56 protein-coding genes (2 of these 56 only partly in view) are annotated in these 55,827 nt (G+C 65.8%); 14 read left to right on the forward strand and 42 right to left on the reverse strand.

Annotated elements, in window-relative coordinates; all coding sequences use genetic code 11:
- The 9 genes from AC07WJ_RS21150 to AC07WJ_RS21190 form a co-directional block, all read right to left on the reverse strand.
- Positions 1 to 401, reverse strand: partial view of a GNAT family N-acetyltransferase gene (locus AC07WJ_RS21150; protein ID WP_494936616.1) — the 5' portion only. Its footprint begins 85 nt before the window's first position; 401 of the gene's 486 nt are visible here — the first part of the coding sequence; its start codon is at positions 399 to 401; its stop codon lies beyond the left edge, outside the window.
- A 23-nt stretch (positions 402 to 424) separates the two neighbouring features.
- Positions 425 to 1,966, reverse strand: a complete 1,542-nt coding sequence (locus AC07WJ_RS21155; protein WP_494936617.1) for an AMP-binding protein — start codon at positions 1,964 to 1,966, stop codon at positions 425 to 427.
- Between the two features lie 15 nt (positions 1,967 to 1,981).
- A complete protein-coding gene (locus AC07WJ_RS21160; protein WP_494936618.1) occupies positions 1,982 to 3,532 on the reverse strand; it encodes an AMP-binding protein in 1,551 nt (516 codons plus the stop codon).
- 9 nt (positions 3,533 to 3,541) lie between these two features.
- Complete coding sequence (locus AC07WJ_RS21165; protein ID WP_494936619.1) at positions 3,542 to 4,780, reverse strand: thiolase family protein; 1,239 nt, start codon at positions 4,778 to 4,780, stop codon at positions 3,542 to 3,544.
- A 30-nt stretch (positions 4,781 to 4,810) separates the two neighbouring features.
- Positions 4,811 to 5,512, reverse strand: a complete 702-nt coding sequence (locus AC07WJ_RS21170) for an ABC transporter ATP-binding protein (protein WP_494936620.1) — start codon at positions 5,510 to 5,512, stop codon at positions 4,811 to 4,813.
- The gene (locus AC07WJ_RS21175) at positions 5,509 to 6,258 is read right to left on the reverse strand and encodes an ABC transporter ATP-binding protein (protein WP_494936621.1); all 750 of its coding nucleotides are present in this window, start codon (positions 6,256 to 6,258) and stop codon (positions 5,509 to 5,511) included. The genes AC07WJ_RS21170 and AC07WJ_RS21175 overlap by 4 nt, the downstream gene beginning before the upstream one ends.
- The gene (locus AC07WJ_RS21180; protein WP_494936622.1) at positions 6,255 to 7,205 is read right to left on the reverse strand and encodes a branched-chain amino acid ABC transporter permease; all 951 of its coding nucleotides are present in this window, start codon (positions 7,203 to 7,205) and stop codon (positions 6,255 to 6,257) included. Before AC07WJ_RS21180 ends, AC07WJ_RS21175 begins: the two co-directional genes overlap by 4 nt.
- Complete coding sequence (locus AC07WJ_RS21185; RefSeq protein ID WP_494936623.1) at positions 7,202 to 8,059, reverse strand: branched-chain amino acid ABC transporter permease; 858 nt, start codon at positions 8,057 to 8,059, stop codon at positions 7,202 to 7,204. The genes AC07WJ_RS21180 and AC07WJ_RS21185 overlap by 4 nt, the downstream gene beginning before the upstream one ends.
- Before the next feature lie 140 nt (positions 8,060 to 8,199).
- The gene (locus AC07WJ_RS21190; protein ID WP_494936624.1) at positions 8,200 to 9,384 is read right to left on the reverse strand and encodes an ABC transporter substrate-binding protein; all 1,185 of its coding nucleotides are present in this window, start codon (positions 9,382 to 9,384) and stop codon (positions 8,200 to 8,202) included.
- 210 nt (positions 9,385 to 9,594) lie between these two features.
- On the opposite strand from AC07WJ_RS21190, the gene AC07WJ_RS21195 reads away from it, so the two are divergent.
- Complete coding sequence (locus tag AC07WJ_RS21195) at positions 9,595 to 10,272, forward strand: TetR/AcrR family transcriptional regulator (protein ID WP_494936625.1); 678 nt, start codon at positions 9,595 to 9,597, stop codon at positions 10,270 to 10,272.
- A gap of 24 nt (positions 10,273 to 10,296) precedes the next feature.
- On the opposite strand, the gene AC07WJ_RS21200 is transcribed toward AC07WJ_RS21195, so the two are convergent.
- On the reverse strand, positions 10,297 to 11,550 hold the full coding sequence (locus AC07WJ_RS21200; RefSeq protein WP_494936626.1) for a flavin monoamine oxidase family protein: 1,254 nt from the start codon (positions 11,548 to 11,550) through the stop codon (positions 10,297 to 10,299).
- Positions 11,551 to 11,614: 64 nt separating this feature from the next.
- On the reverse strand, positions 11,615 to 12,472 hold the full coding sequence (locus tag AC07WJ_RS21205) for a protein-L-isoaspartate O-methyltransferase family protein (RefSeq protein WP_494936627.1): 858 nt from the start codon (positions 12,470 to 12,472) through the stop codon (positions 11,615 to 11,617).
- Between the two features lie 391 nt (positions 12,473 to 12,863).
- Between AC07WJ_RS21205 and AC07WJ_RS21210 the strand changes: the two genes are divergently transcribed.
- A complete protein-coding gene (locus AC07WJ_RS21210) occupies positions 12,864 to 13,121 on the forward strand; it encodes a hypothetical protein (RefSeq protein ID WP_494936628.1) in 258 nt (85 codons plus the stop codon).
- Positions 13,122 to 13,311: 190 nt separating this feature from the next.
- Here AC07WJ_RS21210 and AC07WJ_RS21215 read toward each other — a convergent pair whose 3' ends face one another.
- The 8 genes from AC07WJ_RS21215 to AC07WJ_RS21250 form a co-directional block, all read right to left on the reverse strand.
- Positions 13,312 to 14,013 (reverse strand): Crp/Fnr family transcriptional regulator, encoded by a 702-nt coding sequence (locus AC07WJ_RS21215; RefSeq protein ID WP_494936629.1) that lies wholly within the window; start codon positions 14,011 to 14,013, stop codon positions 13,312 to 13,314.
- Between the two features lie 511 nt (positions 14,014 to 14,524).
- A complete protein-coding gene (locus tag AC07WJ_RS21220) occupies positions 14,525 to 15,475 on the reverse strand; it encodes an ABC transporter substrate-binding protein (protein WP_494936829.1) in 951 nt (316 codons plus the stop codon).
- A 408-nt stretch (positions 15,476 to 15,883) separates the two neighbouring features.
- Complete coding sequence (locus AC07WJ_RS21225; protein WP_494936630.1) at positions 15,884 to 16,999, reverse strand: NAD-dependent epimerase/dehydratase family protein; 1,116 nt, start codon at positions 16,997 to 16,999, stop codon at positions 15,884 to 15,886.
- A gap of 57 nt (positions 17,000 to 17,056) precedes the next feature.
- The gene (gene gbd, locus AC07WJ_RS21230; protein ID WP_494936631.1) at positions 17,057 to 18,226 is read right to left on the reverse strand and encodes a 4-hydroxybutyrate dehydrogenase; all 1,170 of its coding nucleotides are present in this window, start codon (positions 18,224 to 18,226) and stop codon (positions 17,057 to 17,059) included.
- A 30-nt stretch (positions 18,227 to 18,256) separates the two neighbouring features.
- Entirely contained in the window at positions 18,257 to 19,864 is a 1,608-nt protein-coding gene (locus AC07WJ_RS21235) for a phytoene desaturase family protein (RefSeq protein ID WP_494936632.1), read from the reverse strand.
- Positions 19,865 to 20,325: 461 nt separating this feature from the next.
- The gene (locus tag AC07WJ_RS21240; protein WP_494936633.1) at positions 20,326 to 20,754 is read right to left on the reverse strand and encodes a VOC family protein; all 429 of its coding nucleotides are present in this window, start codon (positions 20,752 to 20,754) and stop codon (positions 20,326 to 20,328) included.
- 10 nt (positions 20,755 to 20,764) lie between these two features.
- Positions 20,765 to 22,138 carry an L-serine ammonia-lyase gene (locus AC07WJ_RS21245; protein WP_494936634.1) on the reverse strand — a complete coding sequence of 458 codons (1,374 nt, stop codon included), beginning with the start codon at positions 22,136 to 22,138 and terminating at the stop codon, positions 20,765 to 20,767.
- A gap of 272 nt (positions 22,139 to 22,410) precedes the next feature.
- Positions 22,411 to 23,427 carry an ABC transporter substrate-binding protein gene (locus AC07WJ_RS21250; protein WP_494936635.1) on the reverse strand — a complete coding sequence of 339 codons (1,017 nt, stop codon included), beginning with the start codon at positions 23,425 to 23,427 and terminating at the stop codon, positions 22,411 to 22,413.
- A gap of 160 nt (positions 23,428 to 23,587) precedes the next feature.
- On the opposite strand from AC07WJ_RS21250, the gene AC07WJ_RS21255 reads away from it, so the two are divergent.
- From AC07WJ_RS21255 to AC07WJ_RS21280, 6 genes are all read left to right on the forward strand, one after another.
- On the forward strand, positions 23,588 to 24,253 hold the full coding sequence (locus tag AC07WJ_RS21255; RefSeq protein WP_494936636.1) for a TetR family transcriptional regulator: 666 nt from the start codon (positions 23,588 to 23,590) through the stop codon (positions 24,251 to 24,253).
- 91 nt (positions 24,254 to 24,344) lie between these two features.
- Complete coding sequence (locus AC07WJ_RS21260; RefSeq protein WP_494936637.1) at positions 24,345 to 25,166, forward strand: ABC transporter permease; 822 nt, start codon at positions 24,345 to 24,347, stop codon at positions 25,164 to 25,166.
- Positions 25,167 to 25,169: 3 nt separating this feature from the next.
- Positions 25,170 to 26,234, forward strand: coding sequence for an NAD-dependent epimerase/dehydratase family protein (locus AC07WJ_RS21265; protein ID WP_494936638.1), 1,065 nt, complete (start codon positions 25,170 to 25,172; stop codon positions 26,232 to 26,234).
- Positions 26,221 to 27,066 (forward strand): GNAT family N-acetyltransferase, encoded by an 846-nt coding sequence (locus AC07WJ_RS21270; protein WP_494936639.1) that lies wholly within the window; start codon positions 26,221 to 26,223, stop codon positions 27,064 to 27,066. Before AC07WJ_RS21265 ends, AC07WJ_RS21270 begins: the two co-directional genes overlap by 14 nt.
- A gap of 76 nt (positions 27,067 to 27,142) precedes the next feature.
- On the forward strand, positions 27,143 to 28,204 hold the full coding sequence (locus AC07WJ_RS21275; RefSeq protein WP_494936640.1) for a dihydrodipicolinate synthase family protein: 1,062 nt from the start codon (positions 27,143 to 27,145) through the stop codon (positions 28,202 to 28,204).
- Positions 28,201 to 28,983: an ABC transporter ATP-binding protein gene (locus AC07WJ_RS21280; RefSeq protein WP_494936641.1), complete on the forward strand. Its 783-nt coding sequence runs from the start codon at positions 28,201 to 28,203 to the stop codon at positions 28,981 to 28,983. Before AC07WJ_RS21275 ends, AC07WJ_RS21280 begins: the two co-directional genes overlap by 4 nt.
- 67 nt (positions 28,984 to 29,050) lie before the next feature.
- Here AC07WJ_RS21280 and AC07WJ_RS21285 read toward each other — a convergent pair whose 3' ends face one another.
- The 3 genes from AC07WJ_RS21285 to AC07WJ_RS21295 form a co-directional block, all read right to left on the reverse strand.
- Positions 29,051 to 30,454: an amidase gene (locus tag AC07WJ_RS21285; RefSeq protein WP_494936642.1), complete on the reverse strand. Its 1,404-nt coding sequence runs from the start codon at positions 30,452 to 30,454 to the stop codon at positions 29,051 to 29,053.
- Between the two features lie 66 nt (positions 30,455 to 30,520).
- Entirely contained in the window at positions 30,521 to 31,051 is a 531-nt protein-coding gene (locus tag AC07WJ_RS21290; protein WP_494936643.1) for a cupin domain-containing protein, read from the reverse strand.
- 72 nt (positions 31,052 to 31,123) lie between these two features.
- Entirely contained in the window at positions 31,124 to 33,100 is a 1,977-nt protein-coding gene (locus tag AC07WJ_RS21295; RefSeq protein ID WP_494936644.1) for an ABC transporter substrate-binding protein, read from the reverse strand.
- Between AC07WJ_RS21295 and AC07WJ_RS21300 the strand changes: the two genes are divergently transcribed.
- The 3 genes from AC07WJ_RS21300 to AC07WJ_RS21310 all read left to right on the forward strand — a co-directional run bounded on the left by AC07WJ_RS21300 (position 33,084) and on the right by AC07WJ_RS21310 (position 35,832).
- Entirely contained in the window at positions 33,084 to 33,764 is a 681-nt protein-coding gene (locus AC07WJ_RS21300; protein ID WP_494936645.1) for a TetR family transcriptional regulator, read from the forward strand. The genes AC07WJ_RS21295 and AC07WJ_RS21300 overlap by 17 nt on opposite strands.
- 491 nt (positions 33,765 to 34,255) lie before the next feature.
- Positions 34,256 to 34,933, forward strand: coding sequence for a GntR family transcriptional regulator (locus AC07WJ_RS21305; protein WP_494936646.1), 678 nt, complete (start codon positions 34,256 to 34,258; stop codon positions 34,931 to 34,933).
- Entirely contained in the window at positions 34,930 to 35,832 is a 903-nt protein-coding gene (locus AC07WJ_RS21310; RefSeq protein ID WP_494936647.1) for a fumarylacetoacetate hydrolase family protein, read from the forward strand. The genes AC07WJ_RS21305 and AC07WJ_RS21310 overlap by 4 nt, the downstream gene beginning before the upstream one ends.
- 32 nt (positions 35,833 to 35,864) lie before the next feature.
- On the opposite strand, the gene AC07WJ_RS21315 is transcribed toward AC07WJ_RS21310, so the two are convergent.
- On the reverse strand, positions 35,865 to 36,671 hold the full coding sequence (locus tag AC07WJ_RS21315) for a DUF72 domain-containing protein (RefSeq protein WP_494936648.1): 807 nt from the start codon (positions 36,669 to 36,671) through the stop codon (positions 35,865 to 35,867).
- Positions 36,672 to 36,900: 229 nt separating this feature from the next.
- Between AC07WJ_RS21315 and AC07WJ_RS21320 the strand changes: the two genes are divergently transcribed.
- Positions 36,901 to 37,194 (forward strand): GYD domain-containing protein, encoded by a 294-nt coding sequence (locus AC07WJ_RS21320; protein WP_494936830.1) that lies wholly within the window; start codon positions 36,901 to 36,903, stop codon positions 37,192 to 37,194.
- A gap of 19 nt (positions 37,195 to 37,213) precedes the next feature.
- Here the strand turns inward: AC07WJ_RS21320 and AC07WJ_RS21325 are convergent, their stop codons facing one another.
- From AC07WJ_RS21325 to AC07WJ_RS21410, 18 genes are all read right to left on the reverse strand, one after another.
- Entirely contained in the window at positions 37,214 to 37,501 is a 288-nt protein-coding gene (locus tag AC07WJ_RS21325) for a hypothetical protein (RefSeq protein ID WP_494936649.1), read from the reverse strand.
- Positions 37,498 to 38,046: a hypothetical protein gene (locus tag AC07WJ_RS21330; RefSeq protein WP_494936650.1), complete on the reverse strand. Its 549-nt coding sequence runs from the start codon at positions 38,044 to 38,046 to the stop codon at positions 37,498 to 37,500. The genes AC07WJ_RS21325 and AC07WJ_RS21330 overlap by 4 nt, the downstream gene beginning before the upstream one ends.
- Positions 38,043 to 38,867, reverse strand: a complete 825-nt coding sequence (locus tag AC07WJ_RS21335; protein WP_494936651.1) for a glycoside hydrolase family 19 protein — start codon at positions 38,865 to 38,867, stop codon at positions 38,043 to 38,045. The genes AC07WJ_RS21330 and AC07WJ_RS21335 overlap by 4 nt, the downstream gene beginning before the upstream one ends.
- A 133-nt stretch (positions 38,868 to 39,000) precedes the next feature.
- Positions 39,001 to 39,582, reverse strand: coding sequence for a hypothetical protein (locus AC07WJ_RS21340; RefSeq protein ID WP_494936652.1), 582 nt, complete (start codon positions 39,580 to 39,582; stop codon positions 39,001 to 39,003).
- A gap of 12 nt (positions 39,583 to 39,594) precedes the next feature.
- Positions 39,595 to 41,451: a hypothetical protein gene (locus tag AC07WJ_RS21345; protein WP_494936653.1), complete on the reverse strand. Its 1,857-nt coding sequence runs from the start codon at positions 41,449 to 41,451 to the stop codon at positions 39,595 to 39,597.
- Positions 41,452 to 41,585: 134 nt separating this feature from the next.
- Positions 41,586 to 42,557 (reverse strand): hypothetical protein, encoded by a 972-nt coding sequence (locus AC07WJ_RS21350; RefSeq protein ID WP_494936654.1) that lies wholly within the window; start codon positions 42,555 to 42,557, stop codon positions 41,586 to 41,588.
- A complete protein-coding gene (locus AC07WJ_RS21355; RefSeq protein ID WP_494936655.1) occupies positions 42,554 to 46,057 on the reverse strand; it encodes a host specificity factor TipJ family phage tail protein in 3,504 nt (1,167 codons plus the stop codon). Before AC07WJ_RS21355 ends, AC07WJ_RS21350 begins: the two co-directional genes overlap by 4 nt.
- Before the next feature lie 3 nt (positions 46,058 to 46,060).
- On the reverse strand, positions 46,061 to 46,459 hold the full coding sequence (locus tag AC07WJ_RS21360) for a glycoside hydrolase (RefSeq protein ID WP_494936656.1): 399 nt from the start codon (positions 46,457 to 46,459) through the stop codon (positions 46,061 to 46,063).
- Positions 46,456 to 46,983, reverse strand: a complete 528-nt coding sequence (locus AC07WJ_RS21365) for a DUF1833 family protein (RefSeq protein ID WP_494936657.1) — start codon at positions 46,981 to 46,983, stop codon at positions 46,456 to 46,458. Before AC07WJ_RS21365 ends, AC07WJ_RS21360 begins: the two co-directional genes overlap by 4 nt.
- The gene (locus tag AC07WJ_RS21370) at positions 46,983 to 47,354 is read right to left on the reverse strand and encodes a hypothetical protein (RefSeq protein WP_494936658.1); all 372 of its coding nucleotides are present in this window, start codon (positions 47,352 to 47,354) and stop codon (positions 46,983 to 46,985) included. Before AC07WJ_RS21370 ends, AC07WJ_RS21365 begins: the two co-directional genes overlap by 1 nt.
- Positions 47,354 to 49,825: a phage tail tape measure protein gene (locus AC07WJ_RS21375; protein ID WP_494936659.1), complete on the reverse strand. Its 2,472-nt coding sequence runs from the start codon at positions 49,823 to 49,825 to the stop codon at positions 47,354 to 47,356. The genes AC07WJ_RS21370 and AC07WJ_RS21375 overlap by 1 nt, the downstream gene beginning before the upstream one ends.
- 211 nt (positions 49,826 to 50,036) lie before the next feature.
- A complete protein-coding gene (locus AC07WJ_RS21380) occupies positions 50,037 to 50,288 on the reverse strand; it encodes a hypothetical protein (protein ID WP_494936660.1) in 252 nt (83 codons plus the stop codon).
- Complete coding sequence (locus tag AC07WJ_RS21385; protein ID WP_494936661.1) at positions 50,285 to 50,602, reverse strand: hypothetical protein; 318 nt, start codon at positions 50,600 to 50,602, stop codon at positions 50,285 to 50,287. Before AC07WJ_RS21385 ends, AC07WJ_RS21380 begins: the two co-directional genes overlap by 4 nt.
- Positions 50,603 to 50,615: 13 nt before the next feature.
- Positions 50,616 to 51,098, reverse strand: a complete 483-nt coding sequence (locus AC07WJ_RS21390; protein WP_494936662.1) for a phage tail tube protein — start codon at positions 51,096 to 51,098, stop codon at positions 50,616 to 50,618.
- 39 nt (positions 51,099 to 51,137) lie between these two features.
- A complete protein-coding gene (locus AC07WJ_RS21395; protein WP_494936663.1) occupies positions 51,138 to 51,629 on the reverse strand; it encodes a phage tail terminator-like protein in 492 nt (163 codons plus the stop codon).
- A 382-nt stretch (positions 51,630 to 52,011) separates the two neighbouring features.
- The gene (locus AC07WJ_RS21400) at positions 52,012 to 52,368 is read right to left on the reverse strand and encodes a VOC family protein (RefSeq protein ID WP_494936664.1); all 357 of its coding nucleotides are present in this window, start codon (positions 52,366 to 52,368) and stop codon (positions 52,012 to 52,014) included.
- Positions 52,369 to 52,392: 24 nt separating this feature from the next.
- The gene (locus AC07WJ_RS21405; protein ID WP_494936665.1) at positions 52,393 to 52,812 is read right to left on the reverse strand and encodes an SRPBCC family protein; all 420 of its coding nucleotides are present in this window, start codon (positions 52,810 to 52,812) and stop codon (positions 52,393 to 52,395) included.
- A gap of 70 nt (positions 52,813 to 52,882) precedes the next feature.
- Positions 52,883 to 53,656 carry a DUF6597 domain-containing transcriptional factor gene (locus AC07WJ_RS21410; RefSeq protein ID WP_494936666.1) on the reverse strand — a complete coding sequence of 258 codons (774 nt, stop codon included), beginning with the start codon at positions 53,654 to 53,656 and terminating at the stop codon, positions 52,883 to 52,885.
- Positions 53,657 to 53,886: 230 nt separating this feature from the next.
- Between AC07WJ_RS21410 and AC07WJ_RS21415 the strand changes: the two genes are divergently transcribed.
- Entirely contained in the window at positions 53,887 to 54,156 is a 270-nt protein-coding gene (locus AC07WJ_RS21415; protein ID WP_494936667.1) for an usg protein, read from the forward strand.
- Positions 54,157 to 54,415: 259 nt separating this feature from the next.
- Positions 54,416 to 55,333 carry an NAD(P)/FAD-dependent oxidoreductase gene (locus AC07WJ_RS21420; protein ID WP_494936668.1) on the forward strand — a complete coding sequence of 306 codons (918 nt, stop codon included), beginning with the start codon at positions 54,416 to 54,418 and terminating at the stop codon, positions 55,331 to 55,333.
- A 6-nt stretch (positions 55,334 to 55,339) separates the two neighbouring features.
- On the opposite strand, the gene AC07WJ_RS21425 is transcribed toward AC07WJ_RS21420, so the two are convergent.
- A protein-coding gene (locus AC07WJ_RS21425; protein WP_494936669.1) for a pyridoxamine 5'-phosphate oxidase family protein crosses the window boundary here: on the reverse strand, positions 55,340 to 55,827 show its 3' portion. The gene runs 124 nt beyond the window's last position; 488 of the gene's 612 nt are visible here — the last part of the coding sequence; its start codon lies off the right edge, out of view — the gene reads right to left on this strand; it ends in the stop codon at positions 55,340 to 55,342.

A 55,827-nucleotide genomic window follows, 5' to 3' on the forward strand; every position in this document is an offset into this window, starting at 1 on the left:
TACGGTCCGGCATAGGGCGAGGCGAAACCCGAGGCGAGCGCGGGCTCGAAACCGAAGCGGCGATAATAGGCAGGATCCCCCAGCACGAAGACGCCCTGCCAACCGGCCGCCGCCGCCTCGGCCAGGCCGTGTCGGATCAGGCTCGCGCCAAGGCCCGCTCCCTGCCGGGCCGGTGCGACCGCAACCGGTCCGAGACCAAGGGCGCGGAATGGCGCTGCCATGGGCGAAAACATGACGTGGCCGACAATGTCGGCGCCATCCTCCACCACCAAGGCGATGGCTGCGTCGCCGTCGGCGCGCAGATCCTCGACGAGGCCCGCCTCGGTTGGTCCGGGAAAGGCCGCTTCGAGGATCCGGCGGATGGCGGCCGCATCGGCCGGCCGTTCAGGGCGAATGATCATGGCCTGCCTCTAGCGCGGATTTGCTAGCGCGGGGAAGTCTCATCGAGCATCTGGCGGAGCTCGGTCTTGAGGATCTTGCCGTAATTGCTCTTCGGCAACGCGGCCATGAAACGATAGGCCTTGGGCCGCTTGAAACGGGCGATGTTGTCGATGCAATGGGCGTCGAGCTCCGCGGCCGTCACCGCTCCCTCGGCATTGGCAACGACGAAGGCGAAGACCTCCTCGCCCCAGTCGGCATGAGGCCGGCCGACGACGCTGACCTCGACTACGGCCGGGTGCTGCAGCAGCACCTCCTCCACCTCGCGCGGATAGATATTCGAGCCGCCCGAGATGATCACGTCTTTCGAGCGATCCTTGAGGAACAGGAAGCCGTGTTCGTCGAACTGGCCGATATCGCCGGTGTGTAGCCAGCCGCCGCGCAGCGCCTGGGCAGTGGCTTCGGGATTGTTCCAATAACCGGCCATGACCACGTCGCCGGTCACGATCACCTCGCCGTTCACGCCCGGCGGCACATCCACCCCGGCCTCATCGACAACCCGTACGCTGACGCCGCTGCGGGCAATGCCGACGGAAGCGAGCCGCTGCTCGCGCCGGCCGTCGCCGGTATCCATGTGCATGTGCGGCGGCAAGTAGGTGATGGTGCACGGTGCCTCGCCCTGGCCATAGACCTGCCAGAGCCGCGGCCCCAGGCGGACCAGCGCCGCCTTGAGGTCTTCGACATACATCGGCGCGCCGCCATAGAAGATCTGGTCGAGGTTCTCGACCTTCAGCCGCGTCATCGCCGGCGAGCCGACGAGGCGATTGACCATGGTGGGCGCCGCGAAGAACGAACTCCCGGGGAAACGGTTGACGAGATCGACGATCTCCTCCGGGTCGAAGCCGCCGCTTTCCGGCACGACATTGGCAGCCCCCCGGACGAAATGGGCGAGCGAAAAGAGACCGGCCGCGTGAGACAGCGGGGCTGGATGCAGCGCCGCATCGCGATCGTCGACCGGCGCGATATCGGCCAGGAAACTCAAGGTCATGTTGTAGAGGTTGCGGTGGCTCAGCATCGCGCCTTTCGGCCGCCCGGTGGTGCCGCTGGTGTAGAACAGCCAGGCGACATCCTCCGGCCGGACAGCGGCCGGCCTCGCGAGACCGCTCTCCGCCGTATCGGCGATCATCGCGACGTGATCCGGACCACCGACCTCGACGACCCGCACGGGCTGACCTGACACGATCGCCCGCGCATCGGCCGCGAGGTCGGGCGTCACGACCAGGACGTCGGCACCGCTGTTCGACAGGATGTAGCCGAGCTCCTTGGGATGCAGCTTGGCATTGATCGGCACGGTGGCGCAGCCGGCGAACCAGGCACCGAACATGAACTCGAAATAGTCGGGGCAATTCGACATATAGAGCCCGACCCGGGCGCCCGGCAGGCAGCCCTCGCCCCGCAGCCAATGCGCGACGCCACGCGCTCGGCCGATCAGAGCGCGATAGCTCAGATGGGTGCGCGCGCCATGGCAGACCGCCGGCCGCTCACCAAAGGCGGCTGCGCTATTCGTCAGGATTTCGGCGATGTTCATGGCGGCTCCCGTCCCTCAGACCGCGCGGGCCTGCCCCTTCCAGAAGGATTCGCGGATATCCTTCTTACGCACCTTGCCCACCGGGCTGCGCGGCAGGCTGTCCCAGAACTCCACGCTTTTCGGCGCCTTGACGCTGCCGACCCGGTCCTTGCACAGCTGGATGATCTCGTCGGCCTCGACCTTGGCGCCGGGCTTCAGTTCGATCACCGCCTTTACCGCCTCGCCCCATTTGTCGTCGGGCACGCCGATAACGGCACAGTCCTGCACGGCGGGATGGCCCCAGATCACCTGTTCGACCTCGCTCGGATAGACGTTGAAGCCGCCCGAGATGATCATGTCCTTCTTCCGGTCGACGATATAGACGAAGCCGTCCTTGTCCTTGAAACCGATATCGCCGGTGTGGTGCCAGCCGTGGCCGGAGACCTCGCGGGTGGCGTAGGGGTTCTTGTAATAGCCGGGCATGACCAGGTTGCCGCGCACGACGATCTCGCCGCGCGCGTCGGGCCCCACGAGCTTGCCGTCGTCATCCATGATGCCCACCGGGGTCAGCAGGGTCTGCCGGCCGCAACTCGCCAGGCGATGTTCGCGTGCCGGGTCGCCGAGCACCAGGTGGTCTTCGGGCGACAGATAGGTGCAGAGCATCGGCGCCTCGGCCTGGCCGAAGGTCTGGCTCATCACCGGACCGAACACGTCGAGGCATTGCTTCAGCCGCTCGACCGACATCGGCGCCGCCGCATAGATGAAATGTTCGAGTGACGAGAAATCGTGGTCGCGCAGGCCCGGATGGGCAAGCAGCACATAGATCGCGGTCGGCGGCAGGAACAGGTGCGTGACGCCCTCGGTCTCGATGGCGGAGACGACCTTGGCCGCATCGAAGCCGGGCAGGATGATCTGCGTCGCGCCGGCCGCCATCAGCATGATGCCGATGCCGCCGGCGGCATGGGTCATCGGCGCGATGACCAGATGAACCGGCGGTTTGCGCGTCGGCATGGCCGCATAGAAATTGGCGATCATGGTCTCCCAGACCAGGTTCGTCCAAAGCACGCCCTTCGGTCGCCCGGTCGTGCCGCCGGACGAGAAGATCGAGATCGGGGCGTCGCGACGCTCCGGAATGTTGGGATCTGTTTCGGCGGCGGCAGTGATGACATCTTCGAGGAAGGGCGCGCCGGCGCCGGCCTTGTCGATGCAGATGTAATGCGCGATCTTCGGGCATTCGCGGCGGAACAGCGCGATATTGTCCTCGAATTCGCTGTGGTAAAAGAGCACCTCGACATCGCAATTGTCGAGAATATAGGCGTTCTCGGCCGGCACGTTGCGGGCGTTGATCGGCACCCAGACATTGGCGCCCCTGATAATGCCCAGCACGCATTCGAAAGCGACGGCGGCGTTCGGGCTATAGACCGCGGCCATGCGCTCGGGCCCGACGCCGAGGCCGTGGATCGCATTGGCGATGCGATAGCTGCGCTTCTGGACGTCGCCGAAGCTGCGCGCGACGGTCGCGTCCTTCAGGCAGAGACGAGCCGGATCGAGCGCGACACCACGGTCGAAGAAATCGATAAGGCGCATGGCGTTCCTCTATCTCTGAAGAATGGTGATACAGGCGGTCGCTTCCTCGATGCCGTGGAAGCCGCCGCCGTTCTCGGCAATGGCAAGACGGGCGCCCTCGACCTGGCGCGGGCCCGCCTCGTGACGCAGCTGGGTGACCAGTTCGTAGATCTGGGCGAGCCCGGTGGCGCCGATCGGATGGCCGCGCGATTCCAACCCACCGGAGACATTGACCGGGATGCGGCCGCCAAGCGTGGTCGCGCCCTCGCGGGCAAGCCGTCCACCCTCGCCGAAATCGCAGAAGCCGAGCAGTTCGACCTGCTGCAGTTCGGCGAAGGCGCTGGCGTCATGAACCTCGGCGACATCGATGTCGGAGGGACCAATGCCGGCGATCGCATAAGCACGGTCGGCGGCACGCCGGCAGAGATGCCGGTCGAACTCCTCAGGGCTCCGGTCGGAGCCGGTCGCCAGCACCGAGGCGGCGATCCTGACCGCACGGCCGGTGAGGCCGAGCTGGCGCGCCTTCTCGCCGGAACAGACGATCGCGGCGGCCGCGCCGTCGCTGATCGGCGCGCACATGGGCAGCGTCAGCGGCCAGGAGATTTCGCGCGCCGCCAGCACCTCCTCCACCGTCATCGGCTGGCGATAATGCGCCTTATCATTGTGCTGGGAATGCCGGTGGTTCTTCGCCGCCACCGCGGCGATATCGGCTTGCGTCGTGCCGAAGCGATGCATGTGGAAACGCGCCAGCGCGGCATAGACGTCCATGAAGACGCTTCGCATGCCGCTGTTCTGGCCAGCGCCCGCCGGCAACGGCAGATCCTTGCCGAGCGCCGTCAGGGTGGCGATGGTGCGGTCGACATTATGGACATCCCAGGCGCCATCGAAGATCGCGAAGGACCGCTCGCGGTCGGCGGCGTTCATCTTCTCCGCGCCGATGGCCAAGGCCACATCGCCCTGGCCCGACTTGACATAGGCATAGGCCGCATTCAGCGCGGTCGAGGCGCTGGCGCAGGCATTTTCGACATTGGTGACCGGAATGCCCTGAAAGCCGAAATCGCGCAGCGCGATCTGGCCGGCGACCAGGTGCTGGCCTTCCACCACCCCTTGCGCGGTATTGGCGAAAAACGCTGCCTCGACGGCGTCGCGCGCCAGGCCGGCATCATCAAGGGCCTCGGTGATCGCGGTCCCTGCCAGCGCCTTCAACGGCGTGTCGAGAAACTTGCCGAAGGCGGTCATGCCGACGCCGACAATATAGACATCCGACATCAGGAGCTCCTCCAAGGCGGATTGCGCGTCTCAGACGCTGATCAGGCTTTCGATGCGTTCGCGATTGGCCTGCAGTTCGCTGGTCGTTCCCGACCAGACCATGCGGCCGTTGTCGATGACGAACTGGCGCTGGGCGAGCTTCAGCGGCACGCGCAGGTTCTGCTCGACCAGCAGGATGGCGACGCCCTCGGCGTTGATCATGCGGATCGCCTCGATCAGCGTCTCGACGATGAGCGGCGCCAGCCCTTCCGTCGGCTCGTCGAGCAGCAGGACCTTCGGATTGGTCAGGAGGCCGCGGCCGATGGCCAGCATCTGCTGCTCACCCCCGGACAAGGTGTCGCCGCCGGACAGCCGGCGCTCCTCGAGCCTGGGAAAGAGGTCGTGGACACGCTTCAGGGTCCACGGGCCGGTTCGCCCCATCACCGTGGCGATGGTCAGGTTTTCCTCGACCGTCAGGTTGGGAAAGATCCGCCGGTTTTCCGGAACGAAGGCAAGGCCGAGCCGGCCGAGTTGATAAGGCTTCATGGCGCTGGCATCGAGACCGCCGACCAGCCGCTGTCCGCGCGCCAAGGGATTGAGGCCGATCGCCGCTTTCAACAGCGTGCTCTTGCCGGCACCGTTACGGCCGATCAGCGAGACCACCTCGCCGTCGCCGACATCGATGCTGGCGCCGTGCAGGGCCTGGGCCTTGCCGTAGAACACGTCGCAATCTCTGAGGACGAGCGCGGTCATGCGTCTTCACCGAGATAGGCCGAGCGGACCGCCGGATTGGCCTTGACCTGATCCGGCGAACCCGAGGCCAGAAGCTGGCCCTGCACCATCACGACGATCGCATCGGAGACCTGCATCACCACGTCCATGTTGTGTTCGATCAGCAGCACCGTACGCCCGGCGACCACCCGCCGGATCAGACCGATCGCCTGTTCGAGCCGGTCGTGGCCGACGCCGGCGAGCGGCTCATCGAGCAGCAGCACACGCGGGTCCGAAAGCAGGGTCAGCCCGACCTCCAGCGCCCGCTGGTCGCCGTGGGACAGGTTCTCGGCCGGCACACGGGCAAGTGATGTCAGCCCGACCTGCTCCAGCACCCGCTCGGCATCCTCCCGAACCCGGGGAAACCGGCCGGCCGGCAGCCAGAACGGCTGGACCCGGTGGCGATGGGCGAAGGCGCCGAGTTCGAGGTTCTCGAGCACGGTCATGCCGGCGAAGATCTTGGTGATCTGGAAGCTGCGGCCGAGCCCGGCGCGGGTGCGCGCGTGAATGGGCAGCCCGGTGATGTCGCGATCGTCGAGAAAGACCTTGCCGCCGCTGAGCGTGGCATGGCCCGACAGAGCGTTCATCAGCGTCGTCTTGCCCGCGCCGTTCGGACCGATCAGGCCGTAGAGCCGGTTCGGCTCGAAGGCGAAGCTGACGCCGGCAACCGCCTTCAGGCCACCGAAGGCCACCTGGATATTTTCGCAGCGAAGGGAGCCGCCGGTCATCGCACGCCCCCCTTGTCGCGGCGGCCGGCGAACAGGCCGGCAATGCCGTTGGGCAAAAGGATGGTGCAGAGGATGAAGATCAGCCCGAGAATGCCGTACCAGTGCTGGGTAACCTGGCTCAGCTCCTCCTTCAGAAGCTCGAACACCGCGACCCCGAGCACCGGCCCGAGCAAAGTGCCCTTGCCGCCGAGCAGGGTCATGATCAGGACGTCCCCCGACGTCGTCCAATGCAGCATTTGCGGGCTGATATAGAACATGAGCGAGGCCAGCAGCGCGCCGGCGATACCGGCATAGGCCCCCGAGATCATGAAGGCGCATTGGCGCAGACGCTGGACGTTGAAACCGATCTGGTCGGCGCGCACGGCATTGGCCTGGATCGCGCGCAGGGCCTTGCCGAACGGCGAGGCGCGCAGCAGCGCCATGACCGCGAGGCCGGCCAGGAACACCACGATCAGGAAATAATAGAAGGTGCGGTTGTCGTAGAAATCGAGGCCGAAGAGATCCGGCCGCGGCACGCCGGGCAAGCCGTCGAGCCCGCCGGTGAAGGCGCGCAGCTTGGTGCTGGCCAGGATATAGGCGAGCTGGGCGAGCGCCAGCGTCAGGAGCGAGAAGAACAGGCCCGAGACGCGCAGCGCCAGGATGCTGAGCACGAAGGCGAAGGCGGCCCCCGCAAGCCCCGCGCCGGCCAGCGCCGGCATGAAACCGAGGCCGGCCTTGGTCATCAACAGGGTCAAGGCATAACCGCCGGCGCCGAACAGCGCGGCGTGGCCGAAGGAGAGCATGCCGGCGAGGCCGAAGATCAGGTCGAAACCGACGGCGAACAGACCCCAGATCAGGATCAGGCTGACCAGGTTGAGGCTTTCTTCGCTGCGGCTGATGAGCGGCACCAGGATCATGCCGGCGATGACGGCGGCCATGATGAACTGGCCGAGACGAGAGGAGATCATGCCGCGCGTCCTTTTCGGCTGAACAGCCCGGCCGGCCGCGTCAGCAGCGTGACGATGAGCAGCGTGAAGGTGATCAGGTCGACCCATTCGGCGGCATAGGTAAAGCCGATCGCACGCGCCATGCCGAGCAGCAGGGCCGCGAAGATCGCGCCACGGATGCTGCCGAGGCCGCCGATGATGACCACCACGAAACAATCGATGATGACGCTGAAGCCCATGCCGAGCTCGATCGGCACGAGCGGCGCCGCGATCACGCCACCGAGGGCGGCGAGCCCCGAGCCGAGCGCGAAGACCAGGGTGCGCACCCGCGACACATTGATGCCGAGCGTCTCGGCCATGTCGGAATCGGAACTGGTGGCCCGGATCACCATGCCGTAGCGGCTCTTGTCGATGACCAGGAACAGCAGCGCCGAAACGGCGGCGCCGAAGACGATGATGAACAGCCGGTAGGACGGGATCTGGCTGCCGAACAGGGCGACCGGCTGGGAGAACAGGTCCGGCGTCGGCACCTGCTTGTAGTCGAGGCCCCAGACCAGCCGCACGGCCTCCTCGATGACCAGGATGAAACCGAAGGTCAGCAGCAGCTGGTAGACGTGATCGCGGTCATAGACGGGTTTGAGCGCCAGCCGCTCCATCGCCGCGCCGAGCACGGCCACGACCAGCGGCGCCAGCGCCAGGCCGATCCAGAACGAGCCGGTCCATTGCACGATCTGGTAGCAGACATAGGCGCCCAGCATGTAGAGCGCGCCATGGGCGAAATTGATGACGCCGAGCATGCCGAAAATGAGCGTCAGTCCCGCCGCGAGCAGGAACAGAAGGAAACTCAGGCTGAGGCCGATGACGATGGTGGACAAGCGATAAGCCCTGGAAAGGCGAAGCCGAAATCAGGCAAACATGTCGAGGCCCCGACGCACGGCCAGGAGACGCGCGGCGGACGAGCCGCCGACCGGCCTCGGGACGAGCGGAGCGGCCAAGGCCGCTCCGCGTCGCGGGATCACGAGCAGGCGTCGAACAGGTTCGCCGGCTCGAAGACATTGGTGATCTTCATGGTCAGCGGCGGCAACGGCGCCTGGCCCTCGGTGACGACGCCCCAGAGCCCGACCTGGGCGGCCTGGTGGTCGCAGGCGCGCATGGTCTTCCGGCCTTCCAGCGAATTCTCGCGGGTGCTGGTGGCGAAGGCATCGACCCAGCGCTCGCGGTCCCAGGACTTGGTGGCTTCCACGACGTCCAGCCACCAGCTGATGCCGTCATAGGCCTCACCGGCGAAGCTCGAGGGGAACTCGCCATATTTGGCGCGATAGGCCGCGACGAAGGTCTTGTTGGCCGGCGAGTCGTAGCTGAAATGGTAGCGCACGCCGGAATAGACACCGACGGCGGCGGGGCCGACGGCGGCGGCCAGCGTCTCGTCCTGCAGCACCGGGCCGAACTGCACCTTGGTCCGGCCGAGACCGACCTGGCCGGACTGCTTGAGGAAGGTCACCGCGTCATTGCCGGTGACGAAGACCGCGATGCCGTCGGCGTCGGACTTGGCCATCTTGTCGACGATGACCGAAAAGTCGCGATTGCCCAGCGGCGCGAAATCGATGCCGACAATGGCGATGCCCAGCTTCTCCGCCTCGGTCTGGAACATGGTCCAGCCGTCACGCGTCGCCTGATAGTCGGCGGCGACGCCGTAGATCTTCTTGAGCCCCCTCACCTTGGCGAATTCGAGCGACATGCGGATTTCCATGCCGAGCGTGTTGGAGGTGCGGAAGGTGTAGCGCGAGCCGTTGACGCGGGTGATCTTGTCGTCGGCGGAGATGGTGACGAGCAAGGGCACCTTGCGCTGATCGGCGAGGCTCTGCAGCGCCAGCGTCGAGGCCGAACCGACCGCGCCGAAGATCATCTGCGCGCCGCCGGCGAGCAGCCGGGTCGCCTTCTGCACCGCCGGCTGCGGCTTGGTCTCGTCGTCTTCCCAGGAGACGCGGATAGGCTTGCCGAGCACCTTGCCGCCGCGATCGGCGATGGCCAGCTCGACGCCCTGGCGCATGTCCTTGCCGATGATGCCATAGGCGCCGGAAAATGCCAGGATGCCGGCGATATGGAAGTCCGCCGGCTCGGCGGCATAGGCCGCCGTCGCCGGCACGCCGGTCGACAAAGCCGCGATCGCGGCGTTCCGCATGAAGTGACGACGGTCCATTTCTGGCCTCCCGAGCTGGTCCGGCCATGCAAGGGCTGGACGTGTCTTTTACTTGCCGGTAGGTCTAAGATTACTCTCGAGTAGGAGTCAATCGGCCGGTTGGCCGATACCGACGGCAGGACCAGCCGCGCCACGCTGGCCCGATGTCGCATTATGCGGCAGAAGGTCGCGCGGTAGGATCGCGACCGGACAAGAAGGAGCCGACATCCCATGGGGGGAGCGAGACGAACAGCCACGGAGACGGCAGGCGACAAGGCCGTTCTTTGGCGCAGCGCAGATCTTCGCCAGGAACAGCATGACAAGAAGCGCCGGCTGATCCTGGTGACGGCGGCGCGCATCTTCACCGATCTCGGCTTTCACAAGGCGACGATCGACCATATCGCGGCGGCGCTGAAGGTCACCAAGCCGACGATCTATTATTACATCGACAGCAAGGAAGACATTCTGTTCCAGATCACCAGCCAGGCGCTGGCCGATCTGGACCAGGCCCTGTCGGAGGACAGCGACACCACCTTGCCGGCGATCGAACGCCTGGAGCGATTCTGCCGCATCTATGGGCGGATCATCCTGACCGATTTCGGCATCTGCCTGGCCGTCGTCAGCGACCGCTCGCTGAGCCCGGAATCACGCAAGAAGCTGCGTCAGCTCAAGAAGGAGTTCGAGACGCGGGTGCGCCGCATCGTCGACGACGGCCGCAAGGACGGCAGCATCCAGGTCGATGACGCGCGCATGTTCAGCTTCGCCTTGTTCGGAGCGATCAACTGGGCGCCGCAATGGTATTCCGGATCGGGGGCGCTGAGCGCCGACGAGATCATTTCGTCGATCCTGGCGATCTTTCGAAAGGCCGCCGCCGACGGCGTAGCCCCTCGTCCCCTTCCCACGCCCTGACCGGCGCCGTCAGGCTTACCCCGATCAAGGCCGCAGCGCGGCCAGGACCTCCTCCGCCGCGCGCAGCCCGGAGGCCCAGGCCCCGTGGGCGGTCGAGAAGGCCGTCGGATGGGTCGCCTCGCCGGCCCAGAACAGCCGCCCCTCGGTCGGCGCGGCCAGCACGGCGCGCGCGCCGGCATGCATCGGCAGGGCATGGGAATAGGCGCCGAGCGCCCAGGGATCACGCAGCCATCCGGTCTCGGCGATCGGCGTCAGGCGCTTGACGAAATCGCCGCCCATCAGCGCCTTCAGTTCGTCGAGCGCGAAGGCGGTGATCGCGCCGTCTCCGGCGGCCTCCAGCGCCCGGGCATGGCGACCGCCGACAAAGGCCTCGATGAAGGGACGGCCATAGGGCCGGACGTGGAAACTCGCCGTCTCAGCCCGGTCGGTGCGGCCGAAGAAATGGCTGCCTTCGGCCACGGACTCGGGTTCGGCGAGGGCAAAGAAGGCCTTATCGGCAAGCCCGAGCGGCAGGTGCCCGGCGGCTTCGGCCTTGCCGTCGAGCGCCGGCGAGAACCGGATCCGCTGCTCGGCAAGGTGCGGCGTCGGCACGGTGACGATGACCGTCCGGGTGTCGATCTCGCCCTTGGCCGTGCTCAACCGGATCGGCCTGCGGCTATGGTCGATGTGCTGCACCGCGCAGCCGGGCTCGACCGTCACCGCCGCGCCGAGCGCCGCGATCGCGGCGCCATAGCCCGCGCGCACCCGATAATTCACCTCGGTGTCCTGATAGGTGGTGTAGTCGAGCACCGAGACATGCTCGAATTCGGCGCCGTTGTAATAGGAACTGACCGCATTCATCAGCGGGTTCCAGCGATTGCCCGGTTCGAAGAGATCGGCGGCCGGCCGGTCTATTCCGGTCCGCGCGGCCGCATCGATGCGCATCTCGAAGGCATCGAAGGCCTCGGCGAACAGCTGCTGGTCGGCCACCGAAAAATGCTGCTCGCCGGACTGCCGCTGCCAGGCCGCCGGCGTCCGGTCGAGCTCGAACCCCAGGCCTTCGATCATCGGTACCAGCGGATTGATATCGGCCGAATGCAGCCAGCCGCAGCCGAGATCGACCGGGAAGCCGGCATCCGGTGCCGGCACCAGTCGCACCGTCTCGGCGCGCCCGCCGATGCGGTCCCGGGCCTCGACGACCAGCACTGCGAGCGGCGCCGCCGCCAGCCTGACAGCAGCTGCCAGGCCGGCCGCGCCGGCGCCAATGATCACCACGTCGTAATCGGATCGCATGGACATTCTGCTGCTCTTGCATATCGGGCCGGCCAAGGGAGCGGCCTGCCCTGGATAGATAGCGAGGTTGTCATTGCGGCGCAGCCGGGCGCGGCACGGGCGCGGACGAAAACCAGACATGCGGATAGATCGCCGTGGCCGTTTCATCGGGCGCCCGCTCGGCGGTCAGCCAGGCGGACCGGGTCGACCAGGCTGCCGCGCTGTCGGGCACCTTGCTGCATGCCTCCGCACTTGATGCCCCGACACAGGGAATGAACCAGGCCGGCATCAAGGGCTCGACGGCGAAGGCGCTTCCGATACGCCTGACGATCACGGCCAGCGCCACGCTCTGGGACGGTCGCCAGGGAAAGATCATCCGGCCATGAGGGCGCAGCGCCTGGAACCAGGCAAGCGGCGGCGCGGCGACACCGGCATTGACATAGATGATATCGGAGGCGGGGATCGCGCGCCTCGTCGCATCGCCCGTCGTGACGGAGACGGCCTCGAACGGCTCGAGATTGCGTGTTGCCCTCGAAGCGAGGTCCGGATCGATCTCGAAAGCCTCCACCTTGCCGCCGGGCAGGGCCAGCATCGACAGGATCGCGGTGTAATAGCCGGTTCCAGCGCCAATGTGGCAGATGACGTCGCCGCCCTGGGGCGCCACGGCGCCGATCCAGGCGGCGTGCAGGAAGGGCTCGCCGTTGTTGATCCCCTTCGCGGCGTCCAAAGCCACGAGGGCGTTCTGGTAGAGGTAGGCCGGGTCGGCGCTCGGCGTTACGATATAGCGACTGCCGACCATGATCTGCCACGGACCGGCCGGGACGAAGGCTTCACGCGGCACGAACTCGAAGATGCGCTCGAGCCGCGGGTCGGCAGAGTGGCTCGCCACGGCCATCAGCCGGGCATGGAATTTCCGGATCTCGTCCAGGCTCGCACGTGCACGGCTCACGATCGCCTCGTCTCTTGCTGATCATCGGGTAGGCGATCATGCGCGACTTCTTCGTGACAGGCACGCGGTCACATAGCGCGGTGTCCGGACGGCAGGCGCTATCGGTGCAGCCATGCGTCGCCGCCAGATGACATTGCGACCAACCGGACCGCGGCGACTCGCGCCCACATGCAGTCGCAAAGCTCATGACAGAATGCACAAATTCGCATGCTAAATGTCTAGAGGCCGACAGTTCAAATCTTTAACTGTAAAATGTCCGACATTGTCAAATTCAATACTTATCACAAACTCGTGATTGTTGTGTGTTACACGGAAAATCTGAAGCTTAATTATTGACTCGACGACAGTCATTGCTGATTTCTCTCCTGTCCTTAGCAACAGGAGGGAGCAAATGGCTCACCAGATCCGCAAGTCCTCGGTCGTCGCCGCGTCCCTGGCCGTCGCCGCCACGCTCATGTTCGCACGCGGCGCCGAGGCCCAGTCGGCCACGTCGTCACGGCGCGCCGACGTCGGCGTGCAGCGGCAATGCCACGAGGCGGTTCAGCGCCGCCTGCCCGGCAGCGACACCAGCACGACACTCGAATACAACAAGAACGCTCTGTATTTCTCCTGCGTGCAGAACGGCGGCTCGATCCCCGGATCGAACTGAGGATCGCGCGGCGCCGGCCCTTCCGCCGCCAGCACCGGCAGCACGCAACGAAAGCCGCCTACGGGCGGCTTTCTCTTTTTCGGAGAGCGTTTCGAAGCGCGCTGGCGCGGAATGCCGTATCGCGCGCTGATCGAGGCTTGCCTCGATCAGCTTCGCCCAGGGCAAGGCTCGGCGGCCGCGCCGGCCGTGGTCAGGAGCCCTGACCGCCGATTTGGCTGAGCTTGGCGGCATCAAGGACTTCGATACCGCCATAACGGCGGCGGATCGCGTCCTGCTTCTCCAGCTTGCCGAGAAGCTGGTTGACCGTCTGGCGCGACAGGCCGAGCATCAACGCCAGTTGCTCCTGCGACGCGGTGAGAAGCGCACGCTGGTCCGTCGGGCGGAAGCCATGGCCTTCGAAGATCGCCAGGATACGCCGCGCGACGCGGGTGAGGCTCGACCCCGACTTGGAGTCCTCGATGGCCTTGAAGGCCACGCGCGTCTTCAGGGCCGTCAGCAGGCCCATGTCGCGCCAGTAGCGTGGCTCACGCTCCAGGATGGACTTGATGGCTTCCTGGGGGATCTGGATGACGGTTGCCGGCCCTTCTGCCCGTGCGTCATGGGTGCGCAGGCCTTCGTCGAACAACTCCATCTCGCCGAACCAGTAAGGCGCCTCGATGATCGCCAGGATAGCTTCCTTGGTGCCCTCGCCGCCGCCGCCGATCAGCAGCCGGCCGTCGACGAGGCAAAAGAGGCCGGTGGCCGGTTCACCGCGACGGGCGAGATAAGCGCCGTCGGCAATCTCGACGATCTGGGAATGCTCGATCAGGCTGTCCTGCAAACCCGGCGGGCAGGCCTGAAACCACGAGTTCTGTTGAAGGATTTGGCGTATGTTGACGAAATTGATCCGCATTGCACGGTCCCCGATATCCTGCCAGCAACCGCTGGATATCCAGAGCCGAGCCATCGCTTGCGATGACCAAACCGAGCCGGACGCCCCAACAGCCGCAACCAGACCCACCGGACTAATCCGGCAGGCTGCCTTCGAACGATGGGACCACGCCTATCCGGTCGTTCGCGGCTCTCACTTAGGCAGTGCCGGGCCGCTCCGCCACCCCCCTGGACGACCAGCGAATGACGGCCCACAGGCGACGACGATCACATCCGCGGCATCGACACCGGCCCGAAACCGCAGCATTTTGTTTCAAGCCGGTCTTTTTGAGCGGCCGCGCCGCATGTTTCGCGACATCGTGACGTGCCCGCGGTCAAGCTGAAACAAGATGCGGCAAAGCTCCGTCCCGGGTCGCAGCACCTGCATCCAAGGCGGATTGGCCGCGAACGCGCCTGGGGTCGCCCGCCGGCAAGGCGGGCGACCTTTGCGTTGCGCGGCCGGACGTCGGCCGAGCCTCCGGCCGGCGCGGCGCTCAGGCGCCGGCGAACTTGATGTTGGTGTCGAGGAACTCGTTGGTCGCGGCCTTGGCCGGGTCGAGCGGCCGGACATCCTCGAAATAGGCCCGCACGAGTTCGTAATCGTCCTTGATCCGGTCCTGGTTGAACGCGCCGAGCGCCACCTGGGTGGTCGTCGGGTCGCGCATCAGCTCCAGGATTCGCTTCCACTGGTCACGCTGGTTGGCCTCGTCGAGGCCGGAGACGGAGGCCAGAAGCGCCTTCAGGCCCGGCCCGATATCGGCGATGCAAGCGGCGAAGGCGCGCTGAGAGACGCGGACGAAATTGCGCACCACATCCTTCTTGGCCGCCAGGAAATCGTCATTGACGATGACCGAATTGCCATAGGGGTTGAGGCCGATATCGCGCCAGGCGAGGAAGCCTAGATCGGCGCCGAACTCGCGCAGCTTCAGGTCGTGCTCATTGTAGAAATCCGAGGTGATGTCGATGGTCTTGCCGCGCAGCGCCTGGATCTTGGCCTGCGGACTGACATTGACGAAGCGCACCGAGGCCGGATCGATGCCGACCTTCTTGGCGAAGGCCGGCCACATCAGCCGCGAGGCGTCGCCCGGCGGATTGCCGATCGAGCGTCCCGGAAAATCCTTGGCGCCGGTAATGCCGCTCGACTTCAGCCAGTAGAAGCCTTGCGGCGAATTGGCATAGACCACCATGACCGCGGTGAGCTTGCTGCCGCGGCTCTTGGCGAGCAGCGCCGTCGCCATGTCGGCAATACCGATTTCCGAGCTGCCCGCGGCAACCCGCTGGGCGGCCGCCCCCGAGCCCCGGCCGGTCTCGATGACGAGATCGATGCCGGCCTCGGCGTACCAGCCCTGCGCTTTGGCGTAATAATAGGGCGCGTGATCGGCGGTCGGCGTCCAGTTGAGCACCAGATTGATCTTTTCGGCCGCGCTCGCGCGGTGCGGCAGCATCAGGCCGGCCCCGGCCAGGCCGCCGAGCACGGTCCGGCGCGTCACGCCATGAAGCATTTTTGTCATTGCATTCCTCTCTGTCATCGCATCGTCAGCGGATCGACGGCATCCCGACCCTCATCATCGCCGCCTCGGCCATGGCCCATTTCGGCATGCCCGGCCCGGCCGTCGTCATGGCCGCAGCCGGCTGCCATTCAGGCGACCACCCGCATTGTCATGACAAAATCGCGGCTTGGCCAGGGCGCAGTTGCCAGTGCGTCAATCCGCAACGGGGGTATCGCCCCCGATGCGCCCGGCATTCGCGTCCAAGGCTTTGCCTGTCGTCATGCGGCATGCCGGTCAGCGCCCCCCCCATGCCGCTCAGTCCCGACCCTTTCGCGCCAATCCGCCGACGTTCCGGCGTCAGGGCTAATAGGTCCCTGTCCGCACCTCGAAATGGGTCGCCTTGCCGAGGGTTCCCATGCCGCGCGCCAGCCAGTCCGCCGTCCAGTCGATCATCGCGTCGACCGGTACCTCCGGATAGCCGAACAGCCCTTCCGCGAGGCTGGTATCGGCAACCCAGGCGGTCGGCGCCTCCTCTTGACGCAGTATCGGCGCCTTGTCGAAGCGGCGTCCGAACGCCAGCGCCAAGGCGCGAATGCTCAGCGTCTCGGGACCGGTGATGTTGAAGGGAACGCAAGGCACCTGTCCGTGCCGCAGCGTGCGCAAGGATTGACTGCAGGCGTCGCCCTGCCAGATCACGTTGACATGGCCCATCGAGAGATCGATCGGCTCGCCACGGAGCACCTTCGATCCGATGTCGTGCAGCACGCCATAGCGCATGTCGATCGCGTAGCTCAGACGAATGATCGAGCCCGGCGACTGATGCTGTTGCGAGAAATGCCGGAAGACGCGCTCACGCCCGACGCATGACATGGCATATTCGCCTGGAGGGCCGAGCTCGTCGGTCTCGCGCGAACCGCCATTCAGGACGGGTGCAAACGGATAGACGCAGATCGTTGAAAACACGACGCAACGGCTGCCCGCGAAATGGTCCGCGACCATGCCCGGGACATAGGCGTTCATGGCCCAGGTCAGATCCTCGCCGCCGGCCGATCCGAATTTGCGGCCCGCCATGAAGACGATGTTCTTGACCTTGGGCAGCGCCGCGATGTCCTCGCGCTTGAGCAGGTCCGCGGAGATCGTCTCGATAGCGTGCCTCTCGAGATAGCGCTTGCTTTCCGGATCGCTGAAGCGCGCGACGCCGATGACGCGGCGATCCGGCACCGCCCGCTTGGCCATTCGCGCCAGCGTCGGCCCCATCTTGCCTGCAACCCCAATGATCATGATGTCGCCATCCACCGCCTGAAGATCGGCGATCAGGCCGGCTGACGGACGCGACAGAAATTCGTCCAGCATTTCGACGTCGTCGAAGCGCACCGGCCGGCCGTCCGGTCGCGAGGCCGGCGCGTCGCGCCGGCTCTCCTGGCCGCGTTCCGACGGAGCCGATGCCGCCCCCGGGGTTTCTGATTTCTGGGTGGTCATTCGCTGTTTCTCCACGTCACCGACGTCACATCGATCGCAGGCGGATATCCTCGGCGGTCATCCCTGCATGGGGCTTTCATTGGTCTCGACATCGGCATCGAAGACGGCCGTGAGCATGGCCAGGTAGTCGTCTTCGCGCGCCGGGCGCGGGTTGGTCTGCGCGCTGACATCATCGGCGGCCATGCTGGCCATCCTCGGCAGGATGGCGTGGCTCACGCCCATCGCCCGCAAGGTCGTCGGCAGGCCCAGGCGACGGGTCAGTGCGGCGAACCATTGCGCGAGATCTGCGTCGGCGGCGAGGCCGAGCGCCCGGCGCATGCGGCCGTACTTGTCACCGACGCTCGGCGCGTTGAAGCGCAGCACCGGCGGCAGCAGCACCGCGTTGAGCGTGCCGTGGTGCAGCACCGGAGACCGCAGCGTCCCGAGCGAATGGCTGAGCGCATGCACCGCGCCAAGCCCCTTTTGAAAGGCGAGGCCGCCCTCCAGCGAGGCCATCATCATCTGCCAGCGCGCCTCGACATTCGCGCCGTCGTCGCAAGCCTTGTCGATCCAGGCGCTGGCACGGGCCAGGCCGTCGAGCGCGATGGCATCGGCCGGCGGGTTGATCCGCGGCGAGAGGAAGGTTTCGACGCAATGGGCGATGGCATCCATGCCGGAGCCGGCGGTCATGCCCCGCGGCAGTCCAAGGGTCAGGAGCGGATCACAGAGGGCCAGTTTCGGAATCAGATGAGGACTGATGACCGCGCGCTTGTGGCCGTCATTCATCACGATCACGGCTGCCCGGCCAACCTCGCTGCCGGTTCCCGACGTGGTCGGCACGGCGATGACCGGTGCTGCCGCGGAGGTGATGCGGTCACTGCCTCCCGTGAAGGCCGCATAGCCGATCAGGTCGCCGCCATGCGTTGCCTTCAGAGCGACGGCCTTCGCAAGGTCGATCGGTGATCCGCCACCGAACGCAACGATTCCGTCGCATCCCCCCTCACGGTATTGCCGCGCCGCCATGTCGACGGCGGCTTCGGTCGGGTTGGGCGGCGTATCCGCATAGAGGCGCTCGTCCGGGACGACGCCCAGAACCTCGGCGAGGCGGTCCATCAGCCCCGCGCGCATGATGCCCCGGTCGGTGGCGATCAGCGGACGGGACACGCCAAGCGTCCGCAGCTGATGGCCCAGCTCCAGCAAGGCTCCATTCTCGAAACGGACCGTGGTCAGATAGGAGATGATCGTCATGACGTGACCCTCGCCGGTCGCCGGACAGTGTCAGAGCGCGGACAGCCGGTCGGCCATCGAGGGCGGCGCCCAGTCCGCCTTGATATTGAGGTCGGCGAGAATGACCTGGGCGGCATTGTACCCGGGCAGGCCGGTAATATTGCCGCCGGGATGGCTGCTCGAGCCGCAGAGATAAAGTCCAGGGAGATGGCCGCGATAGTGTCCCGCACCGCGGAACGGACGGTCATAACCGATCTGCCCCTTGGTGAAGGCGCCGATGAGCAGGTCGCCCTCGCGCATGTTCGGCAGGCAGCGCTCGACATCGAGCGGCGACCGCGTGAACGACCCCATCACGGCATCGGCGAGATTGGGCGCGTGACGGGTCCAAAGGCCGAGCATGTCGCGGCCGTGGTCATTGCGCACCCGGTCCCAGTTGCTTGCATCGCCGTTGAGGCGATAGGGCAGCTTTTCCCACATGAAGGCCGTGTGCTTGCCTTCGGGTGCCTGGCTCGGGTCGAACACCGTGGGACAGGCCCCCCACATGACCGTGGGCGGCATGGTGCCGGCCTCGTGATGCCGGACGATGTCCGGGTACTGGTCGACATGGTCGAGCCCCATGATCACCATGAAGGCGCGGTCGAGTTCCGGTCGCTCGGCGGCAAGGGCGTAGCGTGGCGCTTCGCGCAGATTGAGGTTCAACGCGAACAGCGGCGCGATCAGATTGTACTGAAACTGCTCGGCCTGCTCGCGAAACCCGCTCGGCAGCACCATGGGATCGAGCAGATCCAGGAACGTCTGATGGGGATTGAGCGCGGAGGCGACGAAATGCCGGGCGCGGATGACCTCACCGCCCTGGGTTTCAATGCCGACGGCCTTGCCCCCCTCGACGATGATCTTCCTGGGTTCGGTCAGGACGCGGATCTTTCCGCCCGCCTCGCGGACCGCGCCTTCGAGCGCACGGGCCAGTGCCGCAGTGCCGCCGCGCGACATCTGCGCCTTCGACGGGCTCGCCAGCAAAGCCGCGATATGATGCCCGAAGCCGCGCACGCGCAGGTCGACTTCGCGAAGGCCATTGAAAAAGAGCAGGCCGGCCTGGATCACCGGGCTTTCAAATTCCCGATGAACGAATTCGAGCGGCGACAGCGCGCTGACCTCCAGGAGCCGGCGTCCGGCCGCGCTACGCTGAAGCAAGGCCACGCGTTCATCCGGCGGCAGCGGCGGAGACCTGCCCTCCCATGCCAGGATGTTCTGCACGACCGGCACGAATTCTTCGTGCCATCGCACCAGCGTCTCGGCGTCGCGCTTGCTGAACTGCGCGAAGGACTCGACGGTCTTGCGGAAGTCGGTCCACCACTCCAGGGCGCGGCCGTCCTTCGTCAGGAGAACGACATTCAGCTCCGGCTCGATATAGACCGCGCCGTGGCGCTCGAGTTCGAGATCGGCGTACCAAGGCATCGCCGTGATGGCGCGCTGAAAGAAGGCGTGGGTATTGTGCAGGAAGCCGGGGAAGCTCGGGTCTTCCATCGTGCTGGCCCCGCCACCGACGACCACGCGGCGCTCGACGGTCAGGACATCGAGACCGGCCTTGGCGAGATAGGCCTGCAGGATGAGGCTGTTATGGCCTCCGCCAAGTATGATGCCATCGTAGACCGTGGTCATGCAACCCTCCCCCGAAGTCGTGTGAGCATTCAGCCCTTGAGGAAAAAGCTAACATCGGCGAATCTGCACGTCAACTAGATGGTTGGTTGATTGTGAAACTGACGTTGACGTGAGCCACTGGATTCCCCTCGACTTTTCCGGCGGCGAAGGTCGCGGCCTGCGCGCCGACCTTGCCGATCGCCTGAGCCCGACCGGCCATGCGCGCCTGCGAGCGATCTTCGACAATCTCAGGAAAAGCGGGAGCAGGCCTGGCACGCCCGGATCATGCGGGTGGCGGCCAGCGGCAAGGCGCGGCGGCGGCCATGCTTCGCCGACGCCGAAAGCCCGGCAAGATCGACACACTTGACGACGGCGCCGGGGCCGCGGCCTTCGTAAACGCGTCGAGGCGGATCACTGCCGACATCCGCCCGCAATCGGGAGGGATCAACCAGTTGGTTGCACGCCGCGAATTGTCCGATGCCTCAATCGGCGGCTGAGCCTTTCGGCGCGGAAGTTGGAGCCGCCACCCAGGCGTAGATTTCCCACAGATGCCCGTCGGGATCACGGAAAAAGCAGCAGCGGGCACCCCACGGGAAGTCGCGCGGGGGCGCATCGAAGGCGACGCCACCAGCCGAAAGGCGACCGTGGAGACGATCCACCTCGTCGGGCGAATCCATCAAGAGGCCGGCGAAGTTGCGGGCGCTGGTGGACAGCGACACGCCGCTCAACGCCGTCTGCGCGATCATGGCATCGCATTGCCAGAGTGCGAGCGAGATAGCCCCGGCATCGAACTTCGCGAAAGTCGGGCCGTCCACGGACAGAGGGAAGCCCAGTGTGTCGCGATAGAAGGTTATCGCGCGATCGAGATTCTCGACCGCCAGACAGATGTCGGCGAGACGGATCCTGCTCATGGCGGTGCCTTCAGCATTCGGCGAGATTGACGGCGAGGCCTCCGAGCGAGGTCTCCTTGTATTTCGACTGCATGTCGCGGCCGGTCTCGCGCATGGTGGCGATGACCTTGTCGAGCGAGACGACATGGGTGCCGTCGCCCTGCAGGGCGAGGGACGCGGCATTGATGGCATTGACCGTGCCGAAGGCGTTGCGCTCGATGCAAGGCACCTGGACCAGGCCGCCGATCGGATCGCAGGTCATGCCGAGATGGTGCTCCATGCCGATCTCGGCGGCGTTCTCGACCTGCTCGTTCGTGCCGCCGAGCACCGCCGCCAGGCCGGCCGCGGCCATGGAACAGGCGACGCCCACCTCGCCCTGGCAGCCGACCTCGGCACCCGAAATCGAGGCGTTCATCTTGAACAGCGCGCCGATCGCCGAAGCGGTCAGGAGGAAGCGCCTGATACCCTCGGCATCGGCGCCCCGGCAATGGTCGCGGTAATAGCGCAGCGCCGCCGGCACGATGCCGGCCGCACCATTGGTCGGCGCGGTGACGACCCGGCTGCCGGCGGCATTCTCCTCGTTGACGGCAATGGCATAGAGACTGAGCCAGTCCATCACCTCGTGCGGCGCGCGCGTATTGGAACCGGCGGCGGCATCGAGCTTGCGTTTCAGCGCCGGCGCCCGGCGGCGGACATGCAGGCCACCGGGCAATTCGCCCTCGGTGACCATGCCGCGATCGATACAGGCCATCATGACGCTGGCGACCCGGTCGAGATGGGCCTCGACATCCGTCGCCGGACGCCGGCTCACCTCATTGGCCATGACCATGTCGGCGATCGTCAGGCCGGCGGCGGCGCCCATGGCCAGCAGGTCGCGGCCGGAACGGAAGGGATAGGGAACCGGCCCGCCGGTTTCGACCTGGGGCTCGCCGATCGCCTCCTCGCGCAGGACGAAGCCGCCGCCGACCGAGCACCAGCGTTCGCTCGCCAGCACCACGCCCGCGCCGTCCAGTACGGTGAAGGCGAGCGTGTTGGGATGAGACGGCGTGGCGCTGACGCCGTCGAAGACGATGTCGTCGGCGGCATCGAAGCGGATCGCCCGGCGGCCGGCGAAACGCAGCTCATGCCGGTCGCGAACACCCGCCACGATGCTCTCGGCGGCGTCGGGATCGATGGTATCGGGCGCCTCGCCCGCCAGCCCCAGGATGACCGCCTTGTCGGTGCCGTGGCCCTTGCCGGTCCAGGCGAGCGAGCCGAACAGGTCGGCGCGGACACGTGCGACACGCGGCAGCAGGCCGGCGCCCGCGACGGACGCCGCGAAGGCGGCGGCCGCCTTCATCGGCCCGACCGTGTGCGAGGATGACGGACCGATGCCGATCTTGAACAACTCGAAGACGCCGATCATCGTGCCGCCCGCTGTCTGAATATGAAAACCGTCAGGCGCGCTCGTCGCGCCCCGCGCCCGGCAATTGCCGGACAGGGGTCGCGACGGAGCGCCTGTTATCGACCTGCACCGCCCCGATTCCCGCGCCGCCGCAACCTCGGCCATGACCGGCTCCGCAGCGGCATTCCCGCGTCCGCAGCGGACCCTCGGTCAACCGGGGTCCGCCATGGCGCATCGATCCGCTGGGCACGGGAAGCCGCGGGTGAGCGTTCGTCTCGTTGCGAACAAGTCCCTCAGGAACCGACGAACTTGATGCTAGTATCGAGGAACTCATTGGTCGCGGCCTGGGTCGGGTCGAGCGGCCGGACATCCTCGAAATAGGTGCGCAGGAGTTCGTAATCTTCCTTCAGTCGATCCTGGTTGAATGCGCCGAGCGCCACGTCCGTGGTCGTCGGATCACGCATCAGTTCGAGGATCCGCTTCCACTGGTCCCGCTGGTTGGCCTCGTCGAGGCCCGAGACCTGGGCGAGCAGCACCTTCAATCCCGGTCCGATATCACGGGCACAGGCGGCAAAGGCGCGCTGCGAGACGCGGACGAAATTGCGTACCACGTCCTTCTTGCGGGCAAGGAAGTCGTCGTTGACGACGACCGAATTGCCGTAGGGGTTGAGCCCGATATCACGCCAGAGCAGGAAGCCGAGATCGGCGCCGAACTCGCGCAGGATGATGTCGTGCTCGTTGTAGAAATTGCTGGTGATGTCGATGGTCTTGCTGCGCAACGCCTGGATCTTGGCCTGAGGACTAACGTTGACGAAGCGGACCGAGGCCGGGTCGATGCCGGCCTTCCAGGCAAAGGCCGGCCACATCAGGCGCGCCGCGTCGCCCGGCGGATTGCCGATCGAGCGACCAGCGAAGGTCTTCGGGCCGGCAATGCCGTTGCTCTTGAGCCAATAGAAGCACTGGGGCGAATTTGGGTAGACCGCCATGACCGCGGTGAGCTTGCCGCCACGGCTCTTGGCGAGCAGCGCCGTCGCCATGTCGGCAATGCCGAGGTCGGAGCCGCCGGAGGCAACCTTCTGGGCGGCGGCACCGGAGCCGCGACCGGCCTCGATGACCAGATCGATGCCCGCCTGTTCGTACCACCCCTGGGCCTTGGCGTAAAAATAGGGCGCGTGATCGGCGTTCGGTGTCCAGTTCAGCACGAGATTGACTTTTTCGGCCGCGCTCGCGCGGCGCGGCAGCATCAAGCCGGCGCCGGCAAGGCCGCCGAGAAAAGTCCGGCGTGTGGCGCCTCGGATCATTTTTGTCATTGTGTTCCCCTCTGTCGTCGGATCATCGGCCGATCGGGGCCTTGCGCGGCCCAAGATAGCGGCGGGTCGGGACCCCCTGGGTCAGGACGACGGCGACGGTACACAACTAGTTGGTTGAGTGCTAGAGTGAGATTCAGGAAGCGAAACGAGACCGATTACGATGTCGACAATCAATCCCAACACCGCAGCGCCGCTACGGAAGAAGGGTCAGCGCGACCCGGAAGCGACGCAGCGCGCGCTGCTCGCCGCAGCCATTGCCGAATTTGCCGAGAAGGGGCTCGCCGGTGCCCGGATCGACGAGATCGCGCGGCGCTCGGGCGTCAACAAACAGCTCGTCTACCACCATTTCGGCAACAAGGACGACCTCTACCAGGCCGCCCTCGAACAGGTCTATGCCGAGATCCGGACACGCGAGCGCGAACTCAAGCTCGGCGACCTGCCGCCGCTGGCGGCGATGGAAAAGCTCGTCGGCTTCACCTTCGACTATCTTGTCGAGCACCCCGAATTCGTTGCCCTGCTGAATGACGAGAACCGCCAGGCGGCACGCCATGTCGGGCGCTCCAGCCGGCTGCAGGACATGCATTCGCCGCTGATCACGCTCTTGCAGGACACCCTCGACCGCGGCGCGCAGGAGGACGTCTTCCGCACCGATCTCGACCCGCTGAACATCTATATCTCGATCGCCGCCCTCTCCTATTTCTACTTTTCCAACGGCCTGACGCTGTCGGCGATCTTCGGCAGCGATCTGGGGACAGCCAAAGCGGTGGCAGCCCGCCGCCGCCACGTGGTCGCCTTCGCGCTCGGGGCGCTGCGTCCGGTCGCATGATTTAATACAACTGGTTGGTTGACAACAACACGAAGTGTTTCTAGCTTCCAGGCAAATCCGCGACTGAGCCGGATATCGACGAGAGGGATCCATGCTGACCGGTCCGGATCAGAACGCAACAGCCGAGGCCGATGCCGCCGCGACCCGCCGGGCCGACCGACGTGCCCTCGCGCAGCGCTGGGCCGCAGTGGTGGCGGTCCATGTCGCCCTGGTCCTCGCCTGGCAATTCGGGGTGCGCGCCACCTCGCTCCCGGCCTTCGTGCTGCCGGCTCCGACCGACATCCTGGCGACGCTGGCCAAGGGCAATTACGCGTGGCGCGCCAATACCCTGGTGACGGCGGCCGAGATCCTCGGCGGCTTCGCGCTCGCGACCACCGCCGGCGTCGTGCTGGCATTGATGTTCTCCTGGTCGCGGCTCCTGACGCTGGCGGTGTTTCCGCTGCTGGTCACCCTCAACATGATCCCCAAGGTGGCGCTCGGCCCGCTGGTCATCGTCTGGTTCAGCTACGGCATCGGCACCAATATCCTGATCACCTTCAGCCTGTGCTTCTTCCCGATCCTGCTCACCACGCTGCGCGGCCTGCAGGAGGTCGAGCCGGACCTGCTCGATCTCGTCCGCTCGCTCAAGGGCTCGCGCTGGAAGGTCTTCCGCTACATCCAGCTGCCGGGGTCATTGCCCTATATCTTCTCCGGCATGAAGGTCGCGGCGATCCTGGCGGTCGCCGGCGCGGTGGTCGGTGAGTTCATCGCCTCCGAGCGCGGCCTCGCCTATCTGATGATCCAGGTGCAAGCGTCCCTCGATACCCCGGCCATGTTCATGGCCGTGCTGCTCCTGACCCTCATCGGCATCGCTCTCTATCTCGTCGTGCTGGTGGCCGAGCGCCTCTTCGTGCCGCGCGATGCAAGGAAATAGACCATGACCGATATCGCGAACGCCGCAACCGACTGGCTCGACCCGTCCAACCTGCCCGACCGCTTCGATACGAGCGACGAGATCGATGCCTTCATGGCCCGTCCGAGTCGGGCCCTGGCCGACGATCTCGCCGCCCTCGACGGCGACATCATGATCCTCGGCGTCGGCGGCAAGATGGGACCGACGCTCGCGCGGCTCGCCCGCAATGCCGCCCCGGACAAGCGTGTCATCGGCGTGGCCCGGTTCAGCGAGAAGGGCCTGCGCGACAGCCTCGAGCACCACGGCGTCGAGACCATCGCCTGCGACCTGCTCGACCGCGGCGCGGTCGAGGCCCTGCCCAAGGCCAAGAACATCATCCTGATGGCCGGCCGCAAATTCGGTGCCGCCGGCGACCAGCCGCTCACCTGGGCGATGAATGTACACGTGCCCGCGCTGGTCGCCGAAGCCTTCCAGCGCTCGCGCATCGTCACCTTCTCCACCGGCTGCGTCTACCCGTTCGTCGCTGTCGACAGCCAGGGCTCGACCGAGGACAGCGTGCTGACCCCGCCTGGCGAATATGCCAATTCCTGCATCGGCCGGGAGCGACTGGTGAGCTATTTCTCGGGCGTTCACCAGACGCCCGGCCGGCTGTTCAGGCTCAACTATGCCATCGACCTGCGCTATGGCGTGCTGTTCGACATCGCCAGCGCCGTGCGTGACGGCCAGCCGATCGACGTCACCATGGGCCATGTCAACGTCATCTGGCAGGGCGACGCCAATGCCCAGGCACTGCGCGCGCTCCGGCAGGCGACGGTGCCGGCCTCGCCGCTCAACGTCACGGGTCCGGAGACCATTTCGGTGCGCTGGCTTGCCCGCATGTTCGGCGAGAAGCTCGGCAGGACGCCGATCGTGACCGGCGAGGAAGCCCCGACCGCCTGGCTCAACAATGCCGCCGAGGCGGCCCGGCTGTTCGGCTATCCGCAAGTGCCGCTCGCCCGCATGATCGATTGGGTCGCCGACTGGGTCGCCCGTGCCAAGCCCGGCCTCGGCAAGCCAACTCATTTCGAGGTGCGGGATGGCGCCTACTGACCCCATCGCCATCGATCGCCTGGACATCACCGCGCTGGCCGCCGCCGGCCGGCTGTCGGAACAGGCCGGCTGGAACCAGTCGGCGGAGGACTGGCGCATCTTTTTCGACCAGGGCGCGGTGTTCGGCGTCGCGGGCGAAGGCGGCCCGGTCGCCACCGGCGCCATCCTGGCCTTCGGCGGCTTCGGCTGGATCAGCATGGTGCTGGTTTCGGCCACCGAGCGCGGACGCGGTCTCGGCACCGCCATTCTCCGTCGCTGCATGGCGGAACTGGCCTTGCTCAATTGCCTGCCGGTGCTGGATGCCACGCCACAGGGCGAGCGCATCTACGGTCCCCTCGGCTTCCTGCCGCAGTTCCCGCTCTGGCGCTGGCGCGGTGAAGGCAGAATGGCCGGAGATCCGCGTGACGCGGGCCCTGCCCGCCCAGCCGGGCCGGAGGATCTCGGAACCATCGTCGCGGCCGATGCGAGAGCTTTCGGCGCGCCGCGCCGGCGGCTGCTGTCCGGCCTGATGCAGCGTGCGCCGGCGCAGGCGCTGGTGCTGAAGGACGGCGCGGGCTTCGTGCTGGCGCGGCCCGGGCGCCTCGCCTTGCAGATCGGACCGCTGGTCGCCCCGGACGAAGCGGCCGGGCTCACACTGCTCAAGGCCGCGCTCGACCGGACCCAGGGTCCTGTCGTCCTGGACGTGCCGGAAGCCTGGGACGGCATCGCGGCCCATCTCACCGCGTCGGGCTTCCACAGGGAACGCCCCTATCTGCGCATGGCGCTCGGGCGAGACCGCCCTTTCGGCGAGCCTGGGCGGACCTTCGCCATCGCCGGACCGGAACTTGGCTGAAACCGGCCCGGGCATTTGCCCGGGCCTTGGCATGACTTCGTGGCGCCTGGCGCCGGATCAGGAGAATGAGGGGTCCATGGGTCTTCACCGTCACGCCATCCCTGAGGCGATCAGGACCGTCATTTCAGGCGGCACCGCGATTCCCGCCCATCCGCTGGCGCTCGATGCCGCACGGCGCTTCGACCGCCGCCGCCAGCGCGCCCTGACCCGCTATTACCTGGACGCCGGCGTCGGCGGCCTCGCGGTCGGCGTCCACACCACCCAGTTCGAGATCCGCGACGTCGGCCTCTACGAGCCGGTGCTGTCGGCCGCCATGGAAGACGCCAGGGCCTGGACCGACCGGCCGCTCGCCATGATCGCCGGTGTCTGTGGCCGCACCGAACAGGCGGTCAATGAGGCCAGGCTCGCGGTCTCGCTCGGCTACTCCGCCGGCCTTCTGAGCCTTGCCGCGATGAAGGGCGCCGACAACGCCGCCCTCATCGCCCATTGCCGGCGCGTCGCCGAGGAAATCCCGCTGGTTGGCTTCTATTTGCAGCCGGCCGTCGGCGGCATGGATCTCGACGCCGATTTCTGGCGCGAGTTCTGCGCCATCGACAATGTGGTGGCGGTGAAAGCGGCGCCGTTCAACCGCTACCGCACCATGGATATCGTGCGCGGCCTGGTGGCGGCGCGGGCCGAGGAGCGCGTCACGCTCTATACCGGCAATGACGATCATATCGTGCTCGACCTGCTGACCCCCTTCGTCGCCATGCGCGAGGGCCAGCCTGTCACCGTCCGCTTCCGGGGCGGCCTGCTCGGCCACTGGTCGGTCTGGACCAAGGGCGCGGTGGACCTGCTGAACCGGCTGAAGCATGCCGCCGCCGAGCCGGCGGTGTCGGCCGAACTGCTGGCACTCGACGCCCGGGTGACCGATTGCAACGCCGCCTTCTTCGATGTCGCCAATAATTTCCACGGCTGCATCGCAGGCTGTCACGAGGTGCTGCGTCGCCAGGGGCTCATGGAAGGCATCTGGTGCCTCAACCCGCAAGAAGGCCTCAGCCCCGGCCAGTCCGAACTGATCGACCGGGTCGCCAAGGAACATGCCGACCTCGCCGACGACGCCTTCGTCGCGGCCAATCTGGAGCGCTGGCTGTCATGACATCGGCGACCCTGGAAGCCGAACCGCTGATCCGCCTGCGCGACGTCAGCAAGTCCTATTCGACCGGCGGCCGCCGCTTCGTCGCCGTGTCCAATGTCACCATGGATGTCCGCGAGGGCGACATGGTGGCGCTGGTCGGCCCGTCCGGCTGCGGCAAGACCACCGTCTTGAAGATCCTCGCCGGGCTGCATGACGCCGACGAAGGTGAGGTCCGGATCGGCAGCGGCACGACCGCCTTCACGCCCGGCCGCGACGTCGGCATGGTGTTCCAGCAGGCTCTGCTGCTGAAATGGCGGACCGTGCTGGAAAACGTCATGCTGCCGGCCGAGATCCTCGATCTGCCGCACGAGGCAGCCAAGGCGCGCGCCCGCGAGCTGATCAGGATGGTCGGGCTTGCCGGCTTCGAGGACAAATACCCCTATGAGCTCTCCGGCGGCATGCAGCAGCGCGCGGCGATCGCCCGCGCGCTGGTTCATGACCCGAAGCTCATCCTGATGGACGAGCCGTTCGGCGCGCTCGACGCGCTCACGCGCGAGAAGATGAACCTGGAAATGCTGCGCATCTGGCGCGAGAGCGGCAAGACCATCCTGTTCGTCACCCATTCGATCCAGGAAGCGGTGTTCCTCGGCGCCCGCTGCGCGGTGCTGACCGCCGGCCCGGCCCGCATGGCCGATTATTTCGACATCGACCTGCCAGCCGACCGTGCCCTGGACATCAAGACCACCGACGCCTTCGGCCACTATGTGAAGCGGATCTACGGACTGCTCGGCTTCGATTGACGGCCCGCGGTTCGGCCACAGGCACCCGCGGCTTGTCATCGATCGACGCCGATGCAGGCTCCCGCCCCTAAACGATCGGCGGTCGTCTCGCCGGCCCATGCAAGTGCTCGAGCAGCGCCGCGACATCCAGAATGCGCGGCTCGGCGAACCATGGTCCGACCAGTTGCAGGCCGACCGGCAGCCCGTCGGCGGTCAGGCCGGCGGGCACGGATGCTGCGGGATGGCCCGTCAGGTTGAACGGATAGAGCGGCGCCGCCCATTCCGCATACATGGCGGTCTCGATGGAGCCGCCGGCATCGACCCGCGTCGGCGGCGCGATCATGGTCGGGGTCGCGATGATGTCGAAACGTTCGAACAGCCGCTGGACCGACCGGAACAGCGTCGTGCGCTTGTCGCCGGCCCGCTGCCATTCGACCGATGAATAGAGTGCCCCCCGTGCGATGCTGGTGCGCAGGCTCTCGGTCATCGCCTCGCCTGCGCGTTCCGCCAGCGGTCCAAGGCGCGTCGCATGCGCCGTCGTCGCCAGCACGACATAGGTCTCGAAGACGTCGTCGAAACAGGGATCGTGCAGCTCTTCGACCGAGGCTCCCTCGGCCGCGAGCGCCATCACCGCGGCGCGGGTCAGCCGGGCCACCTCCGGATCGGTCCGGTAGCGCCCGAAATTCTCGATCCAGCCGATGCGCAGGCCCTTGGCAGCCTGGTCCGCGACCGGCGCCCGCAGGTCCGACGTCGGGGCCCCGATCGAATAGGGATCACTCGCCAAAGGCCCTGACATGGTCGACAAGAGCAGCGCCACGTCGCCCGCACTGCGCGCCATCGGCCCGACAAAGGCAAAATTGGCGAAACCGTCGGGCATCACCTCGTTGGGAATGCGCCCGAGCGTCGCCTTGATGCCCGAGACCCCGGTGCAGGAGGCCGGGCAGCGGATGGAGCCGCCGCCATCGGTGCCGACGGCGAGCGGCGCGATGCCGCAAGCCAGCGCCGCGCTGGCCCCGCCGCTGGAGCCGCCCGGCGTATGATCAAGGCTCCAGGGGTTGCGCGTGATGCCGTGAAGCGGGCTGTCGGTGAGCACCTTGTGGGCGAATTCCGGCAAGGTGGTCTTGCCGATCATGATGGCGCCGGCCGCCTTGATGCGCGCCACGACCGCGGCATCCGCCGCCGCCACGACGTCGGCCGCCGCCCGCGAGCCGTTGCGGAGCGCCAGCCCCTCGACCGCGACATTGTCCTTGATGGTGATAGGCACGCCGTGCAGGGGCCCGAGCGGCCCGCCCGTCATCACCGCCGCCTCGGCCGCACGCGCCGCCGCGCGCGCGGCGTCGGCGGTCAATTCGGCGAACATGTTGAGCTTCGGCTCCAGCCGGCCGGCCCGGTCGAGGATGGCATCGACCACCTCGACGGGCGAGATTTTGCGGGCTGCGACCAGCGTCGCCACGTCGGTCGCGGAGAGATTGCAGAGGTCGTCACTGGCCATGTCGTCGAATGCCGCTCGCGGTTGCCGGTCTCACTCAGGTCCTGATGATTTCAAGCTGAATTCATTTCAGGTCTTGGCAATTTCGATGATCTTGCCCTTATCGTCGAGATCGAAGCCTTTCTCGCGCACCGCGTCCATCACGTTGCCGATCCATTCCACCCGGCCCGGATCGGTACCGCCGACGATGGCCAGCATCAGCGCTTCGTGGTCGCTGTCGTTGCGGAAGCCGCGCATGACGCCGACCGGCACCGAGATCACGTCATACTGGCCGAGCGTGAGCTCGTTTTCGCCCTGGTCGCCCCATTGCACCGACCAGGTGCCGGTCAACGGCATGAAGACCTCGACGGTCTTGTGGTTGTGCAGGCCTGTGCCCTTGGATGGGCCGGCCTTGATGATCGACAGATGAAAGCCTTCGACCGCGGTGATCGGCGTCTTGGCATTGGCGTCCTCGAGCACACCGCCGCCGATAATGGTGAAGATCTCGCGCTGGAACTGCGGCAGGACGGCATCGATCAACGGCCGGCTGCTGGGGGTGAGGTTCTTGAAGATCGCGACGCGCTTCAGCATCTCGTCTTTGCTGACCTGGAGATTGGCCATGATATCGGCTCCTGTCGGAAGGATGAGGATGAATGGGGGAGGAATTCGACGGGCAAGGGCCCTTGCCCCGGTCTAGCGTTTCTCGATGTTCCAATAGGCTAGAAAAACCGAGTCCAGCACGCCGGTGACATTCGGCCGGTAGGCGTTGGCGACATCGAACTGGCCGGCCGGAACATAGGGAATGAACTGCCACAGGCGCTGCTGGAAGGCTTCGAACGCCGCGATGCGTGTGGCATCGTCGGGAGCCGCCAGGAACTTTTGGCGCAGCGCCTCACCCACGTCGTCGCACGGGAAACCCGGCCAGCTCTTGCCGGCGCAGGCAAGATCCAGCGAGACGTTCATCAATGGATGGAACCAGGAACTGCCGACGGCATAATAGGGGAACAGGTGATAGCCACCACTGGCGATCGGCTTGTCGCGTGCATTGATGCGCTGGAGCATGCCGGCGAAATCGGTCATCTGGACGTCGACATTGACGCCCGCCTCCTGCAGCCGGCGGGCCAGAACCTGGGTCATGGCATTGATCGGGGCGAGCTGTGGCGTACCAAGCAGGACGATCGGCTCGCCGCGATAGCCGGCCTCGGCCAGCAATTGCCTGGCTTTGGCGATATCGGCCTTGCGATAAGGCTCCGAGCCCGCTTCGGTGCCCAAGGTCGAACCGCAGACGCTGAAGGAATGGCAGGCGCTCCACTTGCCGTCGTCACCAGCCACCGCCGGCATCATCTCGTCCTGATCGACCAGCAGGGCGAGCGCCTGGCGCGCCCTGACGTCGTTGAACGGCGGCAACTGGAAATTGGGACGGATGAAAGCGACCGACGGCAGCGACGCGGTGCGGCGCACGGTGATCCCCCGGCGCACCAGGAAGGATCTCAGATCAGGGCCGACCGCCTCCCAGAAATCCGCCTCGCCGGCGACCAGCGCGCTCGCCGCGGTCGTCGCATCGGGCATGATGGTCCAGACGACGCGGTCGACCTTCACCACCCGCGCGCCGGCAAGCCCATCCGCCGGCTCGGCGCGTGCGACATAGTCCGGGTTTCGCTCGAACACCACGCGGCTGCCTTCGCGCCGCTCGCTCGCGACATAACGGAACGGCCCCGACCCGACGGGATTGAGCAGCGGCACCGAGGCAGGGCGGCGCGCGTCGGTCTCGCGCATGATGGCGGCGATCGGCGCACCGGGCCCGGCCAGCATGAACTCGACCAGGCCGAATTTCTGATTGAGACCCAGGGTGAATGTGAGATCGTCGACAACCGCCATCGAGGCGACGCGCAATTTCAGCTGCTCGCCGATCGAAGTGCCGGTCATCCAGCGCTCGAGCGAGGCAACGACATCACGCGTGGTCACGGGGCTGCCGTCATGGAATTTCAGGCCGGAGCGCAAGGTGAAGGTGTAGGTCAGTCCGTCAGGGCTGACGACATGCTTCTCCACCATCATCGGCTTCGGCGCGAGATTGCCGTCGAGCGCGAACAAGGTGTCGAAGACCATCTGCGCATAGATGCGCGAGATCAGGTTGGCGCCGCGGGTCGGGTCGAGCTCCGAGACATCTGCGCTCGGCACCACCCGCAGGATGCGGCGGGCGTCCTGGGCGGCGCCGGGCGCCGTCACGAGCATGATGCCGAGGGCCGCGCCCAAGGCCGCTTTCAAGGCATATCCGAGATGTGCGGAGAGCTTCATGCGATCCCGCCTGTTGCTTGTGACAGTGGACTTGAAACCGTCTCCTGCCCTGCTGTCGGGCATTGAACGCACGCCATAGTCATTCGCAAACTTTCGTGAGTCAATCATCCGGCTGGCTGATTCGTGGAAAATTGCACTATGCTGCGAAGCAGCAAGCGGAGACGGCCGTGCCGGCTCACGGCCAGCCCGGCCGCGGCTTTCAGGTGCTTGGATATCGCGGTCAGATACCTTATCCGTCGCAGCGCGGGCCGGAACTTGCCAGGCGGAGCCGGAACGGATTGGAGTGCTGGAGCCGATGGCGCGAAACATCTCGAACGAACGAACCAAATCGCCGCCGATTTCGCCGACACGCCGGCGGGTGCCGTCGAACGGCACGCGCGATCCCGAGCGCACGCGCCGCAACCTGCTGGATGCCGCCTATCGGGAATTCTCGATCGCCGGCTATCACGGCGCCAGCATCGAGAAGATCTGCAAGCGTGCCGGCGTCAGCAAGCAGATCCTGTCGCACCATTTCGGCTCGAAGGAAAACGTCTACCTGACCGTGCTGGAGAGCGCCTATGAGGCGTCGCGCTCACACGATCCCGAGCTCGACCTCGACGTGCTCGATCCGGTGGAAGCCATGCGCCAGCTCGTCTGCTTCTCGTTCGACCACCTGCGTGGCAACCGCGCCTTCGTCAGCCTGCTGGGCGACGAGAACGTCCACAAGGGCAAGCACATCAAGCGCTCGAAGAAGCTGCGCGATATCTATGCCCCGCTGATCGCCAAGATCGCGCTGATCTTGCAGCGCGGCGAAGAGGCCGGGGTGTTCCGCCGCGGCATCGACCCCTATCAGCTCTACATCTCGATCAGCGGTCTCTGCTTCTTCTATTTCTCCAATGCCTACACGCTGTCGACCGCGCTCGATGTCGAGTTGATGGACAACGACATGCTGAACGCCCGGCGCGAGCATGTGCTGGCCTTCGTCATGTCGGGCCTCGGCGTGCCCTCGCCCGATGATCCTGTCGCGCGGAAGGCCGACGCCCTGCCCGCCACGACCTGATCCCGTCGCGATCAAGTCCGCGGCTCGGCGATTGAGATCCCACCATTCGATGGGCGCGGCAAAGCTTTGCGCAGACGTCTTCGGTGGCGGATATCCCGATGGTTCTGACCTGGTCGGCGTTGCGCTGATGGGCCCCGGCGGAAACTACCGATTGCGGTCGCGCGTACGCGGAATGGCCGTTCTCTGCGGGCAATCGGGCAAAATTCGTGGATGGCCGGGACAAGCCCGGCCAGGACGAGAAGAGCCTTCAAGGCAGCACTCTGGATCGACCGTCACTCGACCCGTGCCGCAGCCGAGGACAGGCTGAGGTCCACACATCGTCTTGCCCGGGCTTGTCCCGGGCATCCACGACTTGACCGATCTGAAATCAGCCCTTTGCGCCACGATACTGGTCCGCCCCGACGAAAGGCCCGTGCTCGCGGTAGCGGATCAAGGGCCGCAACCGGCCTCGCCGCCTTGTGCCCTTCGCATTTTTGTATACAAATACAAAAATGATCCTGGAAATCCCCTCCCGCCCCTATCTTCGGGAAGATGTCTACGAGACGCTGCGCGAGCACCTGATCGGGCTGGCGGCCGATCTCGACGCGCCGCTGCGGCTGCGCGAGGAGGAGTTGGCCCGCGCGCTCGGCGTCAGCCGGACGCCGGTGCGTGAAGCGCTGCGCCGGCTGGAGCAGGACGGCTTCGTGACGTTTGAGCCGCGGCGCGGCGCCCGGCTGATGCCCACGACGCTCAAGGAATTTCTCGACTGGCTCGACATCCGCGAAATGCTCGAGGGGCTGGCCGCCCGCCTCGCAGCGACCCGGGCAACCGATGCCGACTGCGCGGCGTTGGCGGCGATCTTCGCCGATTTCGATGATGCCAGCGTCGTCTCGCGCGCCGACGCCTATGCCACGGCCAATGCGGCGTTCCACGCCCGGATCGTCGCCATGGCCGGCAACGAACTGCTGGCCCGCACCTGGAATTCGTTCGGCCATATGAAAATGGCCGGCCTGCGCTTCATCGAGAGGCTGAAGCGCGGCCCGCATTCGCTCGGCGAGCATCGCCTGATCATCGCCGCCATCACGCGCCGCGACCCGGATGCGGCCGAAGCCCTGTCACGCGCCCATGTCCGCTCGCTGCGCGACGACGCCCGTTCTCAACTCACCTCGTTCCTGCCGGAGACCCCATGAAATTCGTAACCTTCTCGATGACCGATGGCGCCCATCTCGGCCTCGTCGACGCCGATCGCCAGGTGATCGACCTGACTGCCGCCTGGCCAGCCGTATCGACGGCCAGCGCACCCCGTGATGTCGCGGATCTGGCCCTGCTCGGTGCCGAGGGCCTGATGATCACGGCCGAGATCGCCAAGGTGGCGAACGCCCCGCGGCTTGACCTGGCGAACCTGACGCTGCTGGCGCCGGTTCCGCGGCCGGCCCGCAACGTCTTCTGCGTCGGCCGCAACTACAAGGACCATATCGACGAGGGATTGCGCGCCCAGGGGCTGGCGCCAAAGCCGCTGCCTGAAGCGCCCGAGTTCTTCACCAAGAGCCCGGCCGCGGTCGTCGCCCATGGCGACACCGTGCCGGTTCACGCCAAGGCGACCAAGCGCCTGGATTATGAGGTGGAGCTTGCCGTCATCATCGGCCGGCGCGGCATCGACATTCCACGCGCCCAGGCGATGGACCACGTCTTCGGCTATACCATCGCCAATGACGTGACCGGCCGCGACCTGCAGCGCCGGCACGGCCAGTGGTTCAAGGGCAAGAGCCTGGACCGGTCCTGCCCGCTCGGCCCGGTGGTGGTACACCGTTCGGTCATCGGCGACACGCCGGACCTCACCATCCGCATGCGGATCAATGGCGAATTGCGCCAGGACAGCCGCACCAGCCGGATGATCTTCGACATCCCCGCGATCATCGAGCAATTGTCGCTCGGCATGGCGCTGGAGCCGGGCGACATCATCGCCACCGGCACGCCGTCGGGCGTCGGCTATGCCATGGAGCCGCCGCGCGCGCTTGGCGTCGGCGACCGCATGGAGGCCGAGATCGAAGGCATCGGCAGCCTCGTCAACGTGATCGCGGCCGACTGACCGGCCGACCGCGCCCCATGATCGACCGGCGCCTAAAGCCGGTCGATCAACGCCATGGCGGCGGCCGGCGCCTTCGGCTTGAAACCGTTGATCATGTAGACGAAGACCTCGCGGGAGGCCGGCGGTTTGGCCTCCGGCTTGCCGACGGGCTTGAGATCGGCGGGCGCGCCGCCCTCGGCCCAGGCCTTGGCGCGTTTCGCCCAGGCATCGAGCGCCGCCTTGCCATAACCGAACTCCTCCGCTTCGGAAGCGTTTTGCAGGCGGGCATAAACGAAGGGCGCGGTGACGTCGGCGATGCTGGGGTAATCTGGACTGTCGGCGAAGATGACGCAGACGCCATAGCCGCGCGCCAGATCGATGAAATCAGGCGCCTTGAAACTGTCGTGACGCACCTCGACGGCATGGCGAATGGTGTGGCCGTCGACCGTCTTCGGCAGCAGTTTCAGGAAAGCCTCGAAATCTGCCGGGTCGAACTTCTTGGTCGCCATGAACTGCCAGTTGATCGGGCCGAGCTTTTCCTTGAGCTCGGTGACGCCGCTGGTCAGGAAACGCTCGATCGACGGGCCGGCCTCGGCCAGCACGCGCCGGTTGGTGGTGAAACGCGAGCCCTTCAGCGCGAAGACGAAACCATCCGGCGTCTCCGCGCGCCAGCGAGCAAAGCTCTCCGGCTTTTGCGAGCCGTAATAGGTGCCGTTGATCTCGATCGAGGTCACCTTGCTCGCGGCATATTCGAGCTCGCGCTTCTGCGCGAGGCCGGCCGGATAAAAGGTTTCCCGCCAGGGTTCGAAGGTCCACCCGCCGATGCCGACGCGCACCTTGGTTTCTGTCTTGGCCGGCATGCCGCCTCCCCGCTTCGATGTCTTGGCCGATCATCCGGCAGGAGACACCAGCCCGGCAAGAGCCGCATTCCGTTTTCTGCGATGGCGGCGCCGGCCACCCAGGATGACCGGTTGGACCGTGTGGCAACAGGTCGAGGGTGCTATGATGCCGGCTTGATCGCCGGTGAGCCGCATTCCAAGCGATCCCAAGGCCTTCCAGCCGCTGACCGGCGATCGGGAGGACTGCGCCATGACCACCTATATCATGTTGTGCAACTGGACCCAGCAGGGCGTCAGCAAGGCCAGGGATTCGGCCACCCGGCTGGACACCGCCAAGACACTGCTCGCCGACATGGGCGGCGAGTTCAAATCCTTCTTCATGACCATGGGCCGGTTCGATCTCGTCATCGTCTACGAGGCCCCCGACGACGCCATCGCAGCGCGTTTCACGCTGCAGCTCGGCATGCTCGGCAATGTCCGCAGCGAAACGCTGAAGGCCTTCCCGGAGGCGGCCTATCGCGAGATCATCCGCTCGCTCGGCTAGGCGCGACGGCCCGACGCCTTCACGGAGCCCTCGGCCGGCCATTGCCCTCCAGGATCTGCCTGATCACCCGGATGTCGCCCTTGATGGTGGCGACATCCTCTGTGGTGCGGTCGAGCCGGCCTTCGACGGCATCGAGGCGGCGGGTGACCCGCCCTTCACGGTCGCGGATGTCGGCCTGGATGCGCGCGTCCTCCGCCTTCAGGTCGCGGACATCGGCCTGGAGCCAGATCCCCGTCGCGCCGACCATGCAGAGGGTGGCCAGGATCGACCAGATATTGATTTCGGGGTTGATCCGCACCGGCCTCACCGCCCTCTCCCGAATTTCAGCGCCGGCAGCACCTCCTTCACGGTATGGCCGCCGTGAAAGACGATCAGCCAGACCGTGGTGACGGTGCCCCAGGCGCCGATCAGCTCGGTCAGCGGCACCAAGGTCTTCACCCCCCAATTGCCGCCAAAGATGCCGGTCAGCCCGATCACCGACCAGCCGCCCCAGACGATGACCTGAATGGCGATGCGCATGGCCTGCCAGGCGGTGAACCCGCGGGCGATCTCGGCGGCCTGGGCCTCGCTCACCCGCTGGGCCTCGATCTGCCAGAGCCGGACGATCTCGCCGGCGCGGGCCTCGGCCGTGGCGAGCCTGGCCGCGGCATCCGGATCGGTGTCGATCGCCGCCCCGACTGCGGCCGGCGTCGCGTCGGTGCCGAGCGTCTCCGCGACCACCTCCAGGGCCTTGCCGGCGAGCGAGCCGGCAAGGGACCCGGCCGGACCGCCAATGGCCGTTCCGATCAACCCGCCGATGACGGGCGCGCCGGCGGCGGCGATCTTTTTGGCGATAGCGTCGAGTGTGCTCATTCGCCGGCTCCCTGGGCTGCGTTGAGGGCAAAGGCCTTGGCGGCGCGGTTCTGCGACCAGGCGCGCCAGGCAAGGAAGGCGAAGGCCCCGCCGAAGACGAGGGCGATGACAAAGGCGGCCGCGATGGACGAGTTGTCGGCCGGCGCTGCGGGTTTCGGGGCGACGCTGGCCCCCGCGCCGGCCGTCGCCGCCCCTGCCGCGCCCGTGGCCGTCCGGGCCGCCGAGCGCCTGGCGGTCGTCGCCTGCACCTGGATCTCGATCACGGCCTCGGCGCCCGGGCGGCCCTGCAGCGCGGCCTTCGCGCGGATCAGCCTGGCCTGCCGGTCGGCCAGGCCGTTGAAACCGCCATTGATCCGTTTGGTGACGGCCCGGACGTCGTCCTTGTCGGCGAAGGCGTTGAGACCGCGAGAACCCCAATAGGCAATCGCCGTGCGGGCGCTGATGTCCGGCTCGGCCGCGCGCTCCGGCGAGCGCTCCAGGTCGATGCCGATCCTGCCACCGAACAATCGGTAGTTCGCCCGTCCGGTCAGCTGGAAGATGCCGCGGCCGCGATAGCGCGCGCCGTCGCCGCGCTGCGTATTGCCGAGGTCGCGCCGGCCGTCATAACGGTCGAAATAGCCGGAGCCGCCATATTCGACCAGGGTCCTGAAGCCGTCGCTTTCATGCGCGGCCTGGGCCAGGAAATGCGCGGCGCGCAGATCGGTGGTGATGGCGCCGGCGGGAAAGGCCGCGGTCAAGGCCGGGCCGAGATGGTCGATGATGCCGGCATTCGCCACAGGCGAAATGCGCCGCAGCGTCGCGGCGGTGACCGTGATCGTCATGGTTGAGGCTCGTGTGTGTGGGTTTGGCGGGCGAAGCCCAAACGCAAGGCGCAAGCGCACATGCGACTGCGATCCCCGCCGCAAGAGCGGCGGGGACGGAGTGGTCCATGCTCGTGGCGATCAGCTCAGCGCGTCAAACGCTTGGCGCGAGAAGAACGGCAGTCCGATTCATCCCGAAGGCGTTAATGCAAACCTCCCGCAAATCGCCAAACTGCGCGCCATCATGCGCAAGTTGCGGCGAGTCTTCGAACACCTTCCGCATCCGCGGCGGTTGGGCGGCCAACCAAGCGAGAATGACGTCGGCCTCCCCGTCATTGGCCCGTTGCCACAGGTCCGTCTTATTGGTCCGGTCAACGGCCGACCGGGCCGCGAGTGCCGCGACCTGTGCCTCGAGGTCGGCGACGCGAGCCGCAGCGGTTGCCGCTGCCGACGCGGCGGAGGCCTCGATATCGGCTTTGTCAGCAGCAGCCGCATCGCGAGCCGCGTTCGCCGCATCCCGATCGGTTTCAGTCTGTGTAATCCGCAATTGCATGGCCGAGATCTGCCCGATACTGGCGGCATGATCCGGCAAGACGCTCGCGAAGTCCTCTTCATTGACGTTGACGGAGGGCCCCATGATCTGGGTGCCGTCGACGTATCGCTCGGTCTGTTGGAATGAGTGAACGAGTTCTCGCGTCGTCTCGTCGATCACAATTTTCAGATTGATCTTGTTCATAACAATTCTCCCTTAGGTACCGAACCGGAACAGCCGCCAACGAGACACGCTGCCGTCATAAATGAACGCCGCGTAGCGGCTGGCAGGCGTAGTGCCCCCACCGAATGTCTGGATGCGATTGCCGGGCGCGCTGTTGGCGTCCTCGTGAGTGCAGGTGAACGTAAAGTTCGCGACGCCGATGATCTCGATGATCCGGCCAGCCACACCTCCGGCAAATCCAGAGAAGGAATAAGTGGTGGTCGGGCCGCTCACGAGGATATACTCGGCGTTCGGCAGCGTGACGTTGTGGTTCGCACCATTGGCGGCGACTAGAGCTTGATGGCGACCCGCTCGCGCCCCATTTACATCGAGCGCAGCGGCCGGATTGATCCCCCCAATGCCTGCACCAGCCGAAGAAACTCGGAATACAAGTGGACCCGCATTGACGTCAAAGAAACCGCCAACATTTGGGACATTCGTAATAACCTGGGTGTACAGTGCTGAATTGATATTTAGGAGTGTGCCTGCCGCGTCAGTCGCAAGCACATTTGATCCGGTGCCAAAATAGATCACTCCGGAGGCGCCTCCAGTGTTCGACCAAAACGCTCCGTCTGCCTTGATGTTGCCGAGGACGTGAAGCTTTTGCGATGGGGCGGCAACACCCACTCCTAAATTCCCGCCATTCGGCAACAGAGCCATGCCGAAATTCGTGCTAAAATCGGCGACAAATCTCGGTTGACACCACGCAATACCGCTGTTGTACCCGCCCCAGTCAAATCCAACGCCGCCGAACTGCGTGCGGAAAATCAAATTTGCATCGCTGCTCCCGGACGTGGCCGGCGCGCCCCCGGGCATAAGAGCTCCGTTGACGTGCAGAAGCCCCCCCGGACTCGACGGATATGTGCCAATGGTGACCATGCCTCCATTGGGGTTGAGAGACAGGTTCAAATTGACAGCGTAGTTGGTAAGGCTCGGCTGTATCCAAGTATTTCCGCCGAGATAAGCTCCAACGCGCAAGACCGAGCCGGACGTGCCGATCGTCATGAACTGGTTGGCGTCTGTAGTGCCAACCGTCGCAGGACTTCCACCCGCAACCGGGCGTTGAACTTGAAGCGTTCCCGCGCCAACGACGGCGGCTGTGCCCACACTGACATTCCCGCTGCCATCCTCATAGAGGCCAGTGGATAACCCAACGCTGCCGCTCGTGTCGGAAAACCGCGCAAGTCGCCCAACTGTCGTAGCTGTTGGCAGGCCAAGCGCTGCCTTGGCCTGCGCCGGCGTCCCATCGATCGGCGCACCCGTGCCGGCACCGACGGCTCGCATCTTGAATGTCGCCTGCGCCATATCGGCGAGCGAGGTATTTTTGATCGAGCCAACTCCAAGCGCCATCGCCCCCGTCGCCGGGTCGATCGAATAAGCCAGGTTGATAGCCGTCTCCGCGGCGGCGCCCGGCCGTGTTAGGCCAACATAGCATCTGACCTGGCCGCTCTCGACGACGAAGCGCATCCGCCTCGCCCCGTCGTCCCAAACAAGCTCCTGGAACGGCACGCCGGCCGTACCTTTGAGCCCGGTGGTCTGGTAGATGCCGGCCATGATCGCCTCTGAGACGACACCGGTATAAAGCTGGTAGGCCTGCCCTGACGCGGTCGAGCCGGCCCAATCGTGGGCGAGCGTCACCTGGCTCGTACTGTCGACCGTCGCCACCACGCCAAGCCGGTCGCCGACGCGCAACAGCGAGCCCGCGCCGAAGGGCGAGACAAGGCTGCCCGCGGCATCAAGCGTTCCGATGGCATTGGCCATGCCTGTAAACGTCACGACGCGATTGCCCGCGCCGCTGAATCCGACCGTGCCGGCCGTCGTGTTGTAGATGTCGCGTTGGAATGTTGCCATGGGTGTGCGGTCCTCGCCTGGTGGGCGGAGCAAAAGGGGATTTAGGAAAGCGCCGGTTACGAGAGGCGGCCAACTGCCGACTGCTGGATCGCCGGAGATCGTCGCCTATGGAGACCATCCGGCAGACTCGGAGATTAGTGCGGTGTGCCCAGCATAAGGAATTGCTTGAAATACGACGATGCAGAGTTCGGATTTGCTTGCAATCCAATCGCGTTCGCGACTCCCTGATTCATAGTAAATCGGAATGATCGGAAATAATCTCGATCGCCTATGATCTGGCCTCTTTTTACAGCGTATGAATATGCCTCGCCTCCGCCTTTCGGTATTTGAAAGCAGCTGGTGAACATCACATACGCATCAGTAGGCGCCTGCTTCATTTGCCAAGCAAAATCGGTAAGCGGATTTCCGTTGGCATTCAAATTTTCATAAGGTGGAACGAAATAAGATCCCGCAATACGCGCATAAGGTCGTGCACTATGAAAAACCACACGCCCTGAATCATCTCGAAATGTCAGATGATGACCGGCAGACAATCCAAGTGCGTTTCTTCGAAACCCAGTGACGAAATAATTGAATGTCAGTGCCGCCTCTGCGGAGAACCCAACAGTCGTGGAAGTCGGCCTACCAATGTACATATAGGAGTCAAACGGCATCGTTACGAATACCTGCGGATAATCGACCTCCGGATAGGTTACCGTTTGAACCGCATGCCCAAACGGGATGCTCACCGTTCCTTGCGAGACAATTTCGGCGTTGCGGCTTCGATTATCAATTATGATCTCGTTATTTGAATTCTTGATCGAAAGACCGTACGATCCCGGAACATAAATTTGCGGACCAGCGAAAGAGAAAAAGAAATATTGAACAGATACACCGCCGTCGTTGGTCAATATTTTCGTCACGTTGTTAAAAATTGCCGTACCCCCTAGGATGGGCCTGCCATCTTGATACCTGAACCAGATACCCGCATTTGCATCGAAATCGGGAATATATGCAGTCTGAAATGGCTCTAATACTCCATCATATACGATCCGTGCCAATCTAGATGCGGAATTACTGCCAAGCGTGCCGAGAGCATCGCGAATGGTGACACCATAGAGACTCATGGGTGCAGCCCCAGTCGGACGACCTCGACCCCTGCGGCGTTGGTGATAACGAAAGCCTCACCATTCAAGTCAAGTTTGCAGCGGTCGTTGGTCGATTTGACGACTCCGGCAATCACAGTGCCAGACTGGAACACGCCGTCCGTCATTGTCAGTTTGTTCGTTCCGGTGTCGTAGGAGAGCTTGGTGACCCCCGCCGACGTCTTGATGAAGATCTTCTCGGCGAGCATCACAATCTGGCTGCTGTAAATCCCGGAGCCAGGAGCGGTCTCGATCACGTCGATCGCGAGGCCGCCACTCGTGAACGTGCCACCGGCCGTGACACGCGCCTGCATCTCGATGCGGGCCGCTACACCGACTGGTGCAAGAACCGTCGTCATGCGGAATGTTGCGTTGGCCGTCCTGCCGTCGAGCTCGGACAGAACGGATGTGATCGAGTTCGCGAGCGCCGTATCCCCGTTCGTTCGCGCCGTCTGTTCGGTCGTGATCGCCGCCGTATTCGCGCCGATCTGAGCCTGCACCGTCGTGTTGACCGTCGCCTGCGCCGCCTTGTCGGTGACGACGACCGACCAGTTCTCCTCGATCTGCGCCTTCGCGGCACCCTGCGTGGCGGTCAATCTTCGGTTCTGGATCTGCCTGTTATTGGCCTCCATCAGCATGGCCTCGATCGAGGCCGAGGCCTGATCGAACAAGGCAATGGCGTCGGCGCCGAGATTGGGCAACACCACCACGCCATTGTCGACCCCAGTCGCCGTGACCACCGGTTTCGGCACCACCAGCGCGAACGGCGCGGTCCATTCTCCCGGCACGCCGGTTGAGCCATAGGCCCGTGCGCGAACCAGGATGTTGGTGTCGGAATAACGGATCGGCCCGGTGCCCGAGGCGGAGGCGCCGCTGTAGAACTGGGTGTAGTCCTGGCCGTCCTGGCTCACCTCGACCTCGAACAGCGTCGCGCCCGCCGAGGCGAGGATCGAGAATTGCAGTTCGAGCGAGGAGGTGTGCTGGCGGATCGCGGCGGTGAAATTGCGGATCGCCGGGCTCTCGGCGGTCACCAGCGGCCAGGTGATCGGGCTGTCGGGCGGGATCACCGCGCCGATCGCGTCATAGACCGCGGGGCTGTCGAGCTTGGCTGACAGCGAGGCCTGGCCCTTTTCCTTGGGCACCATGCTTTCGACCAGCCATTGCTCGCCATGTTCGACGAGCGAACCGATGATGATGGTGGTCGGGTTGGCGTTTTCCGGAGCCAGCACCTGGACGAGCGTCAGGCCCGACGATGCCGCCTCGGCCGCGACGTCGTCGGCATTCAGGATCACCTCGCGCGGCCCCGCCCCTTGGATGACCCGCACCGGCCCCCATTCCTCGCCATTGCGGTCGCGCAGCATGGCATAATCACCAGGCGCCACCACGACATCGACATCGAGCATCAGGCGCGTGTCGGCGGCGGCGAGCACGCCGGAGACGGCCCGGCCGTCGAGGAACCAGGGATCGACAGCGATGGGATCGCCGCGGAACACCAGCCGGCCGGCGAGTTCGGTGTCGAAGGAGACACGCGCCCGGCGGTAGAAGCCGCTCGCCGCGAGCCAGCGGGCGATATGGACGGCATGGGCATAGGAGGAGAGCCCGGGCCATTCGATCCGGCGCGGGCCGAAGGCCGAAGCCGTGCCGTAATATTGCTCGGCATAGTTCGGCCGCTTCGGGTCGGTCTCGTCGTGATAGGCGATCTGGACATGGGCCGAGCCGTCATCGGCCTGCACGTCATAGTCGATGCTGGTGCTGCCGCGGACGATCTGCCGGCGCGAGAAGGTGTGGCGGCGGATCGCCTTGGGCTCGTCGCGCACGAAGGAATAGCCGGGCCCGATGCGCACCGGCTCGGCGCGCACATTGGCCAGCACGGTCTTGCAGGCGCCCCAGAGCGTGTCCGGCCCGCGGATCACGCCGTCGAAGGTGTCGAAGGCGGAAACGCCGGTCTGATAGGCACGGATCTTGGCGAGATCGACCAGGTTCGGATCGATGCCGCCGCCATAATCGTCATTGGTCAGCAGGTCGGCATAGATGTCGACGCATTTGCGCAACTCGCCTTCGACAAAGGCCGAGCCGTTCCAGACCTGGCCGAGACGGCGCGCCTTGACCTGGATATCCGCGAAGCTGGTCGAGGTCAGGCTCTTGCCGGACTGCACCTTCATGCAGAGTTCGGTGATGCCGGCGCGGATGCGGCTGTCGGGCCGATGGCCGCGCAGCGCGTCCCAGCTGATGTCGCGCTGGAAATTCGCCTCCTGGTCGGGCGCGAAGCGGAACACATTGTTGCGGGCCCGCACCACATATTGCGCCAGCGGCACGTCGCGGGTGCGGGTGAAGCGCTTCGGCCCCATGATCTTCAGGCCGCCATTGGCCTCGCGATAGAGGTCGTGCCAGGCACCGACGACGGCGCCGCTGTCGTCGCATTCGGCATATTCGATGATCAGGTCGATCGGCAGGGTCGTGCCGGTATTGGATTTGAAATAGCCGCTGGGATAGCTGTAATCGACCTGCAGGCGGCTGATCTTGACGCCCGGAGCGGTGACGCGGAACGGCCCGGCAATCGGGTTCGGATCATTGCTCAGCGGCAAGGTGATGCCGGAGACATTGGACGAGGTCAGCACGTCGCCGGGAACCAGGCTGGAAGCCTGGCCATGGATGATCTCGACCATGGTGCCGGCGAAGGGCGTGGTGACGCCCGCCGCCGATGGGCCGCCATTGGGCAGGCCGCTCGATCCCGATGCCCGCCACAAGGTGGTCTGGCCGGCTCGGATCTCCATGATCTCATATTTGCCGCAGCCGATCGTCATGCGCTTGAACAGCGTCATGTCGTCACCGGAATAGCTGAAATAGTCCGGCTGACTCAGATCCGGCCCATTCCAGAACCGGCCGAAGCCGACGGGAATGCGCTCGTTCGGCCGGGCCAGGTTGCCGCCGCCGGAGATGCCGTAGAGCTTGTTGTTAGGATTGCCCTGGCGGGCAAACGCCGAGAGAATCGCGTTGCCGCCGATCATGATGCCGGCGGTGAGGATCTTGCCGGCGAAGAAGCCGGGCGTGCCGACGGCCGGAAGAACGCCGTTGACCGCGAAAGCCGCCGGCCCGGCCCAGGCCGCGAAGGCGAAGAGCGCGATCGAGGCCACCATCAGGCCGATCTTGGCGCCGCTCTGGCTGCCGCCGCCGCCCTGCGGCAGGATGGTGATCAATACGATGTCGCCGCTCGCCACATAGGTGCGCGACCAGAGCCGTTCTTCGTAGAGCGGGATCTCATGCGCTTCGGCGTCCGCCGGCACAGCCGCGAGGCGGACACTCTCGTCGGTCGGTGCGAAGATTTCGCCCGGCTTGTGCACCGAGACGAGATAGGGCTTGCCGGCGAGATGTTTCGTGCGGGCGGCGATGAGCCGGTCGAGGCGCCGGCGCCCGCCGCCCTTCAGGGCAAGCCGGGGCGCCACCTCGGCGCGATTGAGGTTTGCAAAGGCGATTTGGGTCATGGGTCAGGCCTGTTCCGGAATCCAGAACGTGGGAAACCAGCCGCGCGCGCCGAGAACCATCAGATCGTCCACGCAGACGCCTTGCGGCCTGTCGGTATGGACGATCAGAGGCTCGGGCATGAGGAGGCAGGTCCCGATGTGACAATCGATGCGGTTGACCGCGCGTGGCGACATCAGGACGACCGCCCCGTGCCGGGGCTCGCCGACCAGGCGCCACGACGCGCGAACCGGGTTGGTGTGGATCAGCGCATGGCGCGCGTTCGGCGCCTTGGGCAGGGCCGCCAGAGGCAGCAGGCGGCCGAAGAATCGCTCCTGGATCTCCGCCGCCAGAACCAGGCAGTGGCGGTCTTCCCGATAGGGCTGGCCGTTGATCCCGTTCAGATAGGCGGCGAGTTCGGTCATTGCACGAAGGGCGCGGGATAGCGCAGCTTGTCGTAGACCTGCCGCGGGAAGGCCTGTTCCTGCACCTCCAGCCAGCCGATCTCGCCGACCGCCGACAGGGCGGTGACCGGCACCTTCTTCAGCATGAGCCCGTAATAGACCTGCCCGGGCTGGCTGAGGTCGGAACCGGCATATTCGCGATAGATGATCTCGACCTTGTCATTGCCCGAGATCGTCTGGCGCATGATCCGGGCGATCTCGCCCGAGACATTGTCCATCTTGATCCGCGCGGGGGTCGGTCCGTTTTCGTTGTGGCCCGGCGGCAGGAAGTCGAAAGCCATGGCCTTGAAGGTCACGGTCTCGTCCGGGTTGAACGGCGCGCCGGGCTCGAGCCTGGCGACGAGCGGGGTCTGCTGGCCGGTGACGAAGCGCTCGGGCCCGTCGGCGAAGCTCGCATGGTTCAGCTCGATGGTGATGAGAATGTCCTCGTCGGTCGAAGCCGAGGCGTAGGACTGGGCAAGCGCTGCCGAAAGGAACTGGGGCATCAATAATAGACCGTGATCTTGCCGGAAACGCCCCAGTTGCCGCCGCCGAGCGGCGTGACCTCGGGACGTTCCCCCTCGAAATGACAAGTCCGCGCGGTGAAGCTTGCAGCGGACGGCGAAAAGGTCGGCATGGTGAAGCGGGCCGCGCCCGATTTCAGGTCGTCGTCGAAAAACGTGTCCAGGAGTTCGACCTGGCCCCCGTCCATGATCCAGTAGACCGCCTCGCGCCTCGCCTTGATCCGGCTCTGCCGGCGCGAGGTGACGGGACCATCCTCCATTTCGGTGGTGTTCGGCTTGAAGCGGGCCGCACGGTTATATTGCTCCTGGGCATATTCCTGCGGGAGCGCAGCAGGCCAGACAGGGAGTGACATCAGCCCACCACCGGTTTTTGTTGGAGACCATAAGTGCCGGCCATGGCATTGCCGACCGGACTGTTGCGACTGGCGATGCGCGCCGCGGACCGGGCATCGACCCGATCGGCCAGCCGGTCGATATCGAAGGTCACGTTGCCCTGGCCGTCATGGCTTTCGGTGACCATGGCGCCGGCATTGTTGTTGACGGTGACCTGCACGGGCCGGCCGCCGGAATGGGCCGCGAGGGCAGCGCCCACGCCGAGCCGGCCGGCACTGTCGCGGCGCAGCGGCATGATCGCCTCGGGACCCGCCTCGCCCATCAGCCCGATGCCGTTGGCAAAGGGAAATAGCGTGGGGCGATGGACGATGCCATTGGTGAAGGCGCCGCCCAGCGCGAAGGGGTGAAGCCCGCCGGGGGCGAAGACATTGCCCTTGGCGCTCGTGATCATAAAAGAACCGAGATCCAGCGGCGCGCCCGGGGCACCACCGAAACCGAACAAGCTGCCGAGGCTGCCGAGCAGCCCATTTCCGAGCAGGCCCGCGCTTTTGCCCTTCTTGCCAAACAGCGTGTCGAGCAATTCATTGGCCGCCATATCGAGAAGTTTCTGCCGCAGGCGATCCAGGGACGAGACCAGCGCGTCGATCGGATTCTTGGCGGTCGGCGCCAGCAGGATGCCCTTCAGCGCGTCGCGGCCGGCGCCTTCCAGCTCCATCTTCTGGGCCTGCGCGTCCTTGGCCCTTTCCGTCTGGGCGGCGACCTCGCCAACGACGGCAGCTTGCTCGCGCAATTGGCGGAGTTGATCGGCGGTCAGATCCTTTCCGTCCTTCTTGAGAGAATTCAGTGCCTTCTCCAGCTCCAGGGCAGCTTCCCGCTGAGCCGTGCCAAGACCGACGAGTTCCATTTCTTTCCGCAACGCCGTGGCGCGCTCGTCCAAGGCGCGGCTGGCGCGCTGATATGGGGGTTCGGGTGGCTCGGCAGCGGCATTCGTCGCGGCTCGTGGGGCCGAAGCCGGCCTGTTTGATCCGGCGGCGTTGCCACCAGCCTGCGCGACAGCGGGTGTCGGCGGCGTTGGAGCATCCGCCGGCCGGCGCCGTGGGACAGGAACTCCCCCCGACTGAAAAAGAATATCATTGGATGTCACCGGGGTCGGCATGTCGGGACGCGGAATTTGATGCGCGATTAGGAAGTCCGTACTCGCGTTGAGTTCACGCTGCGCTTTGCCACGGATTACCACCACCCGCCGTTGCTCGACCCTTTCCCGCGCTTGCTGCGCATCGCTCGCATTGGGATCGACAATTCTCTCCGGATTGGCATTGAGCACGGCCACCGCATGCCGCGCAGTCTCCTGCGCCGTCATGATTTTGCCTGCGTCCAGAAGGCGCTTGACCTCCAAATAGGCCTCGCCAGCCTTACGAGACGCAACCGCGAGCCCCTCTCCCATTAGGACCCCGACGCCATAGAGGCTCATGCCCAGGCCGATGATGTCGTTGAGAACCGGCTTCAGGCCGGTCGTGGCTTCCCGTCCGGCATCCTCCAGGCGCTTCGTCAGTTCGCCGGCGCGTTCGATCACGTCCGGCGGAATGATCGATCCGTCACGAAGGCCAGCCTGAGTGAGTTTCTCGATCTCGAAGCGACCTGCCGCCAACTCTTCGGCGATGCGGCGTCCAGAACGGCCGAATGCCGTCTCCGCGAGGTCGTAAGCCGCAAGCGTCTCACCTTCTCGCTGAAGCTCCTGGATCGAAAGAATGACCGCCTGGACGCGCTCGTCATTGGTCGTCGCCCTGATATATTGCTCGCGCCCTTGCCCACCGGAGGTCGCCCGGTCGAGAAACATATCGTCCAGCTTCTTGCGAATGGGCGAATCCTGCCCGGCGAATGCCTTGCTGTCGAAGCTTTCACGCGCGCCGTTGCGAAACGATTCCAGCGCCTGCTGAGCATCCTTGATGGGCAGTTGAATGCGCTCGAACTGGCGCTCGAATGCCTGCAGCGTCGTCGTCCCAACGCCGAGGTCGCGCGCGATATCCCCCGTCTTGGAATATTGGGCGATCGTATCGGTCAGTCCTTTGTAGAGAGCCGCGGCCGCATCCGCGAGCGCCTCAGCGACTTTGCCCTGCGGGAGAGCGCTGCCGACCAAACTCGTCACGGTCCGGCTCGCGATCATGCCGAGCGCCGCGTTCGCCACACCGCTCACTCCGGTGGCTTGAGCGGCTTCGCCCGTTGCTGCGGTCTGCGCATCTGCCTGCTGAGCCTCTTTCGGCTGGCTGCCAAGGACAACTGAAGCAGCCTGTCCAGCCACGCTCAATGCGTTGACTCGCTGCACCAGGTCGCGCGTCGCCTTGTCGGTGTTGCCGGAGGTCCTGCCCATCTTGGCAAGGGCGGCCTCGGCCTTCAGGGTTGCGGCGCTCAACCGATCCAATTCCTTCACCGCGGCGGTGACTTGGCTTGAATCGATCTTGAGGCCGAGCACGGTGTCCATGAGGATCTCCATTCGGCGCAACATGAAGTCCTGACGCGCGGGCCTGTGATCGGCGGGGCGCAGGACATGAATGATCTGGTGTCGAGGGTTGTTTCGGACGGGCAGTCCCACTGCCCCGCAATGCCGGCGCACGAAGCCTGCCGGAGCGGCCGAACGTGGAATGGCCGCCGGCCAGATGAGGCCGGCGGCCGGCCGATCGCGCTCCCCCCTTGCGAGGAGCGTCTCAGCCCTTCTTTCCCAAGGCCTTGAGCAGGCCGCGCAGTCCGGCGGGGTCCTTCAGACTGACCCCGCCGGTGGCATCCTTGGCCGGTCTGGCACCGTCGCCGCCGCCGAAGATCGCCTTGAGCATGTCGATCCGGGCCTTGTAAGCGGCCATGATCGACGTCATCCGGCTTTCCAGCGTCTGCTGTTCGGTCCAGCCCAGCCAGCCCATGCCCAGCCCGAGAAGCCAGGCATGGAACTCGGCATGGGTCACGGCTCCCCCGCCGCCCGGTCCTTGCCAGCCTCCTCGGGCTGCCGCCCGCCATTGCTGAGCAAGGTCACATAGTGCGTCACCGGCACGGCGAGGCTGGCGAGCCCGGTATTGTAGACCTGGGTCTTCACCTCGTTCGGGCGCCGGCCGAGCCCGGCGGCGACGATGACCACATAGGCCGAGAGCTTGAAGGCCCCGACCTGGCGAAAGGCCTCGACGAAGCCGCCGAGTTGCTCGTCCACGGTGATCGCCGCCTCGAGGGTCGGCCGAAGCACGACGGTTTCACCGTCCAGCGTCAGTTCGATGTCGTTTTTCATGGACATCGGATGCTTACGGCGAGACCGCCGCGACCGCTTCGAAGATCTCGGAATTGACGCCGAGATTGAAGGTGCGCTTGGCGACGTCGGTGGTGTTGACCGCACCGATCCGCTTCGACATCACCATGGCGCGCCAATAGTGCACGCTGTCCGAATAGGTCGGCCCGGGGGCATCGGGGATGACGAGCTTGAAGCCGTAGCTGAAGCGCGAAGCCTCGGCGGCGATCAGGGCGAGCTGGCCGACGTCGAGCGGATCGTGGCCGACCACCAGCGGAACCGAACCGGAATTGCGCGCGCCCTTCAGGTTGCGGACGCGGCCATCCGACAGGCCGGTGAAGGTGATCGCATTGGACTCGTCGCCGATCTCGCCGAGGCTTTCGGCCTCGCCGATCTTCACCCAGGTCAGCGCCTGGAATTCGGTGAGGCTGTCGACGGTCGGGAGAATGGGAGCGCTGGAGATGTAGATTTCGGCGCCGAGGCCGCTATTGACTGCCATGGAACTGTCCTTTCGGGGGTGGTTGACTAGTTCGGGAGTTCATCCGAACGCCCGGTATCGAAGGCTCACCGGCAAGCTGATGCGCGGCGGGTCGTCGAGCTTCTGCCCAATCCAGGCTTGGGTGATCTTGATCTTGGCGCCGTCGCGGTAGATCACCGTGCCGGGCTTGAAATGGGCGAGCAGGGCGTCGGCGACCTGCCGCGGCGCCGCCATGCCGGTACGCTGCGGCCAGAGCACGTCGATCTGCAGAACCCCGACGTGATCCCTGGTTCCACCGGGCGCCAGGGCGAAGGCCAGTGCCGGCGCAGGAATCTCGGTTACCCGGAGCCACTGATTGTCGAGCGGCGGCGTGAAGTCGGCATTGGGGTAGGCAATCGGCAGAGCCGGATCCAGGACCAGCTCCGCCAGACGCGCGAAGAGGCCCTCGGCAATCCTCGTTTCGATCGCAGTCACCATCACTTCCTCTCTCGCGATAAGTCGTCGTGCAGCGGCATGGGCGCCGTGACCGCAGCGGTCCTGGTCGTCCGGCATCCGCCGGCTCCCGTGCGAACCGTTCTTGAACCTGGTCGTCGTGACATCGGACGCGACACCGCGGCCCGCGCACCGGTCAGGAGTTGCCACGGGACGAGCTGCGGCAATGCGGGGACGCACAAGCATGCCCACAGCAAGACGCCGGCGCCCTGCAAAGGCACCGGCGTCCGGATGACCAAGATCAAAGAAAAATCAGAATTTCAGCAGGTCAGATCGCCAAAGATGCGCAGCGCCGCTGAACGCAAAACTGTGACGATCTATTTCTTGCATTAGGCCCGACTCGGATCCGCGCGTCAAGTGAAATAGGATTATTTTCCGAAGATATTTGCTTAGCCTCGGGAAGCAGGACACACCGCCCACAGAGGACGCGCGGCGGCGAGCCTCACGGCTTGTCCGACCAGACCGCGAGCTCATAACCATCGGGATCCTGGAAGTGAAAGCGCCGGCCGCCGGGAAAGGCGAAAACCGGGACGGTAATCCGCGCTCCCAGCGCTTCCAGGCGGCGCTGGGTCTCGGCAAGGTCGTCGGCGTAGAGAATGACCAGCGGCCCGCCGGTACGAACGGGCCCCTGGGTGGTGAGCCCGCCGGTCAGCCGGCCGTCGGAGAACTCGCAATAGGTCGGGCCGTAATCGGTGAAACGCCAGCCGAACGCCTCGCCGTAAAAGGCACGCGAGCGCGCGATGTCGGTCACATTGAATTCGATATTGTCGATGCGGCGGTCCTGGCCGGATTGGGCCATGGTCGTGTCTCCTCGCGGGTTTGATCAGGTGGCTGATTCCATGATCGCCTTGAGGCTCGCCAGGTCGCGCGCGACCGCCTCGGCATCACGGGCGAAATCCTCGGCGCTCATTCCGGCAAGCCGGAACAAGGTGAAGATCACTTCGGCTCCGGCGCCGTTCGCGACAACGCGCAGCGGCACCGCGACGTCGAGACCCGAAGCAAGGGTGACGACATGGTCGAGCACGCCGAAGCCATTGCGCGCAGCGAAGCGAATGGTCACCGGCCCGGTCGGCCCGTCGGCCTTCCAGATGTCGCCATGTCGAACCGGATTTGTGCCAAGGCCCGCGGCCCAGCGCACCATGTTCGCCGGTTCGGCCGCGAAGTCATAGACCGCGCGCCAGTCACGCGCGATCGAGACATGGACGATGCGGGTCTCGGATATGGGCTGGTCCGGGTTCGGCATTGCAAGGGCTCCGTCGCAGGGCCGCCGTCTTGCCACGGATGGCCGGGCCGGTCTTGAACAAAACGGCCAGTCAGCTGCCCAGTTGCGCGACCACCCGGGCCGGCGTCTGCTTGGCGAGGCCCATCACCTCGCGGCCGAGATGGGCCTGGTCGGCATAACCGGCGGCTTGTCCAAGCGCGGCGAGGCTCGTCTTCGGGCCGGTCCGGGCAAGCCGGAGGAAACGCTGAAACCGCAGGATCCGCTCGAGCGTCTTCGGGCCATAACCGAAAGCCTCCCGGCTGCGCCGGCGCAGCGTCCGTTCGCTGACGTCGAGCCGGTCGGCCAGGGTCTCGATCGAAACCGGGCCACGGCTGAGGCGGTCGAAGACGAAGGCCATGTCGGGTGCCCGCGGCGCGATGCCCGGGGCAAGCGTCGCCAGGCTGGACTGCATCGCCATCAGCCGTTCGCCAGCGCTCCTGGCCTCGCCCATCCTGCCGGTCAGGTCGCGCGCCCGGCGCCCCCAGAAGTCGGCCAGCGGGACCTGCCGGCCGACCAGTTCCGACATCGGAACGCCAAGCCAATGGGCCGCGGCGCCAGGTGCAAAACGCAAACCTGAGATGCTGGCGCCGGCCGGCGGCTCCGGCATGGCTGCCTCGATATCGGGTCCTGCCACATGCAGGCGGCCGCCGAGCCAGACAATGTCGACGCAGCCATCCGGCACGACGGCCATCGGCCCGGAATGGCCGGGCGCGACCTGATGGCTCCAGGCGCACAGGAAATGACCGACGAGCGACGGGATCGGCTGCGCTTCGCGGTAGAGACCGGTGGCGCCGGCCAGGACCGCATCGCCATCCCACTGCATCATGTCACTCTCGGCATTCACGGATGGAATCGTCGCCTCACGCACCGGACGTTGCAAACATCATAGCCGCCACCGCGCCCGCTTCGAAGCCCGCGCGCGCAAGCCACTTGGCAGCAGACCGCCCATGCGAGTGCCAAGATGCTGAAATCTTTCGTGAATACGGCATTATCGCCTTGCGCCCGGGGCGATGTTGCGGTGCGATGAACTGGTCATCCGGCAAAGGAGATTCCAGCATGGCATCGCATGAATTTGCCAGGCAGATCGATGGCTATGGCCTGACCACCGCGGACATTCTCTATCGCCTTCCCGACCATCCTTCGATCCTGCAGGAATATGTCTGGCAGGACTATGACCTGGCGCCGCGTTTTCCCGAATTGAAGAAATTCCTGGCTTTCTGGGAGGCGAAGCTGGAGGGCCGGTTGTTTCGGGTGACGGTGGCCCACAAGGCCCTGATCGGGCCGGCGGAACTCAAGACTGTCGACGCGGAATTCCTGCTGCATTGAGCCCTGCCGGGCCGTTGTCCCGGCACAGGAAATGACCATCGGCACCGGCCGCTGCGACAGCCCGCGCGCGGCCGGGGGCCGCCGCTGCGGTTGACACATGCCCCGATTCGTAACTATTAAAGTTACATGACACGAAACGACCGGCCGCCCTGAGCAAGGTTCAAGCGCTCGGCGCCTCTCGCTTCGACCCCATCCCTCTTGCCGACCGCGCCGCGGACTTCCGTGGGCGTTTCGCCATCCGACTGCCCGGAGTACACCTGTGAACAGCCCCTCACCCCATGATGCCGTCATTATCGGCGGCAGCTTTGCCGGCCTCTCCGCGGCTATGCAGCTCGCCCGGGCGCGGCGCCGCGTCCTGGTGATCGACGCCGGACAGCCGCGCAACCGCTTCTCCGACCATTCCCACGGCGTCTTCGCGCTGGATGGCCGCTCCGGCAGCGCCCTGCTGGCCGAAGCGCGCGCTCAGCTCGCCGCCTATCCGACGATCAGCCTGATGGCGGGCGAGGCGATCGCCGCGCGGCCCGAGGACGGAGATTTCCGGGTCGAGATCGCAGGCGGCCAGCAAGTCCTCGGCCGCCGCATCCTGCTCGCCACCGGGATCGCCGATCAATTGCCGGAGCTTCCTGGACTTGCGCCGCGCTGGGGCAAGACCGTCCTCCATTGTCCCTATTGCCACGGCTATGAGATCGGCGGCGGCCCGATCGGCGTGCTCGCGACCGGTCCGCTCGCGACCCATCAGGCGTCGCTGATCGCCGACTGGGGCGATGTGACCTTGTTTTCCAATGGCATGACTGTCGAGGGGGACAGCGCGGCCATGCTGGCGCGACGCCGCGTCGTCATCGAACCCGCACGGGTCGAGGCGATCGAGGGACCGGCTCCAGCCATCACCGGCCTTCGCCTGGCCGACGGCCGGCTCGCTGCAGTCAAGGCGCTGTTCGTGGCGGCGCCCACCCGCATGGCGAGCCCGCTCGCCGAGATGCTCGGCTGCGCCTTCGATCCGACGCCGCTCGGTCCGATCATCCGCACCGACGCCTGGAAACTGACCACCGTTCCCGGCGTCTATGCGGCGGGCGACGCCGCGCGAGCGCCGCACAGCATCACCTTCGCCACCGCCGATGGCGTCACCGCGGGTGTCGGCCTGCATCACCAGCTGATCGCCGACGAGGCCGCGGCCTGAACCCGATCAGTAGAGATTGGTCGTGTAGGCGACCGCGAGGCTCTGGTTGGTCTTGTCCGCATCCACGCCCTTGACCTGGTCGGCGATGACGGTGCCGAGCGGCGGGAAATCATCCCGGCCGACCTTCTTGGCCGGGTTCCACAGGTCGGCGCGCAGCAGCGACCGGCCGCAGTGGAAATAGACCTGCGCAATGGTCACCTCCATGGCCGAACTCGGCACGATCGTGCCCTTGATCGCCATCGGCGCGAGCACGGCCGGGTCGGTGACGATGCGGGCACGGCCGTTGACACGCAAGGTCTCGTTGAGACCCGGCACGAAAAACAGCAGGCCGATCTCCGGCTTGGCCAGCACGTTCTGCAAGGTGTCGAGCAAATTGTTGCCACGTCGGTCGGGCACCAGCAGGGTCGTGTCGTCGACCACATGGACGAAACCCGGAGCGTCGCCGCGCGGCGAGCAGTCGGTACCGCTCCCGCTGCTCGAAGCCACGGCCAGAA

The sequence above is a fragment of the Phreatobacter sp. GW821-FHT04C01 genome (assembly GCF_059420385.1).

Excerpts from the sequence above, each read along its gene's own strand:
- AC07WJ_RS21155 (WP_494936617.1), bottom strand. The coding sequence starts at position 1,966 with ATGAACATCGCCGAAATCCTGACGAATAGCGCAGCCGCCTTTGGTGAG.
- AC07WJ_RS21160 (WP_494936618.1), bottom strand. The coding sequence starts at position 3,532 with ATGCGCCTTATCGATTTCTTCGACCGTGGTGTCGCGCTCGATCCGGCT.
- AC07WJ_RS21165 (WP_494936619.1), bottom strand. The coding sequence starts at position 4,780 with ATGTCGGATGTCTATATTGTCGGCGTCGGCATGACCGCCTTCGGCAAG.
- AC07WJ_RS21170 (WP_494936620.1), bottom strand. The coding sequence starts at position 5,512 with ATGACCGCGCTCGTCCTCAGAGATTGCGACGTGTTCTACGGCAAGGCC.
- AC07WJ_RS21175 (WP_494936621.1), bottom strand. The coding sequence starts at position 6,258 with ATGACCGGCGGCTCCCTTCGCTGCGAAAATATCCAGGTGGCCTTCGGT.
- AC07WJ_RS21180 (WP_494936622.1), bottom strand. The coding sequence starts at position 7,205 with ATGATCTCCTCTCGTCTCGGCCAGTTCATCATGGCCGCCGTCATCGCC.
- AC07WJ_RS21190 (WP_494936624.1), bottom strand. The coding sequence starts at position 9,384 with ATGGACCGTCGTCACTTCATGCGGAACGCCGCGATCGCGGCTTTGTCG.
- AC07WJ_RS21195 (WP_494936625.1), top strand. The coding sequence starts at position 9,595 with ATGGGGGGAGCGAGACGAACAGCCACGGAGACGGCAGGCGACAAGGCC.
- AC07WJ_RS21200 (WP_494936626.1), bottom strand. The coding sequence starts at position 11,550 with ATGTCCATGCGATCCGATTACGACGTGGTGATCATTGGCGCCGGCGCG.
- AC07WJ_RS21210 (WP_494936628.1), top strand. The coding sequence starts at position 12,864 with ATGGCTCACCAGATCCGCAAGTCCTCGGTCGTCGCCGCGTCCCTGGCC.
- AC07WJ_RS21215 (WP_494936629.1), bottom strand. The coding sequence starts at position 14,013 with ATGCGGATCAATTTCGTCAACATACGCCAAATCCTTCAACAGAACTCG.
- AC07WJ_RS21220 (WP_494936829.1), bottom strand. The coding sequence starts at position 15,475 with ATGCTGCCGCACCGCGCGAGCGCGGCCGAAAAGATCAATCTGGTGCTC.
- AC07WJ_RS21225 (WP_494936630.1), bottom strand. The coding sequence starts at position 16,999 with ATGACCACCCAGAAATCAGAAACCCCGGGGGCGGCATCGGCTCCGTCG.
- gbd (WP_494936631.1), bottom strand. The coding sequence starts at position 18,226 with ATGACGATCATCTCCTATCTGACCACGGTCCGTTTCGAGAATGGAGCC.
- AC07WJ_RS21235 (WP_494936632.1), bottom strand. The coding sequence starts at position 19,864 with ATGACCACGGTCTACGATGGCATCATACTTGGCGGAGGCCATAACAGC.
- AC07WJ_RS21240 (WP_494936633.1), bottom strand. The coding sequence starts at position 20,754 with ATGAGCAGGATCCGTCTCGCCGACATCTGTCTGGCGGTCGAGAATCTC.
- AC07WJ_RS21245 (WP_494936634.1), bottom strand. The coding sequence starts at position 22,138 with ATGATCGGCGTCTTCGAGTTGTTCAAGATCGGCATCGGTCCGTCATCC.
- AC07WJ_RS21250 (WP_494936635.1), bottom strand. The coding sequence starts at position 23,427 with ATGACAAAAATGATCCGAGGCGCCACACGCCGGACTTTTCTCGGCGGC.
- AC07WJ_RS21255 (WP_494936636.1), top strand. The coding sequence starts at position 23,588 with ATGTCGACAATCAATCCCAACACCGCAGCGCCGCTACGGAAGAAGGGT.
- AC07WJ_RS21260 (WP_494936637.1), top strand. The coding sequence starts at position 24,345 with ATGCTGACCGGTCCGGATCAGAACGCAACAGCCGAGGCCGATGCCGCC.
- AC07WJ_RS21265 (WP_494936638.1), top strand. The coding sequence starts at position 25,170 with ATGACCGATATCGCGAACGCCGCAACCGACTGGCTCGACCCGTCCAAC.
- AC07WJ_RS21270 (WP_494936639.1), top strand. The coding sequence starts at position 26,221 with ATGGCGCCTACTGACCCCATCGCCATCGATCGCCTGGACATCACCGCG.
- AC07WJ_RS21275 (WP_494936640.1), top strand. The coding sequence starts at position 27,143 with ATGGGTCTTCACCGTCACGCCATCCCTGAGGCGATCAGGACCGTCATT.
- AC07WJ_RS21280 (WP_494936641.1), top strand. The coding sequence starts at position 28,201 with ATGACATCGGCGACCCTGGAAGCCGAACCGCTGATCCGCCTGCGCGAC.
- AC07WJ_RS21285 (WP_494936642.1), bottom strand. The coding sequence starts at position 30,454 with ATGGCCAGTGACGACCTCTGCAATCTCTCCGCGACCGACGTGGCGACG.
- AC07WJ_RS21290 (WP_494936643.1), bottom strand. The coding sequence starts at position 31,051 with ATGGCCAATCTCCAGGTCAGCAAAGACGAGATGCTGAAGCGCGTCGCG.
- AC07WJ_RS21305 (WP_494936646.1), top strand. The coding sequence starts at position 34,256 with ATGATCCTGGAAATCCCCTCCCGCCCCTATCTTCGGGAAGATGTCTAC.
- AC07WJ_RS21310 (WP_494936647.1), top strand. The coding sequence starts at position 34,930 with ATGAAATTCGTAACCTTCTCGATGACCGATGGCGCCCATCTCGGCCTC.
- AC07WJ_RS21315 (WP_494936648.1), bottom strand. The coding sequence starts at position 36,671 with ATGCCGGCCAAGACAGAAACCAAGGTGCGCGTCGGCATCGGCGGGTGG.
- AC07WJ_RS21320 (WP_494936830.1), top strand. The coding sequence starts at position 36,901 with ATGACCACCTATATCATGTTGTGCAACTGGACCCAGCAGGGCGTCAGC.
- AC07WJ_RS21330 (WP_494936650.1), bottom strand. The coding sequence starts at position 38,046 with ATGAGCACACTCGACGCTATCGCCAAAAAGATCGCCGCCGCCGGCGCG.
- AC07WJ_RS21335 (WP_494936651.1), bottom strand. The coding sequence starts at position 38,867 with ATGACGATCACGGTCACCGCCGCGACGCTGCGGCGCATTTCGCCTGTG.
- AC07WJ_RS21340 (WP_494936652.1), bottom strand. The coding sequence starts at position 39,582 with ATGAACAAGATCAATCTGAAAATTGTGATCGACGAGACGACGCGAGAA.
- AC07WJ_RS21345 (WP_494936653.1), bottom strand. The coding sequence starts at position 41,451 with ATGGCAACATTCCAACGCGACATCTACAACACGACGGCCGGCACGGTC.
- AC07WJ_RS21350 (WP_494936654.1), bottom strand. The coding sequence starts at position 42,557 with ATGAGTCTCTATGGTGTCACCATTCGCGATGCTCTCGGCACGCTTGGC.
- AC07WJ_RS21355 (WP_494936655.1), bottom strand. The coding sequence starts at position 46,057 with ATGACCCAAATCGCCTTTGCAAACCTCAATCGCGCCGAGGTGGCGCCC.
- AC07WJ_RS21360 (WP_494936656.1), bottom strand. The coding sequence starts at position 46,459 with ATGACCGAACTCGCCGCCTATCTGAACGGGATCAACGGCCAGCCCTAT.
- AC07WJ_RS21365 (WP_494936657.1), bottom strand. The coding sequence starts at position 46,983 with ATGCCCCAGTTCCTTTCGGCAGCGCTTGCCCAGTCCTACGCCTCGGCT.
- AC07WJ_RS21370 (WP_494936658.1), bottom strand. The coding sequence starts at position 47,354 with ATGTCACTCCCTGTCTGGCCTGCTGCGCTCCCGCAGGAATATGCCCAG.
- AC07WJ_RS21375 (WP_494936659.1), bottom strand. The coding sequence starts at position 49,825 with ATGGAGATCCTCATGGACACCGTGCTCGGCCTCAAGATCGATTCAAGC.
- AC07WJ_RS21385 (WP_494936661.1), bottom strand. The coding sequence starts at position 50,602 with ATGAAAAACGACATCGAACTGACGCTGGACGGTGAAACCGTCGTGCTT.
- AC07WJ_RS21390 (WP_494936662.1), bottom strand. The coding sequence starts at position 51,098 with ATGGCAGTCAATAGCGGCCTCGGCGCCGAAATCTACATCTCCAGCGCT.
- AC07WJ_RS21395 (WP_494936663.1), bottom strand. The coding sequence starts at position 51,629 with ATGCCGGACGACCAGGACCGCTGCGGTCACGGCGCCCATGCCGCTGCA.
- AC07WJ_RS21400 (WP_494936664.1), bottom strand. The coding sequence starts at position 52,368 with ATGGCCCAATCCGGCCAGGACCGCCGCATCGACAATATCGAATTCAAT.
- AC07WJ_RS21405 (WP_494936665.1), bottom strand. The coding sequence starts at position 52,812 with ATGCCGAACCCGGACCAGCCCATATCCGAGACCCGCATCGTCCATGTC.
- AC07WJ_RS21410 (WP_494936666.1), bottom strand. The coding sequence starts at position 53,656 with ATGATGCAGTGGGATGGCGATGCGGTCCTGGCCGGCGCCACCGGTCTC.
- AC07WJ_RS21415 (WP_494936667.1), top strand. The coding sequence starts at position 53,887 with ATGGCATCGCATGAATTTGCCAGGCAGATCGATGGCTATGGCCTGACC.